This window comes from Candidatus Omnitrophota bacterium, assembly GCA_016209275.1.
In the GTDB taxonomy this organism is placed as follows: Bacteria; Omnitrophota; Gorgyraeia; order Aquiviventales; family Aquiviventaceae; genus JACQWM01.
The window spans coordinates 1-57,671 of the sequence record JACQWM010000053.1 but is presented as its reverse complement, the minus strand read 5'-3'; the positions used below and the strand labels follow the sequence as shown (position 1 = coordinate 57,671).

54 protein-coding genes and 1 riboswitch (1 of these 55 running past the window's edge) are annotated in these 57,671 nt (G+C 62.1%); of the genes, 8 read left to right on the top strand and 46 right to left on the bottom strand.

The features are described from left to right. Positions 1–1,385, top strand: the 3' portion of a protein-coding gene (locus tag HY737_07545) for a YifB family Mg chelatase-like AAA ATPase (GenBank protein MBI4598234.1). It extends 139 nt beyond the left edge of the window; 1,385 of the gene's 1,524 nt are visible here — the last part of the coding sequence; the start codon falls outside the window, past its left edge; the stop codon is at positions 1,383–1,385. A gap of 62 nt (positions 1,386–1,447) precedes the next feature. After that, positions 1,448–2,065 carry a transposase gene (locus HY737_07540; protein MBI4598233.1) on the top strand — a complete coding sequence of 206 codons (618 nt, stop codon included), beginning with the start codon at positions 1,448–1,450 and terminating at the stop codon, positions 2,063–2,065. Positions 2,066–2,095: 30 nt separating this feature from the next. Here the strand turns inward: HY737_07540 and arsB are convergent, their stop codons facing one another. The 4 genes from arsB to HY737_07520 are packed head-to-tail and all read right to left on the bottom strand — an operon-like array spanning position 2,096 to position 8,068. After that, positions 2,096–3,136, bottom strand: a complete 1,041-nt coding sequence (arsB, locus tag HY737_07535; GenBank protein MBI4598232.1) for an ACR3 family arsenite efflux transporter — start codon at positions 3,134–3,136, stop codon at positions 2,096–2,098. A gap of 49 nt (positions 3,137–3,185) precedes the next feature. Next, positions 3,186–3,680, bottom strand: a complete 495-nt coding sequence (tsaA, locus tag HY737_07530) for a tRNA (N6-threonylcarbamoyladenosine(37)-N6)-methyltransferase TrmO (protein ID MBI4598231.1) — start codon at positions 3,678–3,680, stop codon at positions 3,186–3,188. Between the two features lie 31 nt (positions 3,681–3,711). After that, positions 3,712–5,058 carry a hypothetical protein gene (locus tag HY737_07525; protein MBI4598230.1) on the bottom strand — a complete coding sequence of 449 codons (1,347 nt, stop codon included), beginning with the start codon at positions 5,056–5,058 and terminating at the stop codon, positions 3,712–3,714. Beyond that, complete coding sequence (locus HY737_07520) at positions 5,006–8,068, bottom strand: outer membrane lipoprotein-sorting protein (protein ID MBI4598229.1); 3,063 nt, start codon at positions 8,066–8,068, stop codon at positions 5,006–5,008. The genes HY737_07525 and HY737_07520 overlap by 53 nt, the downstream gene beginning before the upstream one ends. Before the next feature lie 135 nt (positions 8,069–8,203). Next, positions 8,204–8,291, top strand: a riboswitch (cyclic di-GMP riboswitch). A 60-nt stretch (positions 8,292–8,351) separates the two neighbouring features. Here HY737_07520 and HY737_07515 point away from each other — a divergent pair. Genes HY737_07515 through HY737_07505 form a run of 3 tightly spaced genes read left to right on the top strand, consistent with a single transcriptional unit; the run spans position 8,352 to position 11,421 of the window. Continuing rightward, entirely contained in the window at positions 8,352–10,658 is a 2,307-nt protein-coding gene (locus tag HY737_07515; protein ID MBI4598228.1) for a PAS domain S-box protein, read from the top strand. Beyond that, positions 10,637–11,032, top strand: coding sequence for a response regulator (locus tag HY737_07510; protein ID MBI4598227.1), 396 nt, complete (start codon positions 10,637–10,639; stop codon positions 11,030–11,032). Before HY737_07515 ends, HY737_07510 begins: the two co-directional genes overlap by 22 nt. Beyond that, a complete protein-coding gene (locus tag HY737_07505) occupies positions 11,032–11,421 on the top strand; it encodes a response regulator (GenBank protein ID MBI4598226.1) in 390 nt (129 codons plus the stop codon). The genes HY737_07510 and HY737_07505 overlap by 1 nt, the downstream gene beginning before the upstream one ends. A gap of 62 nt (positions 11,422–11,483) precedes the next feature. Here HY737_07505 and HY737_07500 read toward each other — a convergent pair whose 3' ends face one another. The 5 genes from HY737_07500 to HY737_07480 form a co-directional block, all read right to left on the bottom strand. Continuing rightward, entirely contained in the window at positions 11,484–12,656 is a 1,173-nt protein-coding gene (locus tag HY737_07500) for a hypothetical protein (protein MBI4598225.1), read from the bottom strand. 117 nt (positions 12,657–12,773) lie between these two features. Continuing rightward, positions 12,774–14,201: an MBOAT family protein gene (locus HY737_07495; protein MBI4598224.1), complete on the bottom strand. Its 1,428-nt coding sequence runs from the start codon at positions 14,199–14,201 to the stop codon at positions 12,774–12,776. 12 nt (positions 14,202–14,213) lie between these two features. Beyond that, positions 14,214–16,061, bottom strand: a complete 1,848-nt coding sequence (locus tag HY737_07490; GenBank protein ID MBI4598223.1) for a tetratricopeptide repeat protein — start codon at positions 16,059–16,061, stop codon at positions 14,214–14,216. Next, positions 16,058–17,692: a tetratricopeptide repeat protein gene (locus HY737_07485; protein MBI4598222.1), complete on the bottom strand. Its 1,635-nt coding sequence runs from the start codon at positions 17,690–17,692 to the stop codon at positions 16,058–16,060. The genes HY737_07490 and HY737_07485 overlap by 4 nt, the downstream gene beginning before the upstream one ends. Before the next feature lie 42 nt (positions 17,693–17,734). Beyond that, the gene (locus HY737_07480; protein ID MBI4598221.1) at positions 17,735–18,133 is read right to left on the bottom strand and encodes a response regulator; all 399 of its coding nucleotides are present in this window, start codon (positions 18,131–18,133) and stop codon (positions 17,735–17,737) included. Positions 18,134–18,247: 114 nt separating this feature from the next. Here HY737_07480 and HY737_07475 point away from each other — a divergent pair, with 114 nt between their 5' ends. Both HY737_07475 and HY737_07470 read left to right on the top strand, forming a co-directional pair. Beyond that, positions 18,248–19,045 carry a hypothetical protein gene (locus HY737_07475; protein ID MBI4598220.1) on the top strand — a complete coding sequence of 266 codons (798 nt, stop codon included), beginning with the start codon at positions 18,248–18,250 and terminating at the stop codon, positions 19,043–19,045. 66 nt (positions 19,046–19,111) lie between these two features. Next, complete coding sequence (locus HY737_07470; GenBank protein MBI4598219.1) at positions 19,112–19,948, top strand: fatty acid desaturase; 837 nt, start codon at positions 19,112–19,114, stop codon at positions 19,946–19,948. A 47-nt stretch (positions 19,949–19,995) separates the two neighbouring features. Here HY737_07470 and HY737_07465 read toward each other — a convergent pair whose 3' ends face one another. The 28 genes from HY737_07465 to HY737_07330 form a co-directional block, all read right to left on the bottom strand. After that, positions 19,996–20,280 carry a cytochrome C oxidase subunit IV family protein gene (locus tag HY737_07465; protein MBI4598218.1) on the bottom strand — a complete coding sequence of 95 codons (285 nt, stop codon included), beginning with the start codon at positions 20,278–20,280 and terminating at the stop codon, positions 19,996–19,998. 3 nt (positions 20,281–20,283) lie between these two features. Next, positions 20,284–20,874 (bottom strand): cytochrome c oxidase subunit 3, encoded by a 591-nt coding sequence (locus HY737_07460; GenBank protein MBI4598217.1) that lies wholly within the window; start codon positions 20,872–20,874, stop codon positions 20,284–20,286. A gap of 54 nt (positions 20,875–20,928) precedes the next feature. Next, complete coding sequence (locus HY737_07455; protein MBI4598216.1) at positions 20,929–21,480, bottom strand: DUF3332 family protein; 552 nt, start codon at positions 21,478–21,480, stop codon at positions 20,929–20,931. Between the two features lie 69 nt (positions 21,481–21,549). Continuing rightward, positions 21,550–22,218, bottom strand: coding sequence for a TVP38/TMEM64 family protein (locus HY737_07450; protein MBI4598215.1), 669 nt, complete (start codon positions 22,216–22,218; stop codon positions 21,550–21,552). Positions 22,219–22,649: 431 nt separating this feature from the next. Then, positions 22,650–23,597: a thioredoxin-disulfide reductase gene (gene trxB / locus HY737_07445; protein MBI4598214.1), complete on the bottom strand. Its 948-nt coding sequence runs from the start codon at positions 23,595–23,597 to the stop codon at positions 22,650–22,652. A gap of 186 nt (positions 23,598–23,783) precedes the next feature. Beyond that, positions 23,784–24,344: an adenine phosphoribosyltransferase gene (locus tag HY737_07440; protein MBI4598213.1), complete on the bottom strand. Its 561-nt coding sequence runs from the start codon at positions 24,342–24,344 to the stop codon at positions 23,784–23,786. Between the two features lie 13 nt (positions 24,345–24,357). Continuing rightward, entirely contained in the window at positions 24,358–25,173 is an 816-nt protein-coding gene (locus HY737_07435; protein ID MBI4598212.1) for an undecaprenyl-diphosphate phosphatase, read from the bottom strand. After that, a complete protein-coding gene (rhaD, locus tag HY737_07430; GenBank protein MBI4598211.1) occupies positions 25,170–27,161 on the bottom strand; it encodes a bifunctional rhamnulose-1-phosphate aldolase/short-chain dehydrogenase in 1,992 nt (663 codons plus the stop codon). Before rhaD ends, HY737_07435 begins: the two co-directional genes overlap by 4 nt. Then, entirely contained in the window at positions 27,158–28,234 is a 1,077-nt protein-coding gene (mtnA, locus tag HY737_07425) for an S-methyl-5-thioribose-1-phosphate isomerase (protein ID MBI4598210.1), read from the bottom strand. The genes rhaD and mtnA overlap by 4 nt, the downstream gene beginning before the upstream one ends. 61 nt (positions 28,235–28,295) lie before the next feature. Further along, positions 28,296–29,129 carry a purine-nucleoside phosphorylase gene (locus HY737_07420; protein MBI4598209.1) on the bottom strand — a complete coding sequence of 278 codons (834 nt, stop codon included), beginning with the start codon at positions 29,127–29,129 and terminating at the stop codon, positions 28,296–28,298. Between the two features lie 16 nt (positions 29,130–29,145). Next, positions 29,146–29,745 carry a thioredoxin family protein gene (locus HY737_07415; protein ID MBI4598208.1) on the bottom strand — a complete coding sequence of 200 codons (600 nt, stop codon included), beginning with the start codon at positions 29,743–29,745 and terminating at the stop codon, positions 29,146–29,148. A 7-nt stretch (positions 29,746–29,752) separates the two neighbouring features. Beyond that, positions 29,753–30,748, bottom strand: coding sequence for a HAMP domain-containing histidine kinase (locus HY737_07410; protein ID MBI4598207.1), 996 nt, complete (start codon positions 30,746–30,748; stop codon positions 29,753–29,755). Next, on the bottom strand, positions 30,748–31,545 hold the full coding sequence (locus HY737_07405) for a TatD family hydrolase (GenBank protein ID MBI4598206.1): 798 nt from the start codon (positions 31,543–31,545) through the stop codon (positions 30,748–30,750). The genes HY737_07410 and HY737_07405 overlap by 1 nt, the downstream gene beginning before the upstream one ends. 27 nt (positions 31,546–31,572) lie before the next feature. Further along, positions 31,573–32,676, bottom strand: a complete 1,104-nt coding sequence (locus HY737_07400) for an ABC transporter permease (protein ID MBI4598205.1) — start codon at positions 32,674–32,676, stop codon at positions 31,573–31,575. Then, a complete protein-coding gene (locus HY737_07395) occupies positions 32,673–33,605 on the bottom strand; it encodes an ABC transporter ATP-binding protein (GenBank protein MBI4598204.1) in 933 nt (310 codons plus the stop codon). The genes HY737_07400 and HY737_07395 overlap by 4 nt, the downstream gene beginning before the upstream one ends. Further along, a complete protein-coding gene (locus HY737_07390; GenBank protein ID MBI4598203.1) occupies positions 33,602–34,333 on the bottom strand; it encodes an efflux RND transporter periplasmic adaptor subunit in 732 nt (243 codons plus the stop codon). Before HY737_07390 ends, HY737_07395 begins: the two co-directional genes overlap by 4 nt. Continuing rightward, complete coding sequence (locus tag HY737_07385; GenBank protein MBI4598202.1) at positions 34,326–35,651, bottom strand: TolC family protein; 1,326 nt, start codon at positions 35,649–35,651, stop codon at positions 34,326–34,328. Before HY737_07385 ends, HY737_07390 begins: the two co-directional genes overlap by 8 nt. A 39-nt stretch (positions 35,652–35,690) precedes the next feature. Beyond that, the gene (locus HY737_07380; GenBank protein ID MBI4598201.1) at positions 35,691–36,881 is read right to left on the bottom strand and encodes an MFS transporter; all 1,191 of its coding nucleotides are present in this window, start codon (positions 36,879–36,881) and stop codon (positions 35,691–35,693) included. A gap of 85 nt (positions 36,882–36,966) precedes the next feature. After that, a complete protein-coding gene (locus HY737_07375) occupies positions 36,967–38,193 on the bottom strand; it encodes a PIG-L family deacetylase (protein MBI4598200.1) in 1,227 nt (408 codons plus the stop codon). A 175-nt stretch (positions 38,194–38,368) separates the two neighbouring features. Then, the gene (locus tag HY737_07370; GenBank protein ID MBI4598199.1) at positions 38,369–39,019 is read right to left on the bottom strand and encodes a GNAT family N-acetyltransferase; all 651 of its coding nucleotides are present in this window, start codon (positions 39,017–39,019) and stop codon (positions 38,369–38,371) included. Further along, positions 39,016–39,483 carry a YbhB/YbcL family Raf kinase inhibitor-like protein gene (locus HY737_07365; GenBank protein MBI4598198.1) on the bottom strand — a complete coding sequence of 156 codons (468 nt, stop codon included), beginning with the start codon at positions 39,481–39,483 and terminating at the stop codon, positions 39,016–39,018. The genes HY737_07370 and HY737_07365 overlap by 4 nt, the downstream gene beginning before the upstream one ends. A gap of 95 nt (positions 39,484–39,578) precedes the next feature. Further along, a complete protein-coding gene (locus HY737_07360; GenBank protein MBI4598197.1) occupies positions 39,579–40,394 on the bottom strand; it encodes a metal ABC transporter permease in 816 nt (271 codons plus the stop codon). A gap of 19 nt (positions 40,395–40,413) precedes the next feature. Then, entirely contained in the window at positions 40,414–41,337 is a 924-nt protein-coding gene (locus HY737_07355; GenBank protein MBI4598196.1) for a zinc ABC transporter substrate-binding protein, read from the bottom strand. A 50-nt stretch (positions 41,338–41,387) separates the two neighbouring features. Next, complete coding sequence (locus tag HY737_07350) at positions 41,388–42,671, bottom strand: hypothetical protein (protein MBI4598195.1); 1,284 nt, start codon at positions 42,669–42,671, stop codon at positions 41,388–41,390. 67 nt (positions 42,672–42,738) lie between these two features. Beyond that, positions 42,739–43,005: a hypothetical protein gene (locus tag HY737_07345; GenBank protein MBI4598194.1), complete on the bottom strand. Its 267-nt coding sequence runs from the start codon at positions 43,003–43,005 to the stop codon at positions 42,739–42,741. Next, complete coding sequence (locus tag HY737_07340) at positions 43,002–43,697, bottom strand: isoprenylcysteine carboxylmethyltransferase family protein (GenBank protein ID MBI4598193.1); 696 nt, start codon at positions 43,695–43,697, stop codon at positions 43,002–43,004. The genes HY737_07345 and HY737_07340 overlap by 4 nt, the downstream gene beginning before the upstream one ends. A gap of 20 nt (positions 43,698–43,717) precedes the next feature. Next, positions 43,718–44,389 (bottom strand): hypothetical protein, encoded by a 672-nt coding sequence (locus HY737_07335; GenBank protein MBI4598192.1) that lies wholly within the window; start codon positions 44,387–44,389, stop codon positions 43,718–43,720. After that, a complete protein-coding gene (locus HY737_07330) occupies positions 44,386–44,994 on the bottom strand; it encodes a hypothetical protein (GenBank protein ID MBI4598191.1) in 609 nt (202 codons plus the stop codon). Before HY737_07330 ends, HY737_07335 begins: the two co-directional genes overlap by 4 nt. Before the next feature lie 215 nt (positions 44,995–45,209). Between HY737_07330 and HY737_07325 the strand changes: the two genes are divergently transcribed. Next, positions 45,210–46,982: a phosphoenolpyruvate carboxykinase (GTP) gene (locus HY737_07325; GenBank protein ID MBI4598190.1), complete on the top strand. Its 1,773-nt coding sequence runs from the start codon at positions 45,210–45,212 to the stop codon at positions 46,980–46,982. 43 nt (positions 46,983–47,025) lie between these two features. On the opposite strand, the gene HY737_07320 is transcribed toward HY737_07325, so the two are convergent. The 9 genes from HY737_07320 to lpxD form a co-directional block, all read right to left on the bottom strand. Continuing rightward, positions 47,026–48,021, bottom strand: coding sequence for a DUF4340 domain-containing protein (locus tag HY737_07320; GenBank protein ID MBI4598189.1), 996 nt, complete (start codon positions 48,019–48,021; stop codon positions 47,026–47,028). After that, a complete protein-coding gene (locus tag HY737_07315) occupies positions 48,022–50,445 on the bottom strand; it encodes a Gldg family protein (GenBank protein MBI4598188.1) in 2,424 nt (807 codons plus the stop codon). Then, the gene (locus HY737_07310; protein MBI4598187.1) at positions 50,442–51,389 is read right to left on the bottom strand and encodes an ATP-binding cassette domain-containing protein; all 948 of its coding nucleotides are present in this window, start codon (positions 51,387–51,389) and stop codon (positions 50,442–50,444) included. The genes HY737_07315 and HY737_07310 overlap by 4 nt, the downstream gene beginning before the upstream one ends. Before the next feature lie 77 nt (positions 51,390–51,466). After that, complete coding sequence (locus HY737_07305) at positions 51,467–52,081, bottom strand: hypothetical protein (GenBank protein ID MBI4598186.1); 615 nt, start codon at positions 52,079–52,081, stop codon at positions 51,467–51,469. Beyond that, complete coding sequence (locus HY737_07300; protein ID MBI4598185.1) at positions 52,078–52,566, bottom strand: helix-turn-helix transcriptional regulator; 489 nt, start codon at positions 52,564–52,566, stop codon at positions 52,078–52,080. Before HY737_07300 ends, HY737_07305 begins: the two co-directional genes overlap by 4 nt. 56 nt (positions 52,567–52,622) lie before the next feature. Beyond that, positions 52,623–53,105: a peptide-methionine (S)-S-oxide reductase MsrA gene (gene msrA, locus HY737_07295; GenBank protein ID MBI4598184.1), complete on the bottom strand. Its 483-nt coding sequence runs from the start codon at positions 53,103–53,105 to the stop codon at positions 52,623–52,625. A gap of 77 nt (positions 53,106–53,182) precedes the next feature. Beyond that, positions 53,183–55,000 carry a carbon starvation protein A gene (locus tag HY737_07290; protein MBI4598183.1) on the bottom strand — a complete coding sequence of 606 codons (1,818 nt, stop codon included), beginning with the start codon at positions 54,998–55,000 and terminating at the stop codon, positions 53,183–53,185. Then, positions 54,984–56,255 carry a hypothetical protein gene (locus HY737_07285; protein MBI4598182.1) on the bottom strand — a complete coding sequence of 424 codons (1,272 nt, stop codon included), beginning with the start codon at positions 56,253–56,255 and terminating at the stop codon, positions 54,984–54,986. Before HY737_07285 ends, HY737_07290 begins: the two co-directional genes overlap by 17 nt. 183 nt (positions 56,256–56,438) lie before the next feature. Then, positions 56,439–57,500 carry a UDP-3-O-(3-hydroxymyristoyl)glucosamine N-acyltransferase gene (lpxD, locus tag HY737_07280; GenBank protein MBI4598181.1) on the bottom strand — a complete coding sequence of 354 codons (1,062 nt, stop codon included), beginning with the start codon at positions 57,498–57,500 and terminating at the stop codon, positions 56,439–56,441. Positions 57,501–57,671 lie beyond the last annotated feature (171 nt).

Below are 57,671 nucleotides of genomic sequence, written 5' to 3'. Positions count from 1 at the left end.
GCATCCGCGCGGCCATCCTCAATAGCCAATATCAGCTGCCCTCTTCAAGGCTCACCATCAACCTCGCCCCGGCGGATGTCAAAAAGGAGGGCGGCATTTTTGATTTGGCGATGGCCTTAGGGATGCTTGCGGCCACAGGGCAAGCCGATCCTCATCGGGTGGCCTCGCTGATGGCGATGGGAGAGCTCGCGTTGGATGGCAGCGTGCGCGCCGTGCCCGGAGTCTTGCCGATTGCGCTGGCACTGCGCCACAACCGACGGCCGTTGATGGTGCCGAGGGCCAATGCCCAAGAAGCCCGCCTCATCGGCGGCCTTCACGTCGTGCCGGTGGCGTCGCTGACCGAGGCGGTCGCCTGGCTCTCCGCGCCGAGTGCCGCTGCCCCAGCGCCTTCAGCGTCACGCCGAGCGCTCCGCGCGCCCGCACGCTATCCGGTCGATTTCGCCGATGTCCGCGGCCAGGCGCACGTCAAGCGCGCGTTGGAAGTCGCCGTGGCCGGCGGCCATCATGCGCTGCTGATCGGCCCGCCCGGCTCCGGCAAGACCATGCTCGCCCAGCGCATGGCCACCATCGAGCCGGACCTCTCGCTGGATGAGGCGTTGGAAGCCACCGCGATTCACAGCGTGGCGGGGTTGCTGCATGAGGCGCCGCTCATCGCGCAGCGGCCGTTCCGCGCGCCGCATCATACCACCTCGGCCGTGGCCCTGGTCGGCGGCGGGGCGACCCCCAAGCCCGGCGAAGTGTCGCTCGCGCACCATGGAGTCTTGTTTCTGGATGAGCTGCCGGAGTTCCATCGAGACGCCTTGGAGAGTTTGCGGCAGCCGCTCGAGGACGGCGTGATCAGCGTCGCGCGCGCGAAACGCTCAGTCACCTTTCCCGCGCGGTTTCTGCTCGTGGCCGCGATGAATCCGTGTCCGTGCGGCTACCTCACCGATCCCAGGCGGCGGTGCCGCTGCCCGTCCCACAAAGTGGCGCAGTACCTGGCGAAGATTTCCGGCCCGCTGCTGGATCGCATCGACCTGCACGTGGAAGTGCCGGCGGTGCGGTTTGAGACGCTCACGCATCCGGCCGACGGAGAATCATCGCAAGCGATCAAGGCGCGCGTGGTGGCCGCGAGGCGGCGAGCCCGGAAGCGCTTGAGACCGCTTGGCGTGGCCTGCAACGCGCAGCTGCGCCACCGCGACTTGGCGAACGCCTGCCCGCTCAGCCTGCAGGCTGCCGCGCTGCTGAAATCCGCGCTGCAGGAGCTGGGGGTCTCGGCCCGCTCCTACGGCAAGCTCCTTAAAATCGCCCGGACGATCGCGGATCTGGCCGCGTCGGAGGAGATTCTCCCTGAGCATCTGGCCGAAGCGATCCAGTATCGCAGCCTCGATCGTCAACTTTGGTAAGGAAACGGCCGTCCCCACTGGTGACAGTCACCGCCGGGGACAGACATCGAGTTGAGGACCGGATGCCACGAACTGCCCGATTCATTCAGGACAACGGGTACTACCACGTCATCTCTCGTTCCATCAATCAAACCCATATCTTCAGGGACCCTGAAGACTTCTCCCGCTTCCGCAAGCTGCAGCAGCAGGCGAAACGCGACTTTCCCCTCCGCCTGTTTCACTACGTGATCATGCACACGCACTTCCACTTCGTCCTTCAGGCGACAACCCAACACGCCCTCTCAGCGCACCTGGCCCAGCTCAAGTGGAGGTACACGATTTGGATGCGTAGGAAATATGGATGGAAAGGCCCGCTCTGGAGGGAACGATACAAAAGTTTGCCGATCGAAAGTGAGGAGTATCTTACCGCGTGCGGAACGTACGTGGAGTTCAACCCTATTCGGGCAGGCCTCTGCAAGGAACCGGCGGCTTACCCGCACAGTAGCTACCGGCATTACCATCTTGGGGTTCCCGACGAGCTGCTCGATCCCTATCTGCCGCCAGCACTCCCGCCCTCGCTGTCTGCCATCGACTATTCCTCCGAGACCGCGAGGTTCATCTTCAGCGCCGCCACGGCCATCGGAGGACCGGCCTATTTGTTCCAGCGCCGCCCAGCCAAAAATGCCTGTCCCCAAAAGTGACTGTCACCTTACTTACTACCTACCCTTACCTTACTGGAAAAGCCCCCGAAGCCGGAGCGCCACATTCACCAATGCAATCATGACCGGGACCTCGATGAGCGGCCCGATGACCGTGGCAAAGGCCGCCTCCGAGTTAATGCCAAAGACGGCAATGGCCACGGCGATGGCCAACTCGAAGTCGTGGCTGGCCGCGGTGAGTGCCACCGTCGCTGTCTGCGGATAGGCGCCCCGCAACGCCTTGGCCCCGAAGAAGGTGATCAGGAACATCGCCACGAAATAGAGCACCAAGGGCACGGCGATGCGAAACACGTCGGAGGGCAACTGGACGATCAGCCCACCCTTGAGGCTGAACATCACCACGATGGTGAACAAGAGCGCCGTCAACGTCAGCGGGCTGATGACAGGGATGAAGCGCCGCTCATACCACTCCACCCCGCGCAGTCGCAGTCCGATCACGCGGCTGGCCACACCGGCAAGGAACGGAACGCCCAGATAGATGAAGACCGTCTTGGCGATCTCGCCCATGCTGACATCAACTGCAGCCCCCTGGACACCCACGAGCGGCGGCAGCGCCGTGATGAACACCCAGGCGTAGACGCCGTAGAGCAACACCTGAAACACCGCGTTGAACGCCACCAGCCCCGCCGCTAAGTCCCGATCCCCTTCCGCCAGATCGTTCCAGACCAGCACCATGGCGATGCACCGCGCCAGGCCCACCAGGATCAGGCCGACCGCGTAGCCCGGCAGATCGCGCAAGAAGGCCACGGCCAGCGCAAACATCACGACGGGGCCGATCACCCAGTTCACGAGCAGCGAGAGCGCGAGAATCCGCCCATGCCGCAGCACGGTCCAGAACTTCTCATAGCGGACTTTCGCCAGCGGCGGGTACATCATGAGGATCAGGCCAACCGCGATGGGGATGTTGGTCGTCCCGACTTGGAAGCGGTTGAGCCACGCCTCAATGCCCGGAAAGACCCATCCAAGTCCAACGCCCACGGCCATCGCCAGAAAAATCCACACCGTCAACCAGCGATCCAACCACGACAGCCGCTTGGGGCACTTCGCGCTCATCAGTCCCACCCTCTCATCCGCCTATGCGGATATCGCAGGTGACAAAAAATCAGCGCCGGATCCCCTGCTTGCTCAACACGCGTCGATCCACCATGCACTGGTCCACATCGCCCAAGCACCCCCCCACGCAATTGGGATCCGTCTCAAGCTTGTCCAACTGACGCACCCACGCAGGAATTCTGAACTGCCTGACGGATTCTTTCTTCGTGTACGGTTTGATGTCCAAGATGGGGGTGCCATTCCATGCATCCAAACCTTCTACCCAAAGCCGTGAGCCTCGTCGTTTTAACAGCCTCACCACCGTCAAGCCAATCGGGTTAGGCCGGTGCGGCGTCCTCGTAGCCAGGAATCCAATCCTCGGTAGTTCCTTGAAGCCCTTGGGATGAATCTTCAGCTCAGGCTTCTTCGCCTGATGCAGCCAGAACAGAACAACGACGTGGGAGAACTGCTCGATGCCTTCGAGCCCTTGCGCCCAGCGTTTGTGAATCTGAAGTGCGTTGCCGCGCACCCTGCCGATTGGCTGAAGAACAACCTTTTGCCTCATGGTCAAAACGCCACAACCTTCTTCATTGGCGTCAGAAACTGTACCGCACTCTCACATACAGATTATCGTTATCTTCAAGCTGCCCGAACTCGGTCCAGTCATGCGTGCCGAAGAAGACGTTGGCCCCGATGGTGGCCTTCCACTGATCATTGACCTGCCACGTCAGCCGGGGGCGCAGGTGCGCGTCCTCGTCGGTCGGTGAGTACAAGACGAAGAAAGAGGCCTCAAGCGTCTGCATCCAGAACAGCTTGGTGATCCGACACGTCACAAGTTCTCGGAACTGATCACGCGGCACATCCCCGGGCAGGAAGCCGGCCGTGAACTGATCGAAGTCCAGCATCTGCTCGACGTAATATTGGAGCCCAATGCGAAGATCGTTTGGAAAATCGCGCTCATAGCCTGCGAGGTATTTCATCAAGGCATTTTCAATCAGGCGGTTCTTGCCGCTGCGATCCTCCAGCGAGTCGTCGTAGCCGATCTCGCCATAGGTGATGCCGCCAATCGCTGGAACAGGGCCCCGGAGGCTCGCCCCGTAGACCGCAAGCTCCGGATAGAACAGCTCCCGGGCATCCTGGTTCTTGATGCCCATGGCTTGCTTGAAGAATCCTCGGAACGCATACCCGGCGACTTCATAGCCGCCAATGATTCGGCTGACCCGACCGGCGATCTCGGTGTTCTTCGGCTGGAACGATGGCTCCGTTAACAGGCGATTCGACTCCTTCCCGGCCAGACGGCCAAGGAGGCTGTCAAAGAAGCTTAAGCCGTTGCCGGTGATGGGGGTGTCAGGCGTAAAGAAGGGGATGAGGATCAGATCGAGCGAAGCCCAGGGACTAAAGAAAGAGAGCTTCGCCGCATCAGAAGGCATCTTGAGATATTCATCATCCCTGCCGATAAAGAAGGAGACAAAATCTTTCGGAAAGACATCGTTGATGAAGAGCAGATCGCCGGTTCCCCAGGTGAGAATCTGCCGGCCCAGCTTGACATCCAGCCAAGCCAAGGGGCTGGCCGAGACATGCGCCTCACGGATCTTGTAGCGGAGGGCTTCGTCGTACTCATCAACGACCAGATCCCCTTTGTAGAAAACTTCAGGGTTCCACGAGGCCAACGGTGCTGAGCGGGGCGGCCGCCAGGCGGCTTTTAATTGAAAGCGCTGCTCCAAGACGTTGAACTCGTCCTTCTGCGTGCGCTCATCCCCGAGGAACTTCGGGCCATAGACCGCTTCGACAAACCCGTGGAGATCTGGGAGCTGTCCGCCGGCCCGCACGCGTGCTGGGAACAGCCAGAGCCCAACAGCGGCGAGGCCAGCGCCGACGACGATGGACCTCCTAGCGGATCCACTGCGCCGGCGGCCTGCGCAGGCTGCGTTCTTGAAAGACATCGGCTGAGAGTCCCATGTCGTAGGACACCGCGTGCAGCGCCATCTCCGTGAACCGCGCGTTTCCCAGATCCTTCATCACCGCCTTCGTGATCGTGGGCGTGCCTTGGATCGTCTGGATCTCCTGCGTCTCGTAGACCTTGTACAGCGCGCCCTGAAGATCGTAATGCTCCACCTTCAGCGGCAGGTGCGTGGCCTTGTCGATCCAAAATTTGCGGTAGCTAAACTCCACCCCCTCTGGACGTTTTGGCGTGCTCTTGACCACGAACGCGGCATGCTCGCCGAGCGCTTCCTCGCCCACGACCTCATGCGCATCCTCGTCAAGATCCCGGCCGGACACATCCTCGTAGGTGAAATCGGAGCCGGCGAAGCTGGTGCGCTTGTCAGACGTGGCGATCCGTTTGACCAAATCAATAGCCGGCAGATAGAGCCAGCGGTCATCATCCCGCCCTGGGTGCTTTTCGACGAGGAAGCTCATCCCCTCCACATCGGCGGGCTCATGAAAGTAAAGGTAATAGGACTGCTCGCCCCCGTCGGTCTGATCCCTGCGCAACAGCGTCAGGCGGCGTTTCCGTGCCTGACCCTGGCGGTTCACGATCCGCATGAGCACCTCTTCCTTGGCATCCTTGCCTGAGTAGTAGTAGGCGAGGAGCGTCTGCTCCATGATGGAGCGACCGCTAGGGGGTTCGGCGGCCTGAGCCGCGCGAGGCCTCCACACGCCAGCAGACAGCAACAGCACCAGCAGCATCGACGTGACAGGTTTCATCCCACCCCCTTTGAGCAACACGCGCTTCAACAGCTGGATCAACGCCGGCAGGTAGATGACGCTCATGACCGAAGAGAGAACCATGATCGCCGCCATGAAGACGCCCACGGTGATGTACGGGGTGAGGTCCGCGAAGGCCATCACGGCAAACCCCAGCGCAAACAGGATCGCATTGAGAAAAATGCCCTTCCCCGGTCGAGTCACGGTCCAGACGAGCGCCGCCGAAAGATCCGGCTGCTCCCGGTACCGTTGCTGGAAGCGGCCGACAAAGTGGATCGCGAAATCAATGGCCATGCCGAGGGAGAGCGTGGAGAGGACCGCCACCGGCATGTCGAAATCCTTGCCGATGAACCCGACGACCCCGTAGATCACGGCGATCGTGAATAACAGCGGCAGGAAGCTCACGATCCCCCAGAAGAACGACCGGGTTTCAATCATCAAGAGGATAAAGACCAGTGCGAGCCCCCAGAGGAAGCTCATGAGCATCCCCCAGAGCACTTCATGGTTCCAGACCATGTTGAAGTAGGCGATGCCGGCGGGTTTCACGATGGCCTCATCAGGGAGGGGATGCTGAGCCAGGTACGCCTGTGTGCGAGCCATCACCTGTTCCATCACCCCGGCATCCCAGCTTTTCAGTTGGAGGAGGATGTTCGCCTGCTGGAGCGAGAAATCGACGACGTTATCAAGGTGGCGCGGTTTGGCGGCGGACTGCAAGAGGAACAGGTATTGGCCGGCCTCGCGGGCGGACGCCGCGATGCGCTCGAAGGCCGCATCGTCATCGTGCAGCACTCGATTGACCCGCTTGAGGTAATCGGCGACGGAGAGGGTGTTGCCAACCAAGGGATCGCGCTCCAGCTCCCGTTGGAGGCCCTCAATCTGGCGCAGCATCGCCGGCTCTCCCATCGCTCCCTCTGTGCGTGCTTGCACGACCAGATAGGCGGTTGACGTGCCTCCTAAGCGCTCATTCAGCACCCGGTCGGCCGTCCTCACGACGCTGTGGAACTTGAACCAGTGCACCATGTTGTTGTTGACATGAATGCGCGCCAGACCGATTGCGGCCACGACGAACAATCCCAGGCCTGCCAAGAGAATCGCCTTCGTCCTGCGCACGCAGAACTCGCCCAGGCGTGATAGCCACTGAAACGACGAACGGCTCGTTGCCGTCTGTGGCCGCGTCATCTTCGTCATGCGTTCATTCGACATCAGCATGAGGAGCGCCGGTACGAGGGTGTAGCTCATGAGCAGAATGACCATGGTGCCGAAGCCCACGACGAGGCCGAAGATCTTGACTGGAATAATGGCGCCGCTAGCCAGCGCGGCGAAGCCCACCGCCGTCGTGACATCGGAGTAGAACACCGGCCCCCCGACCACCGCCATCGTTTCCAAGACGGCTCGGCGCTTGTCCTTGATCTCTCGAACTTGAAAAGCAAACTCGTTAAAGATGTGGACCGCATCCGTGGCGATCGCCATCAGAAAGACCGGGCTCATGGAGCTCATGATGTGCACGGGATACCCTAACCCGATCAAGCCGCCCAGGCTCCAGATGATGCTGATCATCGCCACACTCATGTTCGCCAAAATCACCGTCCCGCTGCGGAACATCAGCCAGAGGGCCACGCACATGACCATCCCGGCGATCGGCGAAAAGAGGGCCATCTGCCGAAACATCTCGGCGCCGAAGGTGTCGCGGGCCACCGGATCGCCGGCAAGGTAAAACTGCTCACCGTCTGGCGCTTTCGGAAGCAGGGCGCGGATCTTGTCCGCCACCACCTTGCCATTCGCCGTGGGTTCAATGGGGATGAAGATCGCCGTAGCGGTGGCATCAGCCGATATCAGACGGTTGACTAACAGGGGATTGCCAAGCAATGACTCCCGAAGTTGGAGCAGCTCTCGCTCAGATTGCGGAATGTCTCCCACGGCGGGTTTGACGACGAGCTCGCCATTCACTGAAGTCACGTTGTCCACGCTGGTCAGGCTGTCCACGTCACGCGAGATGACCCCAGGAATCCGCTGAATAGCGCGGGTCAGCTCCGCGACCGTCTTGAGCGTGCGCGGATTGATCACGCCTGGCGCTGCTGCAGGTGGTGGGGTGACGATGCCCAGCACGATGACATCCGGATGCAGGACAAACTCCCGCTCGACCTGGTCGTTGTACTGCCGCACCGGTGAGGTCGCGGGGAGCATGTGCTTGGGGTCCGTGTCGACGGTGATCTTCGAAAACTGCGCGCCGAAGAGCAGCGTGATCACAGCGGTCAGGCCAATGACCAACCGGGGATGGTCTACCGAAAACGCTGAACAGTATGCTGTGGGCATAAATCTAGAGTATACCTTGAAACGAAGGCAAAAAATATGATATAGAACATGTAGTTATCGTGCACGACCTGTCCGAACGAGCAAACCCCGCGAAAACCGGGGACGCAAAACCATAGGCCCGCACTTCAAGAAGCGACAGGGCAGCTGGGTTGCCGAAGACAGCGTCGGCGATGCCCTTCGCTTCATTGAGGTGAAGGGTCTTTTGTTGGCTGACACTATGGATCAACCTCTGGCTGCTGCCACAAGCCTGACCGCGTTCGCCGCCTTCGGGTTGGCGTTGGCGGTCGTCATTCGCGAACGCGCCTCCGTCGTCAGCCTGCTGTTTCTGCTGATGAGCGCGACGATCGGCTGGTGGCTCTTCGCGTTTTCCCACATGTATGGCGCGGCTGATGTCGACATGGCCTTGTGGTGGGCGAAAACTGCGTATCTCACCATTCCGCTCATCCCGGTCGCCGTCAGCCATTTTGCCGCCGTCTCGTTGGGGATGTATCGAGAAAACCGGGTGATCCTTTGGCTCGGTTGGTTCCTCGCGGTGTCGTTTGCCTCAGCCATCGTCAGCACCGATGCCCTGATTGGCGGGCTCTATCAGTACCGGTGGGGCTATTACCCGCGGTATGGATGGCTCAGCGTCTCCTACTTGACCTTTTTCTTCGGCATGCTCGTCATGAGCCTGCGGTTGTATTGGGTGGAATACCGCCAGGCGCGACCAGGCACGGCGCGGTGGCAACGCAGCCGGACATTTTTGGGCGCGTTCGGCATTCTCTATCTCGGCACCTGGGATTATCTGGCCAAATTTGGGCTCCCAGCCTACCCGTTCGGGTATGTGCCAGTGCTGATCTTCCTCGGCCTGGTCGCGCGGGCGATTTGGCGGTACCGGCTCGTCGATCTGACACCGCAGTTTGCAACGAGCCAAATTTTGGAGACGATGAACGGAGGCGTCCTCGTCGTCGATATGGAGGGCGACGTCCGCGTCGCCAATCGCGCCGTCAGTGAACTGCTGGGCTACTCGCCTGCTGAACTCATCGGCCAGCCGATTACCAGGCTGTTTGAAACGTCGCTTGAACGCGCCATGCCCATGGCGCATCTCACCGAGCAAGCCATCATTCGGGATCGCGAGATGGTCTGCCGAACCAAGCCTGGGGAACCAGTCGACGTGAGCGTCTCGGCCGCCACCATCATGGATCCGCGGGGGACTCGGGCCGGAACGGTCTACGTCCTCCTCGATATCACCGAACGCAAGCTCATCCAGCATGCGCTGCGCACCAGCGAAGAACGGTTGCGGGCGGTCGTGGAATCCGCGCAAGATGCCATCATTTCTGCCGATCACGCGGGGAACATGATCGCATGGAACAAGGGCGCTGAAGCGATGTTTGGGTATGCGCCGCAGGAGGCGCTGGGCCAGCCGCTGACCCTGCTGATGCCGCAGCGATTCCATGAGGCGCATCAACAAGGCTTCAACCGGTTTCTGAAGACGGGGGAAGCCCGGGTCATGGGGAGAACCATCGAGCTGGCCGGCCAACGAAAGAATGGGATGGAATTTCCGCTGGAATTATCCCTGGCGAGCTGGATGACCCAGGAAGGACGATTCGTCACCGCCATTATCCGCGATATCACGGAACGCAAGCGCGCGGCCATCCAGCTGGAGCAAACCAACACATTGCTCAAGGAGCAGCAGGAGGAATTATTGCAAACGCTGGCCAAGTATCGGCGAGCGAACCAGGAGCTGCAAGAAGCCCAGTTGCGATTGATTCAAGCGGCGAAGTTCGAATCCGTCGGCCGCCTGGCCGCCGGCGTGGCGCATGAGGTGAAAAATCCGCTCGCGATTATGGTGATGGGCATCGACTATCTCTCACGACACGTGCAGGGCAACGGGCCGCATGTCGGCGTCGTCCTGCAGGATTTGAACCAAGCCGCCTGGCGGGCGGATCGGGTCATTAAAGGATTGCTGGATTTCTCCGCGCCGACTGAGGTAAACCTGGAGGCCGGCGACCTCAATGCCACTATTGAACAGGCCCTGCTCCTGGTCCGGCATGCGCTGGACAAGCAGCATGTCCGCGTGGCGACCTCTTTTGAGCCGCGCCTGCCGATGGTGAGGCGCGATCAGACCAAACTCGAGCAAGTCTTCGTCAACCTCTTCATGAATAGCATCGATGCGATGCCTGAGGGAGGCACGCTGTCCATCCGCACGTATCAGACAACGTTGCCCGAGGCCTCCGACGGTGTGGGGCATCGCGACACCGGCGTGTTTGCCGCGGGAGATGCCGTAGTCATGGTCGAAGTCGATGACACGGGGGTGGGGATCCCCGATGTCCACCTGCTGAAGCTCTTCGATCCTTTTTTCACGACGAAGCCCACCGGCAAGGGCACCGGGCTGGGCCTGGCGGTGACCAAAACGATCATCCGGTTGCACGGCGGAATGATCACGGTGAAGAACCGGCCGGAAGGCGGGGCGCGCGCAACGATTGTGCTGAAAGCCGATCATGACGAAGGAGGTGATGGCCGATGGGCAAAGAACGGATCCTGATCATCGATGACGAACCAAGTTTCACGCGGCTGCTCCGGTTGAACCTGGAGCAAGCGGGCCGGTATGAGGTCCGAGAGGTCAACGAGGGAGCGCGGGCGCTCGCCGAGGCCGAGGCGTTTCACCCGGACCTGATCCTGCTGGATATCATCATGCCCGATGCGGATGGCGCGGCAATCGGCGCGCAGCTCCGGGAACATGCCACGCTGAACGCCATCCCGATCGTCTTTCTGACCGCCGTCGTCTCGAAAGAGGAGGCGCGAGACACCGGCGGCTATATCGGGGGAAATTTCTTTCTGGCGAAGCCTGTCAGCATGGAGGAGCTCTTGAGCAGTGTGGAGGCGAAGCTCTCTCAAGGGAAGGAGGCGCATCGGTGATGATGGCCCATCGCAAACAGATTTTGATTGTGGAGGATGAAACGTCGCTCGCGAGCTTGGTGAAATGGCACTTGGAATCTTCCGGGTTCGAGGTCCATGCCGAGCACGCCGGCAAGCCGGCGCTGAGCTATGTGGCGGAGCATCGGCCAGACCTGGTGATTTTGGATTTGCGGCTGCCCGATATCACCGGGTATGAAGTGTGCAAGCAGCTGCGGAAGCTGTGCCATCCGTGGGAAGTGCCGATTCTGATGTTGACAGCCATGGATAAGCCCATCGACCAATTGCGCGGCTATGCCTTCGGGGCCGATGCCTACATGACCAAGCCGTTTGAGCCGATGGAGCTGCTGAAAACGGTCACGCTCCTGCTCGGAGAAGTGACGCTGGCGTAGCCGCGCGGCAGGATCGGCGGATGCGGCGATCGCGTCGGTGACGCTCACTCACCGGGGCTGTCCTATTCCAGCCAGGGGGTAAGACGTTCCGCAATCGCCTTCGCCGCCAGGCGCACGCCGTGCGGATTCCAATGTGTATTCCCCAGGTGAAAGACGAGTTCGCCCTGAGGCACGCCAGCCTCGCGATACACCTGGCGCAAATCCAGTGTGGGCACGCCAGCCGCTTCCAGTTTGGGGAGCAGCTGCGTGAAAAAATCCGGGGGGCGAAGGCCTCGCCGATATTCCGGCGGGACCAAATCCCAATAGACGATCTCCTTGCTCGGATTTCCCACGAAGAGAAACTGTACGCCCCGCATCGCCATGGCGTGATGATACTGGCGAATCACCCGCACGGTCCTGTCGATGTCCTCTGGATGCTGCTGGTGGTAGCCGATCGCCGCAAGATCATCGCGGAAGAAAAACATATCAGACTGGTTGCTCTTGATCACCGAGAGCCCTAGAGGATGACGCCCGGTGATTCGACGGATCAGATGCGAAACGAGAAACGGTTTCTTCCGAATCTTGTCCCACGCGATCTGCGCGCGTGCCGGAAGTAGCCTGTACGGGTTCGGTGGGCCGCCAACCCGCACGCGACCAGGATATGGGACGCCGAGGGGTACCAACCGCCAAGCCACGGACCGTTCCATGAAGGAAAACACGACGACCTTTGGCGGGCGCTGTTGAAACCGCGGATCCTCCACGAATTTGCCGAAGTACGCCGGGGCATATGCGTACACCGGGCGGCCGGTCATGCGCTCCAACACCTCTGAAAGGATGTCGTCCTGCGTCATCGATGAGCCGACGATTTCTGAATCACCGATCACCACGATGTCGATGGGCTCGTTCCCCGGCCGCGGACGATTCCGGTAGCCGTACGCATCCGTGTACCACACCACATTCCGCGGCTTCGAATACCGCGTGCGTGGCACCAAATCGTCGTGCTCCAGCTTCTGCAGCACCTGGTTGGGATACCACCATCCCGGTCTGGCCCCAGCGGGCCGCTGATCCACCATCACTTCCCAGCATCGAAAGGCGTACCACTCCAGCGGAATCACGAGTTTCCCGATGAGTGCCGGCACGACCGTCAGGCTCAAGAAGAGCGTGATGGCCAGTTGCGAGCCGCTCGCCCCGCGCCATCGAGCGCGCTGGACGCGCTGCAAAGCCTGGATGGCCTCCGCCACGTCGGAGCGCGGCACGTTGAGGTGCTTCGCGATTTGGCGGCAGCTGGCCGTCTTCCAGTTGGCCTGGATAAACGCGATGTGCTCTGGCGTTAACGACGTGCGCTCTTCGGAAATGGACTTCTCCTGCCCCGGTTAAAATTGAAAATAGATGAACGGCTTCCCCGCGGTCGCGCCGAAGAACATGGTCACATAGAAGACGAGCATATAGCCGGCTGTTCGGAGCAGTGGATGCCGTGCCAGGATCGCCGGACGGTCCCCGCGCCTGAACTGGCTGTACTCCACCACAGCAAAGAGCGCGAGCCACCCCAACCAGCGCTGCGCCATCATAGCCTGCCAGAGATCCCGCGCGTTCACCTGCAATGCCATTCGAGTGAGCAACTCCCAAGCCGCGCTGATTGACGGCGCCCGGAAGATCACCCACCCGATGCAGACCAAATGGAAGAACACCACCATGTTCACCACCTGCCACACCATGCCAGGAAACGACCTCTTGTCGGTTGAGAGTGCTTGCCTGGCGGGTTCTACCAGCCGGTGCGCAATCAGCAGGCCGCCATGATACGCCCCCCAGACCACAAAGGTCCACGAAGCGCCGTGCCATAATCCGCCGAGGAGCATGGTCACCGCCAGGTTTCTGAATATCGTCAGCGCGTGCCCACGGCCGCCTCCCAGCGGGATGTAGAGATAGTCCCTCAGCCATGTCGAGAGGCTGATGTGCCACCGGTTCCAGAACTCCCTCGGATTGGTGGCGAGATACGGCAAATTGAAATTCGCCATCAACTCGAAGCCCATGCATTTGCCGAGCCCGCGGGCGATGTTCGAATACCCCGCGAAATCGCAGTAAATCTGAAAGGCGAACGCGTACGCGGCGATGAGCACGACCGGTCCGCTCGCAGGCGAGCCCGCGGTGAACACCGGATCGACGAATTGGGCCAGCGAGTCGGCCACCAGAACCTTCTGCAGATAGCCCCACAGGATGAGGAAACACCCTTCCTCAAAACGTTCCAGACTCAGCGTGCGCGGCGCAAGCACCTGCGGGAGGAGGTTTTTCGCCCGCTCAATGGGACCGGCGACGAGCTGTGGAAAGAACGTCACGAACAGCGCAAAATCAAGAAATCGGCGCGTGGGCTGAAGCTGACCCCGGTAGACGTCGATGGTGTAACTCATCGTCTGGAACGTATAGAACGAAATGCCAACCGGTAAGATGATCTGCAGCGTGTGAGGATGCACCGTCCATCCGACGGATGCGAGGAGGCTCTCGAATGACCCCGCGAAGAAATTGAAATACTTGAAGAACCCCAGGATGGCGAGGTTCCCAGCCACGCTCAGACCCAACACCATGCGCTTGATCCGCGCCGAGTGGGCTCCATGGATGCCCAGGCCACAGAAAAAATCCAAGACGGTTGAAATCAAGAGCAAGCCGAGAAATCGCCAATCCCAGGCGCCGTAAAAAACATAACTGGCCACGAGCAGCATGAGGTTTTGCCACCGGTGGCCTAAGCCACAGTACAGCCCGTACACCACGATAAAAAAGACGGCGAATTCTAGCGTGTTAAAAGACATCGACGCAGTTCATCATGGCACGCGGGCGAGGGCGAGGTCAAGGTTCGCTTTCGCCTGGGGATGCTGCGGATCGAGGCGAAGAGTCGCGCGGTACTCGGCGATGGCGTCCTCCAGCCGCCCCTGCTCAACATACACGTTGCCGAGATTGTAGTGGGCATTCGGGTCATTGGGCGCGATCCGCACCACGGCTTGCAGCTCGGCCGCGGCTTCCTCGAATCGACCCTGCCGAGCCAGGACGGCGCCGAGGGCGAGATGCGTCATCAGCTCGTCCCCGCGAGACACCCAGCGTACACCAGCCACCGGGGGCGCTTCTTTCTCCTGTTGTAACAACCGCAGCGCTTCGCGGTAATTGGCCTCTGCCCCAGCCAAATCACCCTCGCCAGCCAGTGCGACACCCAGATTATGATACGCATCAGGCAAATCCGGTTTCAGCTCAAGCGCGCGATGGAATGCCGCCTTGGCCGCCTCCGCCTGCCCGAGCAGCATCCGGGCTAAGCCGAGATTATAGTAGGCCTCGACATAGTCGGGCTTCAGCCGAATCGCCGCCTCAAAATGGCTCACCGCCTCTGCGCGCCGGCCAAGATGTAGCAGCTCTGAGCCAAGCGTGTTCTGGGCTCGGAAATTCTGGGGCCGCTTCGCGATGATGTCCTGCCACATGCTCAACTCGCTGCGATAATCCGCATTGCGCCGCATGGTCAGGCCGGTGAAGATCGCCGCGATGCCGATCACGAGACCGATGGCGAGCCGGCGTTGTTCGGCCGGCCCCTTGACAGTCCGGCCGATGAGCCACCATGCCGTGAACACCGCGAAGGCAATCACCGCGGCCAGCGGCAGATACATCCGGTGCTCCGCCGCGAGATCTCTGATGGGGATGACGCTGGAGCTGGGAGCCAGGGTGAGGATGATCCACGCGCCGAGCATCCCGATCGGCCGACGCTGGATCAACGCCACGATTGTCACCATCACGAAGATGCCGATCGCCGCGCTGGGCCACACGATGGCTGCCGTCGTGGTCGCGAGCGGCCAGAGGTAATCGAGCACCAACGGGTGCGGCCAGACGGCAAGCCGAAGATACTGGAGAATGACGCCGGGTTGTGTCGCGGCATACGCCAACGGGGTGGCCGCCAGCGGCATGGAGCCGAGTTGTGAATGAGGCCGGGCGAGCTCTTGCTCTCTCGCCAACCAGAGGCAGAAAAGACCGAGCAGCCATGTGGCCGCGAGGCTGAGGTAGTAGCCTCGACGCTGGCGCAACGCCGCCAGCCAGCCGGGTGAGAGCAACAATGCGTCATAGAGCCACACGGCCACGGGGGCGGTCATCATCACCGGTTTGGAGAGCATCCCCAACGCGCAGGCGATGACCGAAATGTTGCGCCACGCCGAACGACGGGTCGCTGCACCCCGAATGAACGCGTAGAGGGTCGCCAGGTAGAAGAAGCCCATGAGCGATTCGCCCCGCTGAACGATATACGTGACGCTTTCGGTCTGCAACGGATGCACGGTCCACAACAGCGACACGGCGAAGGCGGTGCCTGCGGCTTCCTGCTTCCATCGAGGGCGCAGCAGCGATGTCTGCAACGTTCGCCGGATCACGCCATAGAGGGTGAGGGCAGCCGCAAGATGCAAGGCGAGATTGACCGCATGATACCCCCACACCTGAAAACCTCCGAGGGCATAGTTGATGGCGAATGACAGCGCGGTCATCGGCCGCCCCCCGGTCAGCCACAACGCCGGCGACCACGGATGGGCCAGGTGCGGATTGTGGACGATGGAGCTGAAATCATCGAAGAGAAACGGCACGGAACAACTGTTCGCATACGCCGCAAGGCCTGCGAGCAGGATCAGGATCACCTGAGCGCTCATGGCGTCGTTGGGCCTGAGGGCCTCTGCGCTGCCAGCCAGCGGGTCAGCTCGTCATAATTCTTGCGAGCCTCCACATCATCCGGATTGACGCGCAGCGCTGCGCGATACTGCGCGAGAGCGTCGTCAAATCTCCCCTGCTTGGCGAGCAGGACCGCGAGATTATTGCGAACGCTCGGATCATCCGGGTCCTGCTGCAGCGCTTTCTGATACCAACGGATCGCTTCATCACTCCGGCCTTGGCGCGACCGCACAATGCCCAGGTTGTTGTAGAGCTGCGTATTAGCGGGGTCGCGCGAGAGGGCGATCAGAAAATGCTCCGCCGCCTCATCGTAGCGGCCCTGCTTCCCGAGGGCAATGCCTACGTTATTGTGCGCGCGGCCGTTGCGGGGCTGTTTGGCGACGGCGTCGCGCCAGATGGACTCTTCGGTCTGATAGACCGCATTGCGATGGAGGGTCGCGATCCCCAACCCGAGGGCAGCACTTCCCACCAGCAGCACGGCCAGCGCTCGGCGCGCGCCAACAACAGGAATCATGCGACGCATAATGGCATCCGCCCCGAGCACGATGAGCAGCACGACCGCGGCTAGCGGCAGATACAGGCGATGCTCAAAGACCAGATCCGCCAGCGGAATGATACTGGATGTGGGGGCGAGGATCACAAACCACCAGGCCCCGAGATACCCCATCCGAGGATGATACATGAGCGCCCACACGGTCGCCGCCAGAAGGACTGCGACCATCGCCAGCGGCGGGATGATGTCGGCAGCCGTCGCGGCCATCGGCCAGTCGTAATCGATACAGAGGCCGGCGGGCCAGATGGCCAGCCGAAGATAATGCAGGATGACGCCAAGCTGTGTGGCGCCGTAGGCGAACGGGCTCGCTTGCTGGGCCGAAGCCACCGTCGGAGTCGTCACCCCGTGTTGCGCGGTAATAACGAGCGCGGCAAGCCAGATCCAGGTCGCGCCCAAACCCAGATACACCGGTCGTCGTCGACGCCAGGCCTCGCGCACCGAGCCTGACAGAAAAACACCATCGTAGAGCAAGATCATCAGCGGCGCGGTCACCATCACGGCCTTCACGGCCATGCCGGCCGCGCAGGCCGCGATGGACACGGCATACCATCGCTTGGGGCGCGGCGAGGCCGCGCTTCGGATCACGCCATACAGCGTCGCCAAGTAACACAGACCCATGAGGACTTCGGCCCGCTGGATGACGTAGGTGACACTGCTCGTCTGCAGCGGATGGAGCAGCCATAGGAGTGCGGCTGCCAGGGCGATCGCAGCGCTGCGGAGCGTGCGTCGGATGATCCCAAACAGCAGCAGCCCAGCCGCGAGATGGGCGAGGACATTGACGAAGTGATATCCCACGACGCTCGTGCCGCCGAGGGCGTAATTGAGCGCCAGCGAAAGGGTCAGCAGCGGCCGGCCGGCGACGCTTTTGGCGAGTGGCGCCGCCACGTGAGGATCCGCGATGCGCCAGAGGCTGCGCACCTGGGGGTTGTCGATGATCCACCGCGTGTCGTCGAGAATAAAAGGCCCGTGCAGGCTGTTGTGATAGGCCCAGGCGGTGGCCAGCGAGAGGAGGATGGGCGGCAGCCACCACGCGATGCGACGAGCCGATGGGGAATCCATCAGGATGAGTCTAGCAAAAAACCGCTAAATGCCAAGCTCCAATCAGGCAGGGGCGGGCCGCGAGGACAAGAGGAAGGCGATGGTCTTCAGGAGGGTGGCGATATTATCGTGCTTGCTTAAGTACGCATCCGCCCCGGCCGCCAGCCCGCGCTGCTGCTCGCTCGGCCGATCCAAGACGGTGAACATGACGACGGGCAGCGTGCCCCGCTCATACCGATGGCGCAGCTCTTCGCAGACCGTGTAGCCGCTGATATCTGGCAGCTGAATGTCCAGGAGCACGAGATCCGGCCGTTCGGTCATGAGCCGGCCCAGCGCGACCGCGCCGGTGCGGACAATTTGGGCCTCGTAGCGCGCCGCGACCAGCCGGATCGCGAGCATTGAAGCCACATCTGGGTCATCCTCCACCACGAGGATGCGGGGCTGATGGGTCATCATGGTCATGCGCAGCGCCTCTTCGCAGAAACCTGCTGTCTAGACTATGGCTGGTGGTGCGCCGCCTTGTCAAGGGACGATCCCGATAGGAACGCCACGGCATCTATGCTACAATGGCGTGCGATGCTTGACCTCAATCTTGAGCCAATCTCCGACGGGAATCTGGTCTATGTCCAGGATGAGCCGGCCCTGGACATCGCGCTGCCGCAGGTCTTCGAGCAGCCCGAACTCATGACCCTGCAGCGCGGCAAGCTCGCCAACGTCGAAGCGCTGGTGGCGCACATTTTCCGGCGCCAGCAGCAGGAGCCCGAGGCGGCCCTGGGGCCGGACTACCAGGAACTCGTGCTGGAATTTGCGCCGCTGTTCGCCTGGAGCACCGCCTGCTGGGACTATCTGCTCTCCACTGAGGGGTGCCGGTTTCTGCCGCGGGACCAGAAGCACAAAGCCGGTATCCGGGGCGATTATCGCGCGGTCACCGACAAGGATTACTCGCGGATCGTGCACAGCGTCTTCCGCGTCTGCGTCCTGGAGTTCGCCCAGACCCCCGTCGCCCCGTCGCTCGCGCAGTGGCTGCGGCAGCGTTTTTGGCCGTTGATCCTTGAGGCCTACCGGACATTGGAGCAGCCGGCGGATCCGCGCCAGCGCAATCTGACACCGTATAGCTATCTGCGGTGCGCGCCCTACGAATTCCTCAACGACTACCACCAGGATCTGGTCTACACCACGGTCAAGACGCTGCCGCAGCGGCCGCAGCGAGCCATCGACGCCTATTTTCTCAACTTTTTCACTGAGCACGCATCCGCCGAGGCCCTCGCGGTCTCGGCCGAGGACTGCCTCGCCGCTCTGCGCCAGGGGCTGACCATGCTCCTGATCCACCATCGCCTTGTCTATTGTTTATTGCGGCAGATTGAGCGGTATTAGTCGTCGGTCGGATGTGATTGAGGAGGACAGCGTATGGCGAAGATGAAGTGGTCGATTGTGTTCGGGGTGGTGCTGATCCACGCGGGCGCGGTGCTAGCACCTTGGACATTCACCTGGACAGGGTTCTGGATCTTCTTCTGGCTCCAGCTGCTCACCGGGTTAGGCGTCACCCTCTGCTACCACCGGCTGCTGGCCCACCGCAGCTTTCATGTTCCGCGGTGGCTCGAGTATGCGCTCACCGTCATCGGCTCCTTGTCGGTTCAAGGGGGACCGGTGAAGTGGGTCGCGACGCACCGGGTGCACCACGCGTTTTCTGACCGGCCGCAAGACCCCCACAGCCCGAATAAGGGGTTCTGGTGGGCGCACATGCTGTGGCTGTTCCCATACGATGAGGTATTGGACAATCCCAGCAAGTATGAGCGCTATGTGCCGGATCTGGCCCGCAATCGGGTGCACCAATTCATCGAACGCACCCACGTGCTCTACACGGTGCTGCTCGGGCTCATCCTGCTAGCGCTGGGGGGATGGCCGTGGGTGATCTGGGGCGTGTTTCTCCGCACCGCGGTGGTCTGGCATTCCACCTGGCTGGTGAACTCCGCCTCGCACCTGTGGGGCTACAAAACCTTCGACACGAATGAGGGCTCCACGAACAACTGGTGGGTCGCGTTGCTGTCGTACGGCGAGGGCTGGCATAACAACCACCATGCGTATCTGCATTCGGCCGCGCATGGCTTGCGCTGGTGGGAGTTCGACATGACGTACGCGACGATCCGTCTCCTGTCCTGGTTGGGACTGGCCAAGCGGATCCGGTTGCCGCAAGGCAACCCGGCGAAGCTGCCGGCGATGGATCCTGTCGAGGCGCTGCGCAAGATCCGTCTTCCGGTTCCAAGCCTCTCGATCTAACGACGATATCAGATATCGAATTCGATATCTGATATCGCTCTGCGTTCTTAGAGGCGGACGAGGCGGCTGGAGAAGACAACACCGAGGGCAAGGGCGATAATCGTCAGCGGAGCGAGCAGCACGAGGGTGAGCAGGCGCCGATCCATTTTGAGGTGCATGTAGTAGAGGGCCACCAGCGTGGCCTTGATCGACGAGAACAGCAGCACCAACAGCACAATCGTTTGCTTCGGGATGCGCAGCTCAGACAAGAGCACCCCGATGAGCATCAATCCCGCCAACCATCCCCAAATCGCCAAGTAGGTTCTGATGGTGGACTCAGGCGAATCGCGCATCGCTCACAGCAGATACAGCAGTGGAAACAGAAATATCCAGACGATATCGACGAAATGCCAGTAGAGCCCGGCGTACTCCAGCCGGCGGCCCGCATCCTGCCAGAGCGCTTCCGTGCGCGTCAAGGCCAAGATATACAGGTTGAACCCGATCCCCCCGAGCACGTGCAGCGCGTGAAATCCGGTCAGCGCAAAATAGCACGACCAGAAGACGTTCGTCGACGGCCCGATGCCGTGGTGGAACTTGACAGCGTACTCGTGCCCCTTAATGCCCAGGAACGCCGCGCCTAAGGCGACCGTCACGAGCAGCCACAGGCGCAGCGGGCCCATCGCACCCCGCTGAGCCGCGGCGAGAGCCAGCACTACCGTCGTGCTGCTGCAAATCAGCACGAGCGTGTTGACCGTCCCCCAGACGACACTCAGCTGCCCTGCCGGCCCGGGCCAGTGCGCATGGCTCATGCGCAGGACGATGTACGCGGCGATGAGCCCGGTGAAAAACATCACCTCAGACGCGAGAAACAGCCACATGCCCAATTTGCCGTTGGGAATGCCGGTGGCGGTTTGAAGGTCTGAAGACACAGTGTGAGCGTAACTCATCCTCGACATGCGCAGAGCGATATCAGATATCGAATTCGATATCTGATATCGTCGTTATCGGCGCACGGAGGCGAGATGCGGCCCTTCGGTCGCAGGATGGGAAGCCACCGTTTGCCCTTCCCCATTATTGACGACGACCCGGCCATCAGCCAATGATTGGGCCGTCAAGAGCACGTGGCCGTCGGCATCCTCGCCAACCGTCATGCCATGGCGCTCAGTCACCCGGAGTGTTGCGGCCGGACGGCCGCGCTGGAATTGCTCCACGAGGAGCTCGCGGCCTTCCGCGGTGTTGCGGTACGTCAACCAGGCCTCGGCATCGCCGCGGACAATGTGCTTGGTGGCGGGCAGGCTGGCTCCCTTCGGCGGCTCGACAGGGTTCTTCCCTCCCCAGAATTCGATCGAGTTGAAAATTACCGCGTCGCCCAGCGTCGCCAACCCATAGACCGGAGCCCACACCATCACGATGAAGGCAAACTCGCGCACCCACTTGTCTTGAAGATTCCCGTTCCAGTGATACAGGGTCCGCGTCAAATTAAACGGGCCGTAGCATCCGCCCATCAACAACGCCGCCAGCACTCCAGCGCCCAACCGCGTGCTCCGATGCATGGTGTCCTCCTGTGGTGTTCGCTAGCCTACCACACTCTATCCAGCGATGCAATCAGCCCTCGCGTGAGGCTACGGCGCGGCTCCTGCGGCGGATTTCCGCTTCCGCCACGCAGAGGCCGCCATCGACAGGCTGGTGACCGCCACCAGCACGAGGGCCAATTTCCAGATCTGCCGCGGGTTGATCACCGACTCCCCGAGCCACACATACGCCAAGCACCCCGGCAGGATGCCGAGAACACTGCCCAGCATATACGGCATGGGGCGGACTTTGGAAAATCCCAGGCCGTAGTTTTGGAAATCGAACGGGACATTGGGGATCAGGCGAATGAAGAACACCGCTTTGAAACCGTTCTCACCGAGTTGCTGATCGACGGCGGCCACATGCCCCCTCAGCAGATGTTCGACCGCGTCGCGCCCCAGCCATCGGGCGACAAAAAATTGGCTGACGGCGCGCAGCAGCGCCCCGGCCATGGCGTAGAACGCTCCCCACGTATGGCCGAACGCCGCACCCGCCAGGCCCATCGCCACCGTGGCGGGCAGCGGAATCAGGGGCTGGCCGTAGACCGCCAGATACATCGCCGGCGCCCAGATGCCGAAGGAAAGAATATAGGTCCGAATCCGCTCCGGCGAGAAGGTGCCGATATCGAATCCGGCGGCGCGCAATCCGATCCACGCGCCGGCCGCCACGCACGCGACGAGGCTCCATTTCCCCCACCACGCCAATCGTGTCTTACGCATCCAGCAGCGACCGATACTGTTGCAAAAACTGGCGGTCTTTGGGGCGGCCGGCGATTCGCTTGGAACGCTTTCCTGTACCTTGATAATGCCGTATCCAGGCCAACTGCAGCTGGTGCACCCAACTCTTATCCTCCCCATCTTGGGCATTACGCTCCAATTCCAACACGCGCTTATTGAGCTTGGGATCGGAAAATATGGGCCGCCCTCGTTTCCTTTTTTTGACTCTCTTCATAAGCGAGATGTCCGTTGTCGTCTTTTTACAGGGATGGCTTCTGGTCAGTCTCCAGCAGCGGCATGGTTGTGCCATTGGATCCCGGATCGTAACGTAGATACATGAGAAATCCTGTTTGACCGTCTTCTGATTCCACCCAGATCTCATGGAATTGTGAACGATCTTCAGCCATGGATACTTTTACGATTTTCCTAACACTTCAAACTGCCTGATCCGATTCAGCGAGGAAGCGTTCGCAGTCGATGGCGGCCATGCAGCCGGAGCCGGCGGCGGTAATCGCCTGGCGGTATTTTTTATCTTGGACATCGCCGCAGGCAAAGACACCGGGCACCGAGGTTTGCGTTGAGCCCGGTTTGGTGATGATGTAGCCGTCCTTATCTGTTTCGACTTGGCCGGCAAGCATGGCCGTATTCGGCGTAAAGCCGATGGCGTAAAAGACGCCGCCGCAGGGCAGCTCGCGCGTCTGATTCGTTTGCGCGTGGCGCAGCCGGACCGCTTCGACCGCGGTCTTGCCCAGCACATCCTCGACCACGCTGTTCCAGATGACCTCGATCTTCGGATCCTTCAAGACCCGTTCCTGCATGATCTTCGAGGCGCGCAACTCGCCGCGTCGATGCACCAGGTACACCCTCGAGGCGAACTTCGTCAAAAAGTGCGATTCCTCGCAGGCCGAGTCGCCGCCGCCGATCACGACGAGCGGCTTGTTGCGGAACACCGGCAGCGCCCCGTCGCAGACCGCGCAGGCGGACATGCCATGATTCCATAATCTCGCCTCACCCGGCAGGTTCAACCGCTTTGCCGTCGCCCCGGCCGCCACGATGATCGATTCGGCCTTCACCTCATGCGCGGAGGAGGCCACGGTAAACGGCCGAGAGGAGAGATCAACACGTGTGGCGTCTTCCGTGAAGATGCGCGTGCCAAACCGCAGCGACTGCTTGCGCATGTGGGCCATGAGCTCCTGCCCATCAACCCCGTCGGGAAATCCTGGATAATTTTCGACCTCGGTCGTGGTCATGAGCTGGCCGCCGGGGATGCCGCCGGCCGAGAAGCCCTCAAACATCACCGGGGATAAGGCGGCGCGGGCGGTGTAGATCGCCGCCGTGTGGCCTGCCGGACCGGAACCGATAATGACAAGTTTTTCAGCCATCAAGCAAGAGCGATATCAGATATCGAGCGAATGCTCGATATCTGATATCGCCTTTTGGTTAACACGTGCAGCAGGAACAGCTGCCCATCGACTTGCGCTTCGCGGCCGGCTTGCGCGCCGTGCTGCGCCGGGCGGCTGGCCGCTTTGCGGTTTTCCGTCGTGTCGCCATCGCGCGTCCCTCCTGTGTTAATACCGCACCAAGGAAATCACCGGATAGGGTGCTAAGCGCTCGCGCCCGCCCAGCGCGGTCAGCTCGATCAAGAACGCGAGCTCGATAATGTTTCCGCCGCATTGCTCAATGAGGTCGATGGTCGCCCCCATGGTGCCGCCGGTGGCCAGCAGGTCATCCACTAAGAGGACGCGCGAGCCCCTCGAAAATCCATCCTGGTGAATCTCCAGCGTGTCGGTGCCGTATTCCAGCTCGTAGCTGGCGCGAAATGTCTTATGGGGCAGCTTGCCCTTCTTTCTGACGGGGATGACGCCGACTCCAAGCTCATAGGCGAGGGCCGAGCCTACGATCAAGCCGCGCGACTCAATCGCCACCACCGCATCCGGCTTGGTTCCGTGATGGCGCTGAGCCAGCGCATGAATCGCCTTGTGGAACGCCGGCCCGTTGCGGAGCAGCGTCGTGATATCGCGAAATAAGATGCCGGGTTTTGGAAAATCCGGAATGTTCCGGATGTATCGTTTGAAGCCCAAAGGATCCCTCGCAGAGATCGCGCGTTGCCGAGGGGTTGATGTTTTCATGGATGGTTTTCTCCTATCGTCCATAGACCCACACCACGGCGGCCACAAACACGCGGTACCATCCAAACAGTGCGAGGCCGTGGCGGCTGACATACTGGACAAAGCCACGAACCGCAACCGCAGCGACGATCGCCGCGCTGACAAATCCTACGAGGATCGAGAGACCGCCGATCTGCTGCCACAGCGTAGCACCGCCCTTGACGGCATCAAACAGCGTCGCGGCGCCCAACGTCGGCAGGGCGAGCAAAAAACTGTACTCCGCGGCCGCAGCCAGCGGCAGCCCTACCATTATACCGGCCAGGATCGTCGCCATCGAGCGCGAAGTGCCAGGCCACAGGGCCGCGCACTGGGCGATGCCGATGATCAGCGCCTGATGCCTCGTCAGGGACATCATGGTGCGCGGCGACGCGATGCGCTGAGGGCGGCACCAGCGATCCACCGCGATCATGAGCAACCCGCCGAGCGCCATCGCGGCGATGACGGCCCCGGGATGAAACAGGTGCGCCTTGATCGCATGATGCAGCGCTGCTCCGGCCATCGCCGCCGGCAGAAAACTGATCAGCACCTTGATGAGCAGCGCCTGGCCTTCGGCATCTCGGCCAAGCAGACCTCGCCCCATGGCCATGACATGGCGGCGGTACAATCCCACGACGGCAACCAACGCCCCGGCTTGAATCACGACATCAAACGTGTCTACGGCGGCGCCCTGCAGCCGCAGCACGCGGGAGACGAGAATCAAGTGCCCCGTGGAAGACACCGGCAAAAATTCCGTCAAGCCCTCAACTGCACCGAGGATGACGGCGTGGATTGGACCTGGCACCGCCGTCATCGCGGAAATGCCTCGCGTACTCCGCCATCGACGGTGAGGATGCAGCCGGTGGTTTTCGCCGATTTCGCCGAGATGAAAAACGCGACGGCTTCGGCCACGTCTTCCGGCAGCACGCGCGCCTGTAAGAGATTGCGGCCCTGATAATACGATTCGAGCGCCTTGGGCGTGATGCCATAGGACTTCGCCCGAGAGGCCTTGATCGTGTTCCACAAGCCCGAGCCCTCGAAGACGCCATCGGGGTTCACCAGATTCACCCGAATCTGATGTTCGCCGTTTTCAATCGCCAGGATGCGGGCCAGCTGGGTTTGCGCCGCTTTAGCCGCGCTATAGGCGCCGAAATCTTTGCCTGGGGCTAAGACGTTTTTTGACGCAATAAACACGAGCGCACCCCCCAGGCCCTGCGCCTTGAGCAAACGCACGACGGCTCGCGACACCAAGAAATGGCCCGTGGCATTGACAGCCAGACTGCGTTCCCATTGCGAGAGCTCCAATCGATCCACGGCCGCGACGTGCGCGATCCCGGCATTGGACACGAGAAAGTCGAGGCCGCCGAACTGTCGGAGCACGCGATCGAGCGCTGCGTCCACGCTGCGTTCGCTGGTCACGTCCATCCCTAAGCCGAGCGCACACCGACGACCCACGCGCCGATTGATCGCCTCCGCGAGCTGCTCAACGGCGGCGGCGTGAAGATCGGTCACGATGACCGAAGCCCCACGGCTGGCCAGACAGTGCGCGATGGCGCGGCCGATGCCCCCGGCAGCTCCCGTGATCAAGCCGATCTGCCGGGCGAATTCCGGCTCCGGCGGGGCGAGGGTCAGTTTATACAACTCCAGCGGCCAATACTCTACACCGAACGCCTCGCGCGCCGACACCGACGTATAGGCGCCGACGGTTGAGGCATCGCGCATGATGGCCATCGCGTGCCGATAGATCATGGCCACCCGCGCGGTCTCGGCAGCATCCTTCCCTGTCGTGATCATGCCGACGCCGGGAATGAGCATGACGCGCGGGAAGGGGTCTTGCATGGCCTGACCTGTGCGGCGATACGTGAGAAAATAGCGTCGGTGCGCGTCGGCATACTGATGAAGCCGCCGTGCCATGTCGTCGGATGCGCGGGCAATCAGCGGCAAGCGTTTGGTGCGCAGCATGTGATCCGGCGTCGCCGGACCGATGCGGGCGACTCGCGGCATCCGCCGGGCGTTCACAAACTCCAGGATGTCCGGCGAATCCCACACGGTCAGGCTCATGCGCCGGTGCTGGCTGATCACCCGCCGCAGCACCGGCAACCGCCGGCGCAACCAGGCCGAGCGCTCGTTCGGGCTGAGTGCGGCGCATCCCACGGACGACCATGATCGTTTCCGCCGCCGGGCATGAATGAAGCGCTCGGCGCGGGACACCGCGTCGATCGTGCGCTTGAGGCTCGTGCGCCCATCCGGGCCCCAGGTGATGAGGCCGTGTTTCTCCAGCACCGCCCCGTGCGCTTGTGGCTGATCGCGGTAGGCCTCCCAGACGTAGCGCGAGAGCCGAAAGCCAGGCTGGATGTACGGGATCCATAACAGCTCAGGACCAAGAATCCGTCGGGTGAGGTGCCGCCCGCGGCGGGTATTGGCGAGTGCGAGGATCGCATCGGCATGGGTGTGATCCACCGAGGCCTGCGGAATAAACGCGTGGAGCAGCGTTTCCACCGACGGGCGCGGCGCTTTCGGATCCAGCAGACAGCGCTCAAGAAAGCGCACCATCTCCTCATCGCTCATATCGGCGCGCGCAGCCATCCGCTGCAGCGGGGCGAGGGCCAGCGGAGCGAAATGCCGCGCGGAACAATTGTTCAAATCTGCGCCGCTGCCTTTGACCCACAGCACCTCCTGCGGCCGGCCGAAGAGATCCGGCTGCGCGCATTTGATCGAGGTGTTGCCTCCGCCGAAGAGCCCCAACCGCTCCTGCGCTCCAATGCGTCGAGATCGGGCGACGAGCGCCTCAAGAGGAGTCATCGAGTCGCCGCCGCGGTCATCACCTCAGCGATCGCCTGAGGCTCAGGGCGAATCATCCCCCGATCGGTGATCAGGCCGCGAATCAGCGCTGCCGGTGTCACGTCGAACGCCCAGTTGCGCGCTGGGGTGTGCTCCGGGGCGGTGCGCACGCGGGTTTCTGCGCCATCATCGGTCACACCTGATGTCCAGACGACCTCATCAGCGGATCGTTCTTCAATAGGAATCTTCGAGCCTTCAGGACATGCGGCATCGATCGTGGTGGTCGGAGCCGCAACGTAGAACGGAATCTGATGGGCCTGCGCTAACACGGCCAACGCATACGTCCCAATTTTATTCGCCACATCGCCGTTGGCCGCGATGCGATCCGCGCCCACGATGATGAGATCCACAAGTTTTTGCGCCATCGCGTAGCCAGCAGCGGTATCGGGAATCAGCGTATGCGAAACACCTTCTTGCCCGAGTTCCCAGGCGGTGAGCTTCGCCCCCTGCCCGCGCGGCCGCGTCTCATTCACGATCACCGACACGCGTTTGCCGGCTCGATGGGCGACATAGATGGGTGCCAAGGCCGTGCCCCAATCGGCAAACGCCAGCCACCCGGCGTTGCAGTGCGTCATCACGGACGCCCCATCGCGGATGAGCGAAGCCCCCACGATTCCAATGCGCTCGCCGGAGGCGGCGTCTTCATCGGCCATGCGTTGAGCTATCACCACGGCTCGCCGTCGAATCTCGTCGACGGAATGGGCCGACCGCGTGCCGTCGACGATACGCTGCACCGCATAAAACAGGTTCTGCGCGGTGGGCCGCGTGGCGCGGATGATCGCCGCCGCCTGCTCGAGCGCTTCGCGCACGCCGGATGCCGGAGCCAGGAGTGCCGCCTGCGCCATCGCAAAACCGGCCGCGACGCCAATGGCCCCAGCGCCTCGCACGGTCATAGTGCGAATCGCCTCCGCCGTCTGCTGGACTGTGGGCAGCTCAAGAATCTCAAACCGCGCCGGCAGACGGCGCTGATCGATCAGATGCACCGTCGAGCCTTCCAGCCAAACAGTGCGATAAGGGATACCGTTGACTCGCATTCAGGTCAACTGCAAGAGCGATATCAGATATCGAAATCGATATCTGATATCGCCTGTGCAGTTAAAGTCGGGAGATGACGCCCTGCAAGAGCTTGGTGAGCTTGGGTTCGGTGGCCGCAGCGATGCGAAGCAGCTCCTCGATGTTGGCGGGCTTCAGGTGATCCGGATCGCACGCGTCGGAAACGACCACCACAGCCAGCACACGCAAGCCGCCATGCCGGGCGGCCAGCACTTCGGGCACCATCGACATCCCCACCACATCCGCCCCCATCCCGCGCAGCATGCGGTATTCAGCGCGCGTCTCAAGATTCGGCCCGGCCACCGCCGCATACACGCCGTCTGTCAGCGGAATCTTCTGCTCGGCCGCCACCTGGCGGGCCAACTGCTGGAGGGCCGGATCATACGGCTGCGACATATCGGGAAACCGCGGGCCGATCGTCTCATCATTCGGCCCTAAGAGCGGATTCGCCCCCATGAAATTGATGTGATCATCAAGCATCACGAGCGAGCCGGGCAGCATGGCGGGATTCATGCCGCCGACGATGCTCGTCAGCATTAGCGTCTCAGCTCCCAGCGCGCGCACGAGCTGCACCGGATACACGACCTGGGACATGGGATAGCCTTCATAATGATGAAACCGTCCGGCGAGCACGGCCACGCGCTGCTGGCTGATCGTGCCCAGCACGAGTTTGCCCTCATGGCCGGGCGCGGTCGCCTTGGGCATGTGCGGCAGGTCTTCGTACGGGATCTCCGTCTCGACGCGAACCGACTTCGTCAGTCCGCCGAGGCCGGATCCTAGCACGAGCCCAATCTGCGGACGGAACGCCGTCTTCCGCGCGATGGCTTCCAGTGTTTCCTTCAGCTGCCCTGATAATGCCAGCGTCGTGTCGAGCATCGTGACCTCCGAGTCGTTAGTATTTGACCGAACAGCCATACGAGGTGGTCGTCCTCACTGGAATCGGCCGGCCAGCAAGCAGCGCCTCAAGGGATTGCGTCACATAATTGGACGCCGGCGGAGGATCCGACGGATCGACGGCCGGATGATCGTCGATGGCGCCGGCATAGGCGAGCGTCCCTTGAGGATCGATGATGAACATGTGCGGGGTCGTCTTTGCGCCGTACAACCGGCCGGCCGCGCCGTCAGGGTCCAAGAGCATGGCCGTCGCCTTCACCCCATGGGTCGCCGCATAGGTGTTGGCCGCCTCCGGCGCGAGGCGGCCTTGTTTGCCTGGAGCCGAGGAATTGATCATCAGCCAGATGACGCCCCGCGCGGTGTAGGTGTCCTGCAGTCGCTGCATCGCCCCACCGTAATGCCGTTTGACAAAGGGGCAGTCCGGATTCCACCATTCGAGCACCACGATCTTGCCGTGGAACTCCGAGAGGCTTCGGGCGGTGCCGCGCGAATCCATCAGGCGAACATCGGGTGCCGGCGTTCCCGCCTCGGCGGAAGCCACAGCCGTCGTCGGTGCGACAACCAGCAGGCTGGCCAAGACCCAGAGCGATTTCCCCATGGACGTCTCACCCCTTCGCGAGAGGCAATTGCACGATGAACCGGCTGCCCTGGCCGGATTGGCTTTCGGCCCACAGCCGCCCATGGTGCAGCTCCACGATATCGCGCGCAATCGGCAGCCCCAACCCGGAGCCTTCCTCGGTCTGGCTGCCGACGCGCTCAAATTTATCGAAAATCCTGTCCAGATCCTGCTGCTCGATGCCCTGGCCGCTGTCGATGATCTCCACCTGGGCCTCGCGCGCATCGGCGACCATCCGCACGCGAATGCTGCCGACATCCGTGTATTTGACCGCGTTGCCGAGGAGGTTGATGAACACTTGCTGGAGCCGATCCGTATCCCCGGTCACGTAGACCGGCTCCTCAGCCACCTCCATGATCAGGGTCAGCTTGCGCTCTTTCGCGGGAAGGCGAAAGAGCTCGGTAGCGGCGGCGATGATGTCTTGAAGTTTCACGCGCTCAGCGGCCAGCTGGACTTTGCCCGCCTCCATGCGGGCGAGCTCCAGCAAGTCGCGCACGAGCCGGGAGAGCCGGTTCACTTCCTTCTGGCACATCGCAATCGGCTCCATCTGCTCGGCCGTGACCGGGCCGTGGAGCCCATCGCCAAGATTATCGAGCGCGCCCTTGAACACCCCGAGGGGTGCGCGAAATTCGTGCGCCACGTTGCTGACGAAACTCGCCTGCTGCTCATTGAGCTTCTGCAGCTTCGCGTTCGCCTCCACCAAGCGGCGGATCATGTCGCGGATCAGCTCGTGGCCGGCCAGCAAGCCGAGCAAAGCGATGACGAGCGCGATAAAGAAATAGGCGCCGTTGGAGGTAAAGAGGACCTGGACGGAGAAAAACCGCACGGTGATCAAATACGCGCATGTCAGCAGGGGGATGACGCTCATGAGGCTGAAGGCGAAATTAAACCGCGACATGAGATCCTTCACGTCGATCTGGCGCTCGCGCGTGAGGGTGCCGCGCGTCGGGGCCATGACGGGAAGGTCGTGCGGTGCCTGGCGCATCAGCTGATTGTAGCAGATTTATCCGCCAAGCCAAACAGCCGCCGGGCGTTGCGGGTGGTCACGGCGGCGAGATGCTCAAGGCTGCTGCCGCGCCACTGGGCGATATACGCGGCGGTATAGGCGAGGTGCGCGGGCTCGTTTTTTTTGCCGCGGACCGGCTGGGGCGCGAGGAAGGGCGCATCGGTTTCGATCAATACCCGATCATCCGGCACCACGTTGATGAGTTCGCGCAACGCTTGCGCATTGGGAAACGTCACATTGCCGGCGAAGGAAATATGCAACCCGAGGGCCAGCGCGCCTTGGATAAACTCGGGAGGACCTGACGCGCAATGGATCAGGCCGGCCAGCGGTAGCGTCGCCTCCGCCCGCAGCAGCTCCAGCAGCGCGTCATACGCGTTGCGGCAATGGATCAGGATCGGCCGCTTCCGCCGCTGGGCCATCGCCAGAAACGCGCTGAAGATGCGGCGCTGCACGTCAGGATCTCCGGTCTGGCGAAAAAAATCGAGCCCCACTTCGCCGATGGCGACGACCGCGGGATCGGCGGAGAGGGCGTCGATATCTCGAAGCTGTTGCTCGGTTACAAGGTGCGCGTCATGGGGGTGGATGCCCACCGACGCCCGCACCAGAGCACCCTCGGCGCGGGCCATGGCGACATTCTCTCGGCTCGCCTCCAGGCTCGTGCCGATGCTGACACAGCCGACCACGTTGGCGGCGCGGGCGCGGGATAAGACGCCGGGCCGCTCGGCCTTCGACACCAGATCCAGGTGGCAGTGCGTATCAAACAGCTCAAGTGGCATCGGTTGAGGCTCCGGCGGTTCCCATGCTTAGGCCAGGCGCTTGTGGAATTTCAGAATGCTCACCGTGAGGATGCCGATGGCCATCAGGCCCAAGGGAAGAATCTGGGGCCACAAATCCATCACCCCTAAGCCCTTGAGGATGACGCCGCGCACGATCTTCAGAAAATAGGTCAGCGGAATGAGGTTGCCGAGGTAGAAAATCGGCAGCGGCATGGCCTCGCGCGGAAAGATAAAGCCGGACAACAGAATGGACGGAGCGGCGAAGAGCATGATGATCTGCGCGGCCTGCTGCTGGTTCTCCGCGACGGTGGACGCAAACAATCCCAACCCCAAGCACACCGTCAGAAACAGCAGGGTCAGCCCCAAGAGCGTGATCGGATTGCCCCGCACCGGCACATGAAACAAGAGCCACGCCGCGCCCACGACGAGGGTGGCGATCACCATCCCGATCGCCATATACGGGAGCAGCTTGCCGATGATGAGCTCATACGGCTTGATCGGCGTCACCAGCAGCTGCTCGATGTTGCCGCGCTCTTTCTCGCGCACGACGGCCGTCGCGGTGATCATGGGGATCAACAGCTGCAGCAGCAAGCCCACCAGGCCCGGGACCATGAAAAAAGCGCTTTTCAAATCCGGGTTGTACCACATGCGCGGCCGATAATCGATGGGCCGGCCGCTGACGGTGACGAAGCCTTCCTGCTGCACGAAATTCGCGATGATCGCCTGGCCGGTGTTGAGAGCCGCATTGGCCGGATTGGAATCGGTGCCGTCGATCAAGAGCTGCAGCGGCGCTCCGCGGCCGGCGGTGAGATCCTGCGCAAAATGCGTGGGGATGTGCAGGCCGGCCTTGACCCGCCCCAGATCGAGGGCCCGCCGAAGTGCTCGCGGCGACTGGACGCGCAGCGTCACATCGAAGTAGGCCGACTGCTCAAACGTCGCGACGAGGCGCCGGCTCATCGGCGTCTGATCTTCGTCGTAGAGCGCGGTGGCCAGATGCTTGACGTCCGTGTTGATCGCATAGCCGTAAATCGTCAATTGGATGAACGGCATCAGGGTGATGAGAATCAGCGTCCGGCGGTCGCGGAAAATCTGGAGAAACTCTTTGCGCGCCACCGCCCGGATACGGGTCATCCCACTCCCTCGGTCATCGTGGCGAACACATCCTCTAGGGTCGCGGCGATGGGCTGAATCGACCGGATCTCGATCGCTTCTGTGGAGGCGCAATCACGAATCGCCTGCGTCGCCACGGCCGGATCGACGGAGAGATTCAGATGCAGCGTCGTGCCGAAGGCGGTGATGTTCGTCACCCCGGGCAGCCGGCGAAACACCCGGGAGGCTTTCATCAGCGGCGCGCATTCGACTTCGAGGAGCTGGCCGCCCACGCGGGCTTTCAGCGCGTTGGGCGGGCCGATGCTCAGCAGCCGTCCCTGGCTGATGAAGGCAATCTGATTGCATCGCTCGGCCTCCTCCATATAGTGGGTCGTCACAAACAGCGCGATGCCGCCTTCGGCCAGCTGATAGAGCAGCTCCCAGAGCGCGCGGCGCGAAACCGGATCAATGCCCGCCGTGGGCTCATCGAGAAAGAGCAGGCGCGGCTGATGCAACACCGCATTGGCCAGTGCGAGCCGCTGTTTAGATCCGCCGGAGAGCTCCCCAGCCAGGCGGCCGCGCCACTGATCCAACCCGGTGAGCTGCAGGACCTCCTGTTTGCGCTCGCGCAGCGCCGCGTCGCTCAGGCCGTAGATCCGGCCGTAAAACTCCAGGTTCTCTTCCACGGTGAGATCGTGGTAGAGACTGAAACGCTGGGACATGTAGCCGATGGCGGTTTTGACGCGCTCAGGATCCGTGTTGACGTCGAAGCCCGCGACCGTGGCGGCCCCGCTCGTGGGAGCCAGGATGCCGCAGAGCATCCGGATGGTGGTGCTCTTGCCCGAGCCGTTGGGGCCGAGAAAGCCGAAGATCTCGCCGTAGCGAATCGAGAAGCTCACATGATCGACGGCGACCAGCGTCCCGAAGCGCCGCGTCAACTCTCTCGCCTCAATCGCAATCGTCTCGCTCATCGGTCGCCCTTGAGATGGATGATGACATCGGCGGCTACACCAGGGCGCAAGGAGGGATCCGGCTGGTCCACGGTCACCTTTACGGCGAATGTTTGCGTAATCCGCTCTTCGACGGTTTGCACATTGCGAGGCGTAAACTCCGCCTTCGGCGCGATGAAGCTGATGTGGCCGCCGTACGTGCGAGCCAGGCCGTCAAATCGCAGCGTCGCCGGCTGCTGCAAATACACCTGATTGACTTTTCCCTCCGGCACAAACACCCGGACCCACAGGGAGGATCGGTCCCCGATGATGACAATCGGCGCGCCGGCTCCCACCACTTCCCCCGCCTCATGCACTTTGACCAAGACCACCCCGGTCACCGGCGAGACGACCTGTTGGTCCTCGAGCGATAACCCGGCTTGCTCGACGGCTTGTTGCGTGGCCCCGCCGGCCTTGAAGAGCGCCTGGATGCGATCGGCATCCCGCGTGGCTTGGTCGAAGCGATCCAGGGTGGCTAGGACCTGTCCCGCGCTTACCTCATCACCGTCTTGCACCAGCAGCGTGGCCACACGACCCGGCACGCGGGCGCCCACCGCGTGCTCGGTCAACTCCAGCGTGCCGGTCAACTGCAAATCCCCGTTGCGCATCAACCGATCGCATCCTGAGATGAGCAGACAGCACACAGCAAACAGCACACAGGGAGCACCGTTCCTCTGTGTGCTGTGCGCTAACTGCTGTGTGCTAGTCATGGAATTGTGTTCGTGCCAAAGACTCCACGTGGCCCATGGCATGGGCCAGCGTCACTTGCGCCATCCGATAGGTCGCTATCGCATCCGCACGATGGTCTTTCGCGACCATAGCATTCGTCTGCGCATCGACCACATCGAGCTCGCTGCCCAGGCCGCTGCGCAGACGCCGCTGGGCCACCATGAGGTGCGTGGTGGCCAGTTGCAGCAGGGCCGTCTGCGCTTTCACCACCACGGCGGATTGCCGCAGCGTTTCGACGGCGCGCAGCGCCTTCACCTCTGCCTGCTGACGAACGTCATCCAATAGGGTGTGTCCCTCGCGCACGCGGCTCTCGGCCTCGCGGATTCTCGCGAGGCGCTGGCCACCGGCGAAGATGGGAAGCGCGACGCTGGCTCCCACGGTGTAGGTCCCTGCGCTCTCGCTGATGGTCTTGCCGCTCGCGCCATAATCCGCGGAGAGTTTGATGGTGGGAAGGACGCTGGTGCGCTCAGCCGCTTGCTCTGCGGTGCGCTGTGTGAGCGCGCGCTGGGCCACCACAACATCCGGATGGCTCTGCGCCGCGGCCTGTGTTTCGGCAGCGGTCCGTGGTACGGACACGAGGAGATCTTCCTCATCGACCAAGATCAGCGGCTGATCCATGGGCAGATGCAAGGCGGCAATCACATCGAGCTGGCGTTCATACGCGGACGTGAGCGACGATTGCCACCGCGCATGGCTCTCCTCGACATCGGCCTGGGCCTGCTGCACGTCCACATCGGATCCAAGGCCGAGGGCGTGCTGGGTCGACGCAATCTCGAGCCGTCGCTGATCGCGCGTCAACAGGGCATGCGCCGGCTCAATCGCCTGCGCGGCCCGCACCGCCTCGAGAAAGAGCGCCGCCACGAGCGCCATGGCATCTTGCTTGGCTTTTTCGTACTGCGCTAAGGACAATTGCCGGCCGGCGCGGGCCGTAAGGAACCGTTCGAAGGCGCTGACATCAAACAACGTTTGGGTCAGCCCAATGCGCGCATCAAACGAATTAAACGGGCCGATGACCGGATGGCTCAAGGCAATTGGAATGCCCGAGGCTTCAAGGTTCCTCGTCTGGCGGAATTGCGACGCCGAGGCGTCGAGGTGAGGCCACAAGGTGGCGCGCGCTTGCCCGAGGCGAGCCAGCGCTTGGAGCGTTCGCTCATTCGCGGCTAACACCTCGGCGTAGCGTGTGGTCGCGAGCCGGACGGCATCGGCGAGCGTCAGCATGGTTGGCGTCACCGGCTCTTCCGCGGCAAGCCCGAACGGCCGCATCAACAGCACAGCCACGAGCACAAGCACACGAACCAACGTGTGGACTCCTTGGGCGATGCGCCCCGTGCCTACCTCTTACGAGTGAAGGCGCGACGAAACATCAAGACACAGCATCAGCCCGGCGGCGGCTACCGCTGCCAAGACGGCTCCAACGCTGAAGGCCGCCTGCGGCCCCGCATGCTGCCAGAGCGCGCCGAAGAGCAGGCTCGCAGGCAGCAGCCCGATGCCGGTGATGCCATGATACCATCCAAAGGCCGCCCCGCGCATCGACGGCGTTGAAAGATCCGCCAGGAGTGCTCGCTCCGTGCCTTCGGTGCAGCCATAAAACACGCCGTAGAGCGCGAACAACGCCCAGACGTGCCACGGCTGCGTGGCCGCGGCAAACCCGAGATACACGAGCGCGTAGACGCCCCACCCGGCGAGAATCACACGTCTCCTGCCAAAACGGTCTGACTGCGCGCCCAGCGGCATCGAGGATACCATTTTCACGATGTGGAAGACGACCCAGAGCAGCGGCAGCTGCGCGGTCGGCACGCCGAGCCCGGCGGCGCGCAATAAGAGGAAGGCGTCCGTGGAGTTGCCCAGCGTGAAGATGAAGAGGATGAGCAGATAGCGGCGCAAGGCGCCGCTGGGCCATGCCCACGAGAGCGCTGGCGGCGTCGCTAGCGCGCGGCGCTCGGGAGCAGGCTCGCGCACCTTCCAGGCAATGAGTCCCACCGCCAACAGCCCGGGGAGGCTGGCCAGCCAAAACACCACGCGAAGATCATGAACCCACCACGTCAGGAGGGCGGTCGCGAGGAGCGGGCCGATGACCGCGCCGGCATGATCCATCGACCGGTGGAAGCCGAACGCTTTGCCTCGCACTGAGGGTGCGACAGCGTCGGCGATCATCGCATCGCGCGGCGACGTGCGAACCCCCTTGCCCGCGCGATCGGTCAAGCGGATGCACAGGATGTGGGAGGCGCTGGTCGCCGCGGCCACGAGCGGCCGAGAGCACGAGGAGAGGCTGTAGCCCAAGAACACCAAACGGGACCGGTTGCGCACGCGATCCGACCATACGCCGGAGAGCAGCTTCACGATCGCCGCCATGGATTCTGCGGCTCCCTCGATCATCCCGAGCGCCGCCGGGCCGGCTCCGAGCACGGTCGTCAGAAAGATGGGCAGCAACGGATAGATCATTTCGCTGGAGACATCCGTCAAGAAGCTGACGAACCCCAACGTCAGGACTGGCCCCGTAATTCCACGAAAGGGCGACCCATGACTCATGACCCATGACTCACGACGGCTTCGAGCCGATGGCCCTGCTGTGGTCATGTGTCCTGTGTCATGCGTCGTGGGTCATGAGCCGCAGTTACGGCGAAGGAAGTTCAAGCACGCGCCAGGAAACCCAGTCCAGCGGCAGCTCACCCAGATACGTCCGCGCGCTGGTCAAGATCCGCTGAGGTTCGCCCAAAGTCTCAAGCGAAACGCGCAGGGTGATCTGGCGCAGGCCGCGGCTCAGCGTCACCGCCTTATTCGGCAACAAACGATCTTGGTCAAACACCTCGTGGGAGAGGGCGCCGATTTTCACATGCAACTTCGGCATCTGCGCAAATGGCCGGTCGGCGCGATACCCGAACAGATAGACCGAGGCCTCGACGGCTTTGGCAAGCGGCCGGGAACACTCAATAGAATAGATGAGTTCGCGGTCCTCCAATTGCACCGAGCGAACTTCAACGCCAATGAACGTGGCTCGTTCCTCCTCGGTGAGCTCTTCCGGAGCCTGGTTGATCAACCCTTTGCGCTCTAAGGCCGTGGACGCCGTTGACGAAAACGTAATCGGCGGAGCGTCACCGAATAACTCGTTCGGCCGAATGAAGGACAGCAGGTACGCCGCGCTATACCGATATTGGCTCCGATGCGCTTTGATGGCTTGATAGTTCCGTTGGACTTGTGACGGGGTCAGCCAATGGACGATCCATGGCCATTGCGACAATAACGTCGATGGAGGAACAAGCCAATCGGCGGGTTGATAGCCGCGCGGCGTTGGCCAGCGCACGAAATGCACAAGATACGGATACAGCGTTGGGCGCATCTCCTTCTCCACATCCCACAGGGCAACGCGAGTAAACAGATAGAGCGCTCGATGATCCGGCATGTGGTCCGCCGGATGGGACACGAAGATTTTCGTGGGACGGAATTCGCGGATGACCGTGGTCAGATCCCGCAGGACCTCTTCGCCTTTATAGGGCGCTCCGAACCGCAGGGCGTTGTCGTAGGGAACCGCCGTGACCCGCGTCAGCAAGCTGCGGAAGGGATTCCGGTCGCCCCAGTGCGAGGTCCAGATCTGCAGCGTGCCGAAATCCGGATACCCGAGAAAGGTTAATTGCTCTGTGGGCACTCCGAGCACAACGCTCGCTGCCAACGCTTCGTGATACCGCACCAGGCCCATCTTGCGAATCGCCTTGGGCAGGATGACCGGGTGCCATCGATAGAGGAGAAAGGACCACTGATTGTTATCGCCATAAGTCAGAAACACGATGCGCAGCGGCAGGTGCTTGGCGACGGCCTCCTGAATGATGCCGCCGCAACCAATCACCTCATCATCGGGGTGGGGGGCAAGGATCAGAATCCGATCAGTAGGCTCGAGCACAACCTGCGGCCATTGGCGCTCATCAACACCTTGAGGCGGTCGGCATCCCTGAAGGATGACGATAAAGACAAGCGATACCAGATATCGCGGTCGAGCCGCGATATCTGATATCAATCGTCTACTAGCTGAGGGACTTGCCATAGATGACCGTCTCATGCGGCCGATCATCGGGATCTTCAGGCAACACCAGCGGATAGCGGCCGATCGCGGAAAATCCCATGCGCTCGAAAAACCGGCAGGCCGGCGCATTGTCGCCGCGCACTGACGCATGCACGCCGCGCCGACGCGCTTGACGAGCCTGCTCGAGAAACCGCGCCATGAGCTGGGACGCGATGCCCTGCCCCCGGAACCCTTCGCGGATATTCAGATGCAGATGCGCGGGATACTCCGCGAGAGATACCGTGCGGTTGTAGCCGCCTCGCCAGAACGTGCGCCATCCCATGCGGAGAATCTGCCATGTCTCGCGGCGACTCAGCGCGCCTCGCTGAACCCCCCGCCAGATGCTGCCGGGGATGATGCGGCATGCGCTGATGCGCTGGCAGCGGCGCGTATCCACGCACCCGGTCACATAGCCAATCACCACCCCATCGGTGTCTGCCACCCACGTCGCGTCAGGCTCATAGTCGGTGTAGTACGCCGTCAAGAGGTCGGCAATCACTCCGCGGTCCGGAAAAAACCGTTCGACGGGCGCGCCCCGATCCGCGGTATCACAGGCCAGCTGCCGGATCGCCTCGCGGTCGCGCGGCTCATACCGGCGGATGCGGACGGTCATTGCGCTTGGCGCTGATAGGTCCCCATCAGTTGCGCCTGGCCCAGGATATGCCCGCGCATGGCCTGCTCGAGTTTCGCCTTCGTGACGGTGGTCGTGAAGTTCAGCTCGGTATCGAGCGCGTACAGCTTGAAGTAGTAGCGGTGCGTGCCGCTGGGAGGGCATGGGCCGCCATAGCCGACCTTCCCAAAATCGTTCAGCCCTTGCCGCGTGCCGTCGGGGCGTTCCGCGGTTTTCTGCAGCCCGTCCGGCAGCTCCCGCGCCGCGATCGGGATGTTGTACACCACCCAGTGGACCCAGGTGTTGCCCGGCGCATCCGGATCATCGGCGATCAACGCAAAACTTCTCGTGCCTGGCGGCGGTTCGGTCCAGGCGAGCGCCGGCGACGCATTCTTCCCATCGCAGGTGCAGGCGGACGGAATCGGAGCCCCCTCCGCAAACGCCTCGCTTGTCAGTGTCAGTGGCATCGCTGCCTCCTCTGCGCTAGCGATGACGGCTCGGCCGGTCATCGCGCACACTCCACCCAAGAGCCCCGCGACCAGACCCGCGCTCCGCGTCCTGCTCATGCCTCTCGCATCCTCCATAACATCGCGCACATCCCCAGACAGGCCCCGAAGGCGCACACCACCGTGGCACCCGTCGGCAGATCCCACACGTACGAGGCGCTGATCCCTCCCATCGTGGTGACGACCCCAGCCACCCATCCCACCAGCAGCCGCTGGGGAATCGTCTGAGCGAGCAACACGCCGCACAAGGCCGGCACGATGAGGAACGAAAACACCAGCAGCACACCGGCGATTTCCACCGAGCTCGTCACCACAAATCCGAACGTCGCGTAAAATAAAAAATCCCACCAGCGCACCCGCAGCCCCTGGGCAAACGCGCGCTCCGGATCCTGCGAAATCGCCAGCAACGGCTGGCGCACACGCCAATGGATGATCCCGATGAGGCTATACAGCACGAAGAGCTTGGCGATCTCCGGCCAATCAACGAACAAGAGGTGGCCGACCATCAAGGCCTTGAGCTCCTCTCCGCCCTCTGGAGCGCGGCTTAGGACCAAAATCGCCGCCGCCGCGGCCACCGCATACACGACACCGATGAGCGCTTCTTGCGGCACCACCGGCTTGCGCAATCGGGTGGCGGCGAAGAGCGCCGCTCCAATGAGCGTAAACGCCAGGGCGATGAGATATCCTTCAAAGGAGTGCAACCCAAATCCCCACAGGAAACCCAGGGTTGCGCCAAAGGCAGCGATCTGTGCCAGGGCCAGATCGACGAAAATCACCTCTCGCTCAATGACATGCAGCCCCAGATACGCGTGGATCCCGGTCAGAATCAGACAGGCCGCAAACGGCCGAACCATCAGCGAGAGAAAATCTATCATTCCCTTACTCACTTACTCACTTCGTCTGCAGTGCCCTCACCAGTTGATTCACATTATACTCCAGCATGGCGATATAGTCTGAGGCCTGGGAGACTTCGCCGACATTTTGGCACAGCAGGATCACTGTGGCCCCGGTGCGTTTCGCCAACGATGCGGCCGCTTCCCTCGGAAAGTACGACGACTGCACGATGCCGCGGACCTGATGGCTCACCATCTCCTGCCGCAGAAACTCCAGTTGCCGCGGCGTGGGAGGAATCCCGGGTTTCGGCTCAAGGAATTGCTCCATCCGCAAGCCGGCAAACCGCATCAGGTACGGCCATTCGTTGTGATAGCCCACCAACGCCTGGCCGTGAAACGGGGTTAACCGCTGTTGCCATTGCTGGATGGATTGATCGAGGCGCGACACCAACTCTTGCAGGCGCTGTTCGTAATCGTTGGCATGAGACGAATCTATCGCGCTGAGTTTTTCCGCAATTTCCCGCGCGATGATTTTCCCGTTCTGGGGGTCGACCCAATAGTGCGGATTGCCGTAGAGATGGATGTCGCCTTGCGCGCGCGTGGCCCCGGCAGCCGGCACGTCAAGCAGCGCGATCCCGCGCGAGAGATCTAATTCGCCCTCTCCGCCTGACATCACGCGCCGATTGCCAGCCGCATCCAAGAGCGGCCCGCGCCACAACTCCAAATCGAGACCCGCATGGATCAGCAGATCCGCCCGCTTCACTTTGACCACGTCACTGGGCTTGGGCTCAATGAAGTGCGGGTTGAATTTCGGTGAGGCAATATACGACACGTCCACATGTTCGCCGCCGATCGTCTTGGCGAGATCCGCGAACGTCGACATCGTCGCCACGACTTTCAGCTTCTGCGCCGCCTCACTTGGCCAACTCTGTCCGATGAGCAAGAGTCCCAGCACTACGGCCGCGCACCTGAAAAATCTCATCGTGATCTCCTCTTCTTGGCCACGTAGCCACTCGGTCACTTGGCCACTTGTTATTGCAATTGATGCTTATGCACCCCAATGGCCACGGTGCATTGCGCGAAGATGCTGTTGTCATCCCCGCCGGCCGCGAAGTTCGTGTGCTTAAACTGCAGCCGCCAGCGCGCAAACTCGCTTTGATAGAACGTCGCGTAACCGGACCACGCGGTGTCCGCATCCCGCGCCCGGATCCTAGGATCCAGATCAACCGGCTCGACGTAGTCGAACCGTCCGCCGAGGCCGAACCGAGGCGAGAGCCGGTAATCAAGCAGCGAATAGAATCCCCAGGGATGCTTGTTCAGCTTCGCGCTGATCTCTTCGCCGGTACCCTCGGCTGTTTCGACCAACAGGGATTCTTTCCGGCTCTGGAAGTACATCTCATTCTGCCATTTCAGCTTATTGGTCGGCGTGACATAGTGAATGAACGTGGTATCCACACCAAAGGCATGGACCTCGTAGCGGCGATCGGCGTCTTTTGAACCCAACAGATACGTGCTTCCGACTTCGAGGTTCGTCGAGTCGGAGACATCCCAGAAGTTCTTCAGGTGCGCGTAGTACGATGGCCGTCGTCGAGTCTCGCCGAAGAGCGTTCCGCCTTCGCCGACACCGCCTTCCATGATGCCAGCGGTCACCTCATGCGTCACCGCATCCCACGGCGCTGGCAGAAACCCGGTGATCTCTGCCCCAGTTCGAAACAACCCCTCAGCACCCAGATACTTCGTCACCACAAGAGGTGTATCAACGGTGTCAAGCAACTCTGTATGGGTCCCGCTCGCTTTGCCGACTCGCTGCCGAAAACGTCCCAAGCGCGCAACGAGCTCTCCCGGCAGCCCCCAGTGGGTGATGTACGCTTCTTCCAGCCCGGCTTCTTCGAAATCTGAGAAGGTCACATTCACATCGAATCGCGAGTAGGGATCGATGGGATGGCCAAAGATGAGTTCAATCTCGCGCACACTCAACTTGTCATTCCCCTCGCCATCGGCCGAACTTTCGGAGAGCTGGCCGGCGATATCGGCGACAACCCCAATCTCCGGATTGAGGGCAGAGAGGTTTGCCCCACCACCGGATGGTATCACGCCAGGCGGCAATGGCACGATGGGAAGCTGTGGGGTTTGGCCGCCCGCCTCGCCTTCCAAGAGCGTGAGGCGCCGTTGTTGGGCCTGCACCGTGGCGGAGAGTTCTTGGACTACTGCGGCCAGCCGCTGCACGTCTTGACGCAGTGTGGCCACATCCTCGGCGGCAGCCGCCAGGGGAGTGAACGCCGCGCAAGCAATGATGAGTAGGGATAATCGTTTCATCGGATCCTCCTATAACACCGCAAGTGATCTGCGGGAATCTGCGGAAATACTCTGCGGGAACCTGGGGTTACAGCGGAGGCGCGCGAGGAAGGGTGACGCGGATGACGTCGACGGCCCGCAGACATTGTGCGGGAGAAGATGCCATCGGCGTGATGCGCGCGGGCGAAGCGGTTTCAATCGCCGGCTGCGGCGGAGTCGCTGGAACGTGTCCGTGAATCTTGCATACACCGGCGGCATCGTGATGATGCGGAACGGCCGCACCCACCGCCAGCATGACGAGGCTCGCGCCAAGGAAACCGTACAGCAGTTGTCGAGTGAGGCGCGGCGCTCTCATCTGCTGCGTTTCACCAATTCATATCCGATGTCGTAGAGGATCAGGGCTGCGGCAAGGGCGAGTAACAACACCTGCTGAATCGCCTTGCCCCGCGCTAACCATTCGCGCCCCTCAAACACTTCTTCACGAAAGTACAGGGCGATCACCAGGACTGTCACCCAAATGACCGTTTTCCATTCGTTGCTGGCGGCAATGCCCTGCCACGTCCATCGTCCGGCGCGATCCGGGTAGCGCCGGCCCGTGGGAATCCATCGCGGCACGGCCCGCTCATATGCGGCGTACGCAGGATACGCGTCCTTGATGCGCGCTTCCTCCTCAGCCATCTTGCCGCGATACATCGTCAGGAAGAACACGAGGGCGATGAGGGCCAGCCACGCATTCCCCACCATCACGCAAAATCCCAACCCCAGCAGCATCGTGCCCAGATACAACGGATGACGGACAAACGCATACGGCCCTGCGGTGATCAGCCGCCCCTTCGGAATAATCGTCTGATCGGCGGCGATGTCTCGACCAGCTTTGACATGGCCGACATAGCCATTGGCCCACACCCGCAGGGTTTCCCCCAGCGCAATGATGGCGATGCCCCATGCCCATGACCCCTCGGTCGTGCGCGCGAAGAGCAGCAAGCCGATGACCAAAGGATAGACGAGCGCAAACCGCGCTTTTCTCAGGAATGTTGGGGGGGGCATGAGCACTCGCCCATTGTACCTCAGAGATTCTTCACAATCCAGATGAGGCCGAGCAGCAATCCTGAGAGGGAGGTCGCGATGACGAGCGCGCGATAGATGCGTTGGCCGGTGGCGTTGGCCCGTCGGTAGAATCGGCCGACGACATAGCCGTACGCGCTCATCGTCGTCGCGCAGCCCAGGCTGAAGAGGCCGATATAGAGGTAGGCCAGCCAGGTCGTCGCGATCAGCGTAATCGGCAGCAGCACGAACACTTCCGCCGTGCCCGAAGCGCCATGCACGATCCCGACGAGTGTGGGCGCAAACCGATGGACATGCGCCCTCCCAGGCTCATGAGAGTGGGGGTGCGTGTGCTCTGTGTTGCGATGCGCGTGGCGATGCGTATGCCGCCGCTCCTGCCACAACAACGCCAGCCGCCAAATCCCCAGCGCGATTAACGTCACACCAACCGCCAGCTCGGCGTAGCGCTCAAACCGGGGATCAAACTTCAGATGGAGAATCAAGATAAGCGAACCGAGCGCGAGCACGGTCACCGCGTGGCCCAGCGCCCAGCGAAAACCGAACCACGCACTCTTGATGGGATCCGGCTCCAGCGAAATAAAATGCGTCACCGCCGCGACATGATCGCGATCGAAGGCATGCCGCATCCCCAGCACCAGCCCCGTCGCCAACAACAAGACCGATTCCGGCGTCATTCGTCGTGAGCTCCGGCCCGCGTGGGGCCGGCTCCCAGGTCGAACGTCAGCGGCGTGTTGGTTTGCGCATTCGTGAGCGCCACCTTCAAGGACAGTCCCTCTGGACGTGCGTGGAGGAAGAGAAAGCCCTCGCGTCTGGTCTTCGGGCCGATGGGCCCGTCGGCGATTTCTTCCGCGGAGAAATCATGCCGCACATCGCCGCGCGTCAGCGGGCGCGCCGGGGTCTTGCCGCGGCGAAAGAGCGTGCGCGGAACAAAGGTCACGAGATGGCCGGTCCACTTGGCCCCCGAGACGACCAGGTTGGGATAGGCGTATTTGGCGACGGTGCCAGCCGGCAGATACTGCGCGTCGACCGAGGCTTTGGAAAACGTGTAGGTGCTGTTGCCGTCGTTCGCGATCTTCAGCAGCACCGGCTGGATGTTCCGCGCGATGAAATTCACGCCGAACACCTCTTCGCACGCCTCGGCGTCCAGCATCTCCGCCGACACCGCCACCTGCTCGCGCTCCTGCCGCCATGGCAAGTTCGCGGGCCGCAGCTGGTTCTGCGCTCCGAGCGCCGAAGGCGCGGCACCGGCAACCCCGCAGGCCGCGAGAAGTAGCGCCATGAGCCCGTGCCGCGCGGCGCGATCCCCACGGCGATAAGACCGTCCTTGAACCGTTCCCGCGCTCATCGCCCCGTATTTTACCAAAAACAGCAGCTCATGCGCACCGGTGATCATCCCGACGAGGGAAATTCCAATAATATGTGGGTCGCCGTCGATGGACAAAACACTTGTGGAACAGCCGCCGGCATCGTACCATGGGTACCGCGACTGCGAAGATGCCAACCGCCATCAAGGTGCCAACAACGAACGCCGCCCTCCACCAGTGGGTGCAGGAGTGCGCCGCCCTCTGCCAGCCCGAGGCGATCCTCTGGTGCAACGGCAGCGAGGCAGAGCGCGCCGCGCTGATGAAGGAGGCCTGTGCTCGAGGCGTCTTCATTGAACTGAACCAAACCGTCTTGCCCGGCGGTTACCTGCATCGCAGCCACCCCAACGACACGGCCCGCACCGAGCACTGCACGTTCATCTGCACCCCCGCGAAGAATGAGGCCGGCCCGACCAACAACTGGATGGCGCCGGAAGAAGCGTACCGCACCCTGCGGCAGTGCTTCGAGGGCTGCATGAAGGGGCGCGCGATGTACGTGGTGCCGTTTTTGATGGGCCACCCCGGATCGTCCCTGGCGAAAGTCGGCGTTCAATTGACCGATTCAATCTATGTCGCGCTGAGCATGCGCATCATGACGCGCATGGGTGAGGTGGCGCTGCGCGAGCTGGGCAACCGCCCCACCTTCACCCAGTGCCTCCACAGCGTCGGAGCATTGGATCCGAACCGCCGCTACATCTGCCACTTTCCCCAAGACAACACGATCTGGAGCTATGGCTCCGGCTACGGCGGCAACGCGCTGCTCGGAAAAAAATGCTTGGCCCTGCGCATCGGCAGCGCGCTGGCTCAACGCGAAGGCTGGATGGCGGAGCACATGCTGATTGCGGGCCTTCAAGCACCGGACGGGCAGATCACGTACTTTACCGGGGCGTTTCCCAGTGCCTGCGGCAAAACCAATTTGGCGATGCTGCGGCCGCCGCGGCGATTCGCCGAGGCGGGATGGCGGGTGACCACCGTCGGCGATGACATCGCATGGATGCGCGCCGACGCGCAGGGCCGCCTGCGGGCCGTGAATCCTGAGTTCGGCTACTTCGGCGTCATCCCGGGAACGAGCACGAAGACCAATCCCAGCGCGGTCGAGATCCTGTCGCATGACGCGCTGTTTACGAACGCCGCCTTGCTGCCTGACGGGACCCCGTGGTGGGAGGGCAAAGATGGCCCGGTGCCGCCGCAGTGCATCGACTGGATGGGCAAACCATGGACGCCATCTTCAGGGACGAAAGCCGCGCACCCGAACAGCCGGTTCACCGCGCCGCAGGCGCACAACCCCCAGCTGGATCCGCGCTGGAATGATCCCCAGGGCGTGCCGATTTCGGCGATCATTTTCGGCGGACGGCGCAGCACGACGGTGCCGCTGATCACCGAGGCGTTCAACTGGACGCATGGCGTGTATCTTGCCGCGACCTTAGGATCCGAGACGACGGCCGCGGCCACCGGCGCTGTCGGTGTTGTGCGGCGCGATCCGATGGCGATGCTGCCGTTCTGCGGCTATCATATGGGCCGCTACTTCACCCACTGGCTCTCGATGGAGCGGCGTTTGAGCGCCGCGCCGCGCATCTTTTTCGTCAACTGGTTCCGCACAGACAACACCGGCAAGTTTCTCTGGCCAGGCTTCGGGGAAAATATCCGCCTGCTGCAGTGGATCGCAGCCCGCTGCCAGGGCCGCGCGGGTGCGATCGAAACGCCGCTGGGCTTGATGCCCAAGCCTGAAGAGATCGACCTCGATGGCTCCGGAGTGACTCGCGCGCAGTTTGAGCAGGCGCAAGCGATCGACCGCGACACCTGGAAGACCGAAATCGCCTCGCAGAGCGAGTTCTTCGCCACACTCAGCACCGACGTCCCCTCGGCCCTGCTGCGCGAGCGCGACGCGCTGCTGCGCCGTTTGTAACACTCCGGCATATGCGTGCCCAGAGAGCCGGTGGCGTCCCAGCTTAACTCGTTGGCTGGGTGTCCGGGGCAGGTTTTTTCATACGGTCCTCGAACCCGGTCTTGATCTGCTCGAGGACGGAGGAGGAGACGACATACACCGTCTGCGGAGCCGGCGGTGCTGGAAACGGCAGCACGCCGTTGCGTACCATGAGGGGCGGGATGGCGGTGACCTTGACGTACCGGGCGTCGGTTGAGCCGGCCCGCGTTCCCCCGACGGCCAGCTCGATGGGCGCACCCTCCTTTTTCGTCAGCCTCAACTGCCAGACAGGCTGCTCAAGGCCGTACCCTGAGCCGTCCGGATCCACCACCTCCGTCGCATTGAGGTTCGCGAGGCTCTGAAGATACGGCGCCAGGTCGGCCTCGAGCCGCCGCCACTCCCCGCTCCCTTCCCGCAGCTCAACGCCGGTGACCGTCTCCGGCGCCGCATCAAAAAGCCGCCGGTCCACCCAGCTTTCGGCTTTCAGGGTCGCCGACTCGAGATTGCCGAAGATCCCCAGCTCGGAGGAGAGCAGATTGGACCGGCACAGAAACACGGCGGGAGAACCGGCGCGCCGGAGAAAAAACTGATCCCAGCCCACGGACTTGGTCCCCAGCAGCACGTGCAAGAGCTCTGTGTTGCGCTGGGAGAGCGTGATGTGGATGGCCTTGGCATCGGTAATGCCGAAATCGTCAAACAGCTGCTCGCGATTGCCGCGCCGCTCGCCGGTCAGCTCCGTCAGCCGTGTGAGCAGCCGCTTGATCCGCTCGCCATCCGCTTTCGCGTGCCAGGCGGAGGGGACGGTCCAGGTCGATTCGGTTTTCGCTAACTCGATCGCCGGGGCTTCCGGGGTTCCCTTCGAGATCGTGATCCGATCCGCCGCCCCGGTATCGACGCGGACATCGAGCGACTGCGTCTCCTCGCGGAAGACCTCCTTGCGCGGCTGGAAGCGCTTGATCGCCACCGCCGCCACCAGCACCGCCAGCACCACCCCAAGGATCGTCAACTGCCGTGAATTCATTTACGCCGTCGCTTCCACCAACTGCACATATTGGCGCTTGGCGCGCCGGCGCATCAGCATGCGCATCCAGCCGGCCCCCGCCATGAGCAGCGGCACGAGCAGGCATACGAAGAACCGCCACCAGGCCTTGACGCCCGAGGCCATCGGAGCCATCGAGCGGTCCACCGGCTGCTTCGCCCGAATCTGAATCAGCGACTCGCCTAAGGTCAGCGCATCCACCGCATTCAGCAGAAACGTGGCGTGGCTGCCGGCCCGGATCAGCTGCTCCTGAAACGGGGTGAAGGCGCCGATCACGAGCAGCTTGCCCGCCGCCGGAGTCAGCGGGGTGGCCCTGGCCGAGGCAAACGGATCCGCGAATGTCCCCTCCAATAAGACCGCCAAGGGAAAGGGCCCGCGCGGATCCGCCGCGGCAGGGCGCGCCGTTTGGCTCAACTCGCCCAAACGCTCCGTCGGAATCAGCCATGAGTCGGCGCTGGAACGCATGAGCGTCCGCGCCTGCACCTGGCGCGCCTCGAGGGTCGACCGATCGATCGTCAGCGCCGATCCCCAGAGATAGAAGAAGGGCGCGAGCCGCGACGTGATGGACACCTCTTGATTCATGGTGTCAGGATTGACGCGGATGTGCACCGGCAGCTTCAGCGGCAGGTTGAAGGCAAAGGGCCCCAGCCGCATGCCGCTGCCCACATTCACCGCATCCTGGCTTGCGTCCAGCAAGATGCGCTCCTCAAGGCCCACACCCCACGCGGTGAGCATCGCCGAGAGATTCGGCGTTTCCGGCTTCGGGCTGACCGTAATTTCCCCGCGGCCGGAGAAGGTGTACTCGAACCGGCGGGCCTGTGCGGCCAGAAACACCGACCCGCCCTCCACGAGAAATTTGCTGATGAGCCGCTGCTGCGTTTCGGTGAGCGACTTCGGCTCAAGCAGCATCAGCGTCTTCGTGTCCTTCGGCATCGACGCCTCGTCTTTCAGCTCGATGCGGTTCACCGTGTAGCCTTCGGACCCCAGCAGCTCGGGGATGAGCTTGTACTCATCCGCCACCTGCTGCTCGGGGACTTTTTGGCCGGCTTGCTCGAGTGCCGCGCGCAACTGAGGATCGATCGGCGTTTCCGTCACCGGGGCCACCAAGGCGATGGCGGGGGTGCTCGGCAGCGTCATCCGGTAGATCTTGGAGAGCAGCAGATATTCGAGCTGCTCAAGATTCTGGGGGATGATGCGCGGCAGGATCTCATCAGGCTTTTCCTTGTAGGCGATCGCCATCGACGAGTACACCAGCCGCACGCCAAGCTCGTCCGCCTCAATCGATTGCACCTGAAACGGCTGGATGCCTTTGCGGCGCGCGCTCGCCTCAAGCGACTCCTCACCTTCTCTTTCTTGCTCCACCCTCGCGGCCTCCATGCGGAACACCTTGTAGTCGAGCTGGCCGTTGGATGCCAACCGGAACTCATCGAGCTTATCCAGCACGTCGCGTTCCAGCGTCTTCATCGCCGTCGGCATCTTATCCTCAGGCGAAACGTAATACTTGATCGTCACCGGGGCCGGCAGCTCCCGCAAAATCTTTTTGGACACCGGCGAGATGGTGTAGATCCGTCCGGCGGTCAGATCGAACCGAGCGAGGGCCACATCGGAGAGCAGCCAGTTACCCGCGACGAAAATCCCCGCCGAAACTAGTATCGCCGTGACAAACGTCTGGCGCTGCTTGGGACGCATCCGCCCCTCAATCCAAAATCCATTCAGGATCAGCATCAGCAGCGTGCCCAATCCGAAATACCCCACATCCCGCCCATCGATGACGCCTCGCTCAAAGCCGCTCACATGCTGTGTCACCCCCACATACTTCAGCACGATCCCGCCGAGTCCGTGGATCCAACCATCAATCGTGGAGGCGATGAATTCCGTGCCGAACAAAAATAAGACAAAACAGGCCACCATCCCGACGATAAACGCCACGATCTGATCGCGGCACAACCCGGAGAGAAACATCCCCACCGCCAGGAAAAACGCGCCCAGGCAAATCGCCCCCAGGTAGCCACCGATGATGGGGCCCAGGTCGGGCTTGCCGATCATGTGCAGCATGATGGGAATCGGCAGTGTGGACAGCAGCGCGAGCACGTAAAAGATCAGGCTGGCGAGGAATTTTCCGAGGACCAGCTGATGCGGCGGCATCGGCAACGTCAGGAGCAGCTCGTAGGTGTTGCCTTGCTTTTCCTCGGCCCACAGGCGCATGGTCACCGCCGGCAAAAACACGCAGAGGATGACCGGCAGGACTTGGAAGAACGCGCGCATGTCGGCCCGCGACGCCAAGAAGAATTGCGACATGAAGAGGAAGCCGACCAGCGACGCGAAGACCACCAAGAAGATGTAGGCGATCGGCGAATTGAAATACGCCGCCAGTTCTTTGCGGATCAACGTCACGAGACGGCTCATGGCGCCGCTTTTGATCCTCGTAGCAATGCAAGAAAGGCTTCTTCAAGATCGGCGGTTTCCTCGGCGAGCTGAAACAGCGGCCAGCGATGCGATTTGACCGCCTCATCCACCAGCCGAATCAGCGGTTTGCCAGAGCCTGCGCGCAGCAAAAACTGATGCACGCCGGAGCCGAACACTCCGAGGTACCGCACCTCCTCGCAGACATTGAGCGACTGCAGCGCCTCCTGGACCTCCTGTTGATTCGCCTGCACGGCCAGGCGAACGCGCTGCCCTTTGAGCGCCTTCTGCGTAATCTCCTCCCGCGTGCCATCGGCCACGATGCGCGCGTTATTGATGATCACGATGCGGTCGGCGAGCGCTTCCACTTCCTGCAGGATGTGCGTGGAAAACACGATCGTTTTCTGCTGGGCCAGGCTGCGGATGAGCGCGCGGATGTCAAGAATTTGGAGCGGATCCAATCCGGACGTCGGCTCATCTAAGATCAACACGTCCGGGTCATGGATCAGGGCTTGCGCCAGCCCGACGCGCTGCCGATAGCCTTTGGAGAGTTCGGAGAGGGTGTGTTTCCAGACCAGCTTGAGACCGCACGCTTTCTTCACGAAATCCAGCCGCTCGCGTAAGCGGTTAGCGTCCACTCCTCGCACATTGGCAAGGAAGATGAGATACTCCTCGACTTGCATGCCGAAGTAGAGCGGTGCGGTCTCCGGCAGATACCCCAAGCAGCGGCGCACACCCATGGGGTCTTTCAGGACATCGTGGCCGGCGACCTCGACCGTGCCCTCTGACGGATACAGGTAGGTGGTCACCACGCGCATGAGCGTGGTCTTGCCCGCGCCATTGGGGCCGAGCAGCCCCAAGATCTCGCCGCGATTCACAGAAAACGACACGCGATCCAGCGCCGTGTACGCGCCGTAGCGCATGCTCACATTGCGAATCGTAATCATCTTATTGAAATTGTATCGCGCGCCCTCGCACTGTCAAGAGGGAACCCTGCACCCTCATAGCAGAAGCTGGTATGCGCCTAGTGCATCCTCGGAATGCCCGCGGCGCGGTGGAATTGGCGCAGAGCGGCCTCGGCATCAAAGCGGCGGCCCCAAATCTCGCGGCCGTAGGTGCGAAGAAAGTGCTCCACCTGCTGGCGGAACTGCCAGAGGGCTGGAGATTTTGGACTTTCGCGCAGGGCCTTCGCCCAGACACGAATGAGTGAGGCGGAGGGTACGCGTTGGCGCTTCAGCACGGTCACCACGTCCTGCACATCCAGTGCATAGTAGCGCCCGAGCTTGCCAATCGACCAATAGATCGGATCGAGCAATCGCACGGTGAGTGCTCCGAATCGTCGATACGGCAAGGTATGCCGACGGTAGTCGAGCAGCGTAATACTGCCCCACCGGTCGATGTCTTCCGCATAGTTCACCTGAATGCCGGTCTGCTCGATGGTGCGGTTGACCGCCACCTGGAATTGTTCCCAGGTGGCGCGTGCCTTTCCAGCGAGCTGAACGCCGAAATCGATATCCTGGCTCGGCCGGACGTGTCCCCACAACGACCCGGCCGCCGCCCCGGTGACAATGAGGGTCCCGGGCCGCTTGAACTCTCTGGCCAAGATCCTGAAAAAACGATCAATGGTTTTAGGGTTCATGCGCGCTGCCGTTCCAAGACGCGATCGGCGAACATCTGAATCGCCGTGCGACCGTAGCGATGTGTCAACTGCGCCCAGGCCGCCAGGGTTCGGCGCCGGCTGATCCGCGGCCGGCTCCACTGGCGACGGGCGGCCCGCGTCCGAAGTGCGAGCAGCATCTGCAACGCCTCAACCGTCCTCTGTTCGGTAGGCTCTGTCACCGATCGGTCAAACGCCACGGCATCCGCAATGCGTTCAATCGTCCGACGCGAGAGCGAAGGCAACGCGCCCGAAGCTGGGGCTGGGGCCATCCCATCAACAAGGATCCCCGGCCGAACGTCGAGTGCGAGGGCCAGCGATCGGAGTGTTCCCAACGACACTTCGCGCCGTCCCTGCTCAATCGCCGAGAGGTTCGGCCGGGGGATGTGCGCCTTCTGGGCGAGAGCGGCTTGGGTCAGGCCCCGCCGCAGCCGCCAAAGGAGAACCGTTTGATTGAACGGGAGCATGATTAAAATGTAGCATCTTTACTACATTATGTCAATTCTTGCCTGCCGCAGAGCGTTTAGAGATTGATGGGGCACTGGATCTTGCCTTTGTGCTTGACGTAATACTCTTGGTGATACTCCTCGGCAGGATAGAACGTCGGGGCCGGAGCGATGTCGGTGACGATGGCTTGGCGATAGGCTCGGCCGCGCGTCAACGCTTCCCTGACCTGTTCGGCGATCTGCTGCTGCTCCGGATTGTGCGTAAAAATCGCCGAGCGGTACTGATCGCCGATATCCGGGCCTTGGCGGTTTTTCGTCGTGGGATCATGGATCTTGAAGAAATATTTCACCAGCTGCTCATAGGTCACGACCTTCGGATCAAACTCCACCATCACCGCCTCAGCATGGCCGGTGGTATGCGAGCAGACCTGCTCATAGGTGGGATCCGCCGTGTGGCCGCCGGTGTAGCCAACCACCGTGCCCTTCACCCCAGTCACTTGGCTAAACGCATATTCCACTCCCCAAAAACATCCGGCGGCAAAGGTCGCTTTTTCGGTCATTGGAGTCTCCATGGTTTGAATCGGCGCAGCCATTCCCAGCGCGCACAGCAGCGCAAGCCCTGCCGCAGCACGTCTCCTCATCGGACGGATGCCTTGCAAGGATGCCACACGACCAGCCATCGACGGGCTGATTGCAGCAGCATCAGGAGGGTGCAGCCCATCATCACGGCCGTGAGGATCACGTTGAGCATGCCGATCCCATACTTGCCGGGTTGGGCGGCCAGCGGCAAAAAATTGTTCCAGATGCTTTGCCAGGCGGCGGTCAGCGTCGTGGTCGCCACAAAGATCATCGGCAGCAGCGTGACCCACGCATACCGGGCCTTGCCCATGTTGATGAGCACGGTCGTGCCCACGCACAGCGCGATGACCGCCAGCAGTTGATTCGCGATGCCGAACATCGGCCAAATCGTGGAGATGCTGCCGGTCAAAATGAAATACGACCACGCCGCCACCACCAGGGCGCTTGAGATCAGCGTGCCGGGCATCCAATCGGTCTTCGCAAACGGCGCGTGGAGCTTGCCGAGAAATTCCTGCAGGAGAAAGCGCGCCACCCGCGTGCCGGTATCAATCGTCGTCAAGATAAAGAGCGCCTCAAACATGATAGCGAAGTGATACCAGTACGACATCAATCCCTTCATGCCGGGCAGCGCGGTAAACACCTGCGCCATCCCGATGGCCAGCGACACGGCCCCGCCGGTGCGCCCGGCCACGTGCTCTCCGACTTGGACTTCAAGCTGCGATAGGTTAACCGGGGCGAAGCCCAGGCTGGCGAATTTTTCCGGCGAGACATTGATCGCGAAATAGTCGCCCGGATACAGCGCTGAGCACGCCACCAACGCGGTGATCCCCACCAATCCTTCCATCAGCATCGCCCCGTAACCAATGGGGCGGATGTCCTGCTCGTTATTGATCATTTTCGGGCTGGTCCCTGAGCCGACCAGCGCATGAAACCCTGAGATCGCCCCGCACGCAATCGTGATGAACACAAACGGAAACACCTTGCCGGGGATGATCGGACCGCCGCCGTGGACATACGCGCTGACCATCGGCTGCTGCAGCAGCGGATTGACCCAGAGCAACCCGAGGATCAGGCAGGCGATCGTGCCGACTTTCATGTACGAGCTGAGATAATCCCGCGGGCACAACAGCATCCACACCGGCAGCACCGAGGCGATAAAGCCGTAGGCGGCCATCGCATACGTCACCCCGTGAGGCGACAGGGTGAGGAACGAGGCGATCGGCGAGAGCGCCACCCACCGCCCGGCGACGACCGCCAGGATCATGCCGGCCACCCCGATGAGCGAGGCCTCGGCGATGTGCCCCTTGCGGAACCGGTACATGTACAGCCCGACGAAGAGGGCTAGCGGAATGCTGCAGCCGATCGTAAAGACACCCCAGGCGCTCTCCCGCAGCGCGTTGACGACCGCCAGCCCAAGGCCGGCGAGTGCCACGATAATGATGAACATGATCGCAATTGCTGTCGTGGCCCCGGCCACCGGGCCGATTTCCTGGCGGGCGATGGCAGCTAGCGAGAGGCCGTTGCGCCGTGTGGAGGCGAATAAAATAATGAAATCCTGCACCGCCCCGGCGAGCACGACACCGATGAGCAGCCAGAGAAATCCAGGAAGAAAACCGAATTGCGCGGCGAGCACCGGGCCGATGAGCGGGCCGGCCCCGGTGATGGCGGCGAAATGGTGCCCGAAGAGCACCCAGCGGTTGGTGGGATGGTAGTTCGTGCCGTCGGCCAGCCGATGCGCCGGGGTCTTGCGCGCGCGGTCAAGCCCGACGACGCGATACGCGAGAAACGCGCTGTAGTAGCGGTAGGCGATCGCCAGCACGCAGAGCGCTCCGAGCAGAAACGGCAGGGCCCTCATGGCATCAGAGCGGTAAATCATCCTGCGTGAAGAGTCGAAAGTCGACGCGCCCCAGCGTGCGGCTTAGTTTCGTCCTGGCGAACCGCTGCCGCAAGGCTGACAATTCTGCTGAGGCTTCGCGCGGATTCAGCCGCGCCCACTTGCACTCGGCCACAAGATGCGTGGAGGAAGACGGTTTCCGCCAGACCACATCCAATTCCACATCCCCTTCCCAGTATCGGCCTGAGCCAGGATGCCGCTGACGGCAGAACTGCTCCCATTGCTGAGCCACATGGCGTTGCAGCATCATGTGCCGCTCGGCCAGGCGCATACTCTGCCAGCGACTGCGGCATGGCAGGAAGACGCCGTAGTAGAAACAGAGCGCAGGATCTCGAAGGCTATACAAGACTTTCTTGGTCGTGCGTGGCGACTCCCCGAATGGCAGCTCGCGTTGAAGGAATCCTAATTCGAGCAGCAGGGCCAGCGGGCGGGAGAGATTGCCATGGACGGTGCCCACACGCGCGGCCAGCTCGCTGGGCTTGGTGACGCCTCGCCCCACCAAATCCAGAATCGCCTTCGGGATCGCTCCGGTGATGCCTTCCTCACGCAGCCAGTGGATCGGCTCTTCCGCCAAGATCGCCGAGGGAGAAAAATACAGCGCCTCCGCTTGGTGGATGATCGACCCTTTGGGCATCAGCTGCCAATAATGCGGCACCCCTCCGACCAGCGCAAACCGGGTAAAGGACTGCGGGTTGCGAGGCTGATAGCGGAGCGCGCGACAGAACCACTCGTAACTTAACGGCTCCAACTGCAGATGCGCCAAGGCGCGTCCGTAGAGGGGAGCGGTCTGCTGCAGCACGTAGGAATAGAGCATCGCTTGGGATGACCCCGACACGAGCAGCAAGGTATGCTGTTTGGGGAGGTCATGGTCGATCCACTTCTGGAGCAGGCTCGGCAGGCTCGCGTCAGCCTGCGCCCAGTACGGAAACTCATCAAAGATGAGCAGCCGCGGGAGCCGTTCACGCGAGAGGAGTTTGAAAAATTCCTCCCACGTCCTGGGCACGATGCCACGGAAAATCGGCAGAGCCTCCCGCAGCTCCTCCGCAACATGCAGGAGTTGTTGCTGGGGCGTGCCTTCGACCGCCTGGTGGTAGAGCCCGCCGAAGCGCCGAATGGCTTCGGTGAGCAACGCGGTCTTGCCCACCCGTCGTCGGCCGGTGACATACCCAAACGCGCCTCGGCCGAGGAGCCGCTGCACCTGAGTGAGTTCCTTACTTCGATCCCAAAACGGTCGCATGCTAATATGCTACATTACAAACATCATGTTTGTCAAACATAACTATTGATTTCGGGATCTATCGGTCTGCGCGGTGAGGGGAACGTATCGGGAGGGCGCCACCGAGCGGCGAGGTGGCACGTCGAGCTCAAACAGGCGGCTAACAATTTTCCCCATAAGGGGAATTTATCCTGATAAATTTCGCTACCGCGGGCGCTTGGGCTTGTCTTCGAGGCGGGCGAGGCGATCTTCGAGGCGGGCAACACGTTTGAGCGTCTCACTCAGCGATTTGAGCAGCTGGGGGAGGCGGCTGAGGGCCGCCATTTGCTGCTTCGTCTCTTGCACCGAACGCGCGGGGAACCCCCACACGCTGTCTCCGGTCTTCACGGCTTTCGTCACCACGCTGGCTGCGCCGACGCGGACGCGCTCCCCGAGGGTGACATGATCCACGACGCCGGCCTTGCCCCCGAGCATGCTGTAGTGGCCGATGCTCACACTGCCCGAGAGCCCCACCTGCCCGGCCATGATGACATGCTGGCCGATGCGGTCGTTGTGCGCGATCTGCACCAAGTTATCGATCTTGGTCCCGCGCTGAATGAGCGTGGTCCCGATCGTGGCGCGGTCAACACAGGAGTTGCAGCCGATTTCCACATCATCTTCAATCACGACATTGCCCACCTGCGGCACTTTGATGTAGCGTCCCTCGTGAAATACATAGCCGAAGCCGTCGCCGCCGATCACCGCCCCGCCATGCAGCATGACGCGGTTGCCGAGAATGGTCTGCCGGTAGACAACCGCGTTCGGGCCGATGAGGCATCGCTCCCCGATGGTCACATCATCGCCGATGAAGGTGCCGGCTTCAATGATCGTGCCGCGGCCGATGCGCACGCGGTGGCCGATGACCGCGTTGGCCCGGATATCCACGTGCTCGCCCAACTCGATCGTGTCGCCGATGACCGCGCTGGGATGCACGTGCCCCTCAGGGAGCGCCACCGGATAGAATAACTCGAGCAGCAGCGCAAACGCCAGCTTGGGATCCGCAACACTGATGCCGGAGCGGCCTTGCAGCTCGGTGACCGCGGATGTCACCAGAATCGCGGAGGCCTTGCTCTGCAGCGCTTGGGTCAGGTGCCGGGGGTCTTCGGCAAAGGTAAGCTCCCCCTCTTGCGCGGCGTCAAGATGGTTGAGGTTCCTGATGCGGATAGCGCCATCCCCGATCAGACGGCCTTTGAGATGGGCCGCAAGGGCTTCGAGTGTCTGTTCCATCGGCGGGCTCCTCGTGACGTCTTTAAATAATTATGGGTAAAGTCGTACTTTAGCCACCTGGATGATGAGTATGTTGCTCAAGCAAGTACATGAGCTGTTGAACTTGTTGATCGATGGAGAGTCGGCGATGATTGTAGCGCCAGACGTACTCGGCCAAGTACAGTGGCAAGC

Bases quoted from the DNA above. Each gene is read 5' to 3' on its own strand.
- HY737_07540 (MBI4598233.1), top strand. From the start codon at position 1,448: ATGCCACGAACTGCCCGATTCATTCAGGACAACGGGTACTACCACGTC.
- arsB (MBI4598232.1), bottom strand. From the start codon at position 3,136: ATGAGCGCGAAGTGCCCCAAGCGGCTGTCGTGGTTGGATCGCTGGTTG.
- tsaA (MBI4598231.1), bottom strand. From the start codon at position 3,680: ATGAGGCAAAAGGTTGTTCTTCAGCCAATCGGCAGGGTGCGCGGCAAC.
- HY737_07525 (MBI4598230.1), bottom strand. From the start codon at position 5,058: ATGTCTTTCAAGAACGCAGCCTGCGCAGGCCGCCGGCGCAGTGGATCC.
- HY737_07515 (MBI4598228.1), top strand. From the start codon at position 8,352: ATGGATCAACCTCTGGCTGCTGCCACAAGCCTGACCGCGTTCGCCGCC.
- HY737_07510 (MBI4598227.1), top strand. From the start codon at position 10,637: ATGGGCAAAGAACGGATCCTGATCATCGATGACGAACCAAGTTTCACG.
- HY737_07505 (MBI4598226.1), top strand. From the start codon at position 11,032: ATGATGGCCCATCGCAAACAGATTTTGATTGTGGAGGATGAAACGTCG.
- HY737_07495 (MBI4598224.1), bottom strand. From the start codon at position 14,201: ATGTCTTTTAACACGCTAGAATTCGCCGTCTTTTTTATCGTGGTGTAC.
- HY737_07490 (MBI4598223.1), bottom strand. From the start codon at position 16,061: ATGAGCGCTCAGGTGATCCTGATCCTGCTCGCAGGCCTTGCGGCGTAT.
- HY737_07485 (MBI4598222.1), bottom strand. From the start codon at position 17,692: ATGGATTCCCCATCGGCTCGTCGCATCGCGTGGTGGCTGCCGCCCATC.
- HY737_07480 (MBI4598221.1), bottom strand. From the start codon at position 18,133: ATGACCATGATGACCCATCAGCCCCGCATCCTCGTGGTGGAGGATGAC.
- HY737_07475 (MBI4598220.1), top strand. From the start codon at position 18,248: ATGCTTGACCTCAATCTTGAGCCAATCTCCGACGGGAATCTGGTCTAT.
- HY737_07465 (MBI4598218.1), bottom strand. From the start codon at position 20,280: ATGCGCGATTCGCCTGAGTCCACCATCAGAACCTACTTGGCGATTTGG.
- HY737_07460 (MBI4598217.1), bottom strand. From the start codon at position 20,874: ATGAGTTACGCTCACACTGTGTCTTCAGACCTTCAAACCGCCACCGGC.
- HY737_07455 (MBI4598216.1), bottom strand. From the start codon at position 21,480: ATGCATCGGAGCACGCGGTTGGGCGCTGGAGTGCTGGCGGCGTTGTTG.
- HY737_07450 (MBI4598215.1), bottom strand. From the start codon at position 22,218: ATGCGTAAGACACGATTGGCGTGGTGGGGGAAATGGAGCCTCGTCGCG.
- trxB (MBI4598214.1), bottom strand. From the start codon at position 23,597: ATGGCTGAAAAACTTGTCATTATCGGTTCCGGTCCGGCAGGCCACACG.
- HY737_07440 (MBI4598213.1), bottom strand. From the start codon at position 24,344: ATGAAAACATCAACCCCTCGGCAACGCGCGATCTCTGCGAGGGATCCT.
- HY737_07435 (MBI4598212.1), bottom strand. From the start codon at position 25,173: ATGACGGCGGTGCCAGGTCCAATCCACGCCGTCATCCTCGGTGCAGTT.
- rhaD (MBI4598211.1), bottom strand. From the start codon at position 27,161: ATGACTCCTCTTGAGGCGCTCGTCGCCCGATCTCGACGCATTGGAGCG.
- mtnA (MBI4598210.1), bottom strand. From the start codon at position 28,234: ATGCGAGTCAACGGTATCCCTTATCGCACTGTTTGGCTGGAAGGCTCG.
- HY737_07420 (MBI4598209.1), bottom strand. From the start codon at position 29,129: ATGCTCGACACGACGCTGGCATTATCAGGGCAGCTGAAGGAAACACTG.
- HY737_07415 (MBI4598208.1), bottom strand. From the start codon at position 29,745: ATGGGGAAATCGCTCTGGGTCTTGGCCAGCCTGCTGGTTGTCGCACCG.
- HY737_07410 (MBI4598207.1), bottom strand. From the start codon at position 30,748: ATGCGCCAGGCACCGCACGACCTTCCCGTCATGGCCCCGACGCGCGGC.
- HY737_07405 (MBI4598206.1), bottom strand. From the start codon at position 31,545: ATGCCACTTGAGCTGTTTGATACGCACTGCCACCTGGATCTGGTGTCG.
- HY737_07400 (MBI4598205.1), bottom strand. From the start codon at position 32,676: ATGACCCGTATCCGGGCGGTGGCGCGCAAAGAGTTTCTCCAGATTTTC.
- HY737_07395 (MBI4598204.1), bottom strand. From the start codon at position 33,605: ATGAGCGAGACGATTGCGATTGAGGCGAGAGAGTTGACGCGGCGCTTC.
- HY737_07390 (MBI4598203.1), bottom strand. From the start codon at position 34,333: ATGACTAGCACACAGCAGTTAGCGCACAGCACACAGAGGAACGGTGCT.
- HY737_07380 (MBI4598201.1), bottom strand. From the start codon at position 36,881: ATGAGTCATGGGTCGCCCTTTCGTGGAATTACGGGGCCAGTCCTGACG.
- HY737_07370 (MBI4598199.1), bottom strand. From the start codon at position 39,019: ATGACCGTCCGCATCCGCCGGTATGAGCCGCGCGACCGCGAGGCGATC.
- HY737_07365 (MBI4598198.1), bottom strand. From the start codon at position 39,483: ATGCCACTGACACTGACAAGCGAGGCGTTTGCGGAGGGGGCTCCGATT.
- HY737_07355 (MBI4598196.1), bottom strand. From the start codon at position 41,337: ATGAGATTTTTCAGGTGCGCGGCCGTAGTGCTGGGACTCTTGCTCATC.
- HY737_07350 (MBI4598195.1), bottom strand. From the start codon at position 42,671: ATGAAACGATTATCCCTACTCATCATTGCTTGCGCGGCGTTCACTCCC.
- HY737_07345 (MBI4598194.1), bottom strand. From the start codon at position 43,005: ATGAGAGCGCCGCGCCTCACTCGACAACTGCTGTACGGTTTCCTTGGC.
- HY737_07340 (MBI4598193.1), bottom strand. From the start codon at position 43,697: ATGCCCCCCCCAACATTCCTGAGAAAAGCGCGGTTTGCGCTCGTCTAT.
- HY737_07335 (MBI4598192.1), bottom strand. From the start codon at position 44,389: ATGACGCCGGAATCGGTCTTGTTGTTGGCGACGGGGCTGGTGCTGGGG.
- HY737_07330 (MBI4598191.1), bottom strand. From the start codon at position 44,994: ATGGCGCTACTTCTCGCGGCCTGCGGGGTTGCCGGTGCCGCGCCTTCG.
- HY737_07325 (MBI4598190.1), top strand. From the start codon at position 45,210: ATGCCAACCGCCATCAAGGTGCCAACAACGAACGCCGCCCTCCACCAG.
- HY737_07320 (MBI4598189.1), bottom strand. From the start codon at position 48,021: ATGAATTCACGGCAGTTGACGATCCTTGGGGTGGTGCTGGCGGTGCTG.
- HY737_07315 (MBI4598188.1), bottom strand. From the start codon at position 50,445: ATGAGCCGTCTCGTGACGTTGATCCGCAAAGAACTGGCGGCGTATTTC.
- HY737_07310 (MBI4598187.1), bottom strand. From the start codon at position 51,389: ATGATTACGATTCGCAATGTGAGCATGCGCTACGGCGCGTACACGGCG.
- HY737_07305 (MBI4598186.1), bottom strand. From the start codon at position 52,081: ATGAACCCTAAAACCATTGATCGTTTTTTCAGGATCTTGGCCAGAGAG.
- HY737_07300 (MBI4598185.1), bottom strand. From the start codon at position 52,566: ATGCTCCCGTTCAATCAAACGGTTCTCCTTTGGCGGCTGCGGCGGGGC.
- msrA (MBI4598184.1), bottom strand. From the start codon at position 53,105: ATGACCGAAAAAGCGACCTTTGCCGCCGGATGTTTTTGGGGAGTGGAA.
- HY737_07290 (MBI4598183.1), bottom strand. From the start codon at position 55,000: ATGATTTACCGCTCTGATGCCATGAGGGCCCTGCCGTTTCTGCTCGGA.
- HY737_07285 (MBI4598182.1), bottom strand. From the start codon at position 56,255: ATGCGACCGTTTTGGGATCGAAGTAAGGAACTCACTCAGGTGCAGCGG.
- lpxD (MBI4598181.1), bottom strand. From the start codon at position 57,500: ATGGAACAGACACTCGAAGCCCTTGCGGCCCATCTCAAAGGCCGTCTG.